This window comes from uncultured Caulobacter sp. (assembly GCF_937900395.1).
Lineage (GTDB): Bacteria > Pseudomonadota > Alphaproteobacteria > Caulobacterales > Caulobacteraceae > Caulobacter.
On the sequence record NZ_CALCDX010000192.1, the window covers coordinates 1 to 48,051 of the forward strand.

Annotated in this window: 42 protein-coding genes, 2 tRNA genes and 1 pseudogene; 12 read left to right on the plus strand and 33 right to left on the minus strand. The window is 68.5% G+C overall.

All coding sequences use genetic code 11. The features are described from left to right. Together Q0379_RS16510 and Q0379_RS16515 are read left to right on the plus strand one after the other, a co-directional pair. A partial coding sequence (locus Q0379_RS16510; protein WP_299013862.1) for a substrate-binding domain-containing protein occupies nucleotides 1–566 on the plus strand: 566 nt, incomplete at its 5' end. Between the two features lie 58 nt (nucleotides 567–624). Beyond that, nucleotides 625–2,901, plus strand: a complete 2,277-nt coding sequence (locus Q0379_RS16515; RefSeq protein ID WP_299013864.1) for a beta-glucosidase — start codon at nucleotides 625–627, stop codon at nucleotides 2,899–2,901. 68 nt (nucleotides 2,902–2,969) lie between these two features. Here Q0379_RS16515 and Q0379_RS16520 read toward each other — a convergent pair. The 8 genes from Q0379_RS16520 to Q0379_RS16555 form a co-directional block, all read right to left on the minus strand. Continuing rightward, nucleotides 2,970–3,046 (minus strand) — tRNA-Arg (locus tag Q0379_RS16520). A gap of 78 nt (nucleotides 3,047–3,124) precedes the next feature. Further along, nucleotides 3,125–4,210: an esterase-like activity of phytase family protein gene (locus tag Q0379_RS16525; protein WP_299013866.1), complete on the minus strand. Its 1,086-nt coding sequence runs from the start codon at nucleotides 4,208–4,210 to the stop codon at nucleotides 3,125–3,127. Then, entirely contained in the window at nucleotides 4,207–5,382 is a 1,176-nt protein-coding gene (locus Q0379_RS16530; RefSeq protein ID WP_299013868.1) for a glycosyltransferase 61 family protein, read from the minus strand. Before Q0379_RS16530 ends, Q0379_RS16525 begins: the two co-directional genes overlap by 4 nt. 7 nt (nucleotides 5,383–5,389) lie before the next feature. Next, on the minus strand, nucleotides 5,390–6,475 hold the full coding sequence (locus Q0379_RS16535) for a glycosyltransferase 61 family protein (RefSeq protein WP_299013871.1): 1,086 nt from the start codon (nucleotides 6,473–6,475) through the stop codon (nucleotides 5,390–5,392). Next, nucleotides 6,472–8,928, minus strand: a complete 2,457-nt coding sequence (locus Q0379_RS16540; protein WP_299013874.1) for a glycoside hydrolase family 99-like domain-containing protein — start codon at nucleotides 8,926–8,928, stop codon at nucleotides 6,472–6,474. The genes Q0379_RS16535 and Q0379_RS16540 overlap by 4 nt, the downstream gene beginning before the upstream one ends. Then, the gene (locus Q0379_RS16545; protein WP_299013877.1) at nucleotides 8,925–9,845 is read right to left on the minus strand and encodes a class I SAM-dependent methyltransferase; all 921 of its coding nucleotides are present in this window, start codon (nucleotides 9,843–9,845) and stop codon (nucleotides 8,925–8,927) included. Before Q0379_RS16545 ends, Q0379_RS16540 begins: the two co-directional genes overlap by 4 nt. Beyond that, nucleotides 9,842–10,594, minus strand: coding sequence for an ABC transporter ATP-binding protein (locus Q0379_RS16550; RefSeq protein WP_066684948.1), 753 nt, complete (start codon nucleotides 10,592–10,594; stop codon nucleotides 9,842–9,844). Before Q0379_RS16550 ends, Q0379_RS16545 begins: the two co-directional genes overlap by 4 nt. Nucleotides 10,595–10,603: 9 nt before the next feature. Then, the gene (locus Q0379_RS16555; protein ID WP_299013888.1) at nucleotides 10,604–11,395 is read right to left on the minus strand and encodes an ABC transporter permease; all 792 of its coding nucleotides are present in this window, start codon (nucleotides 11,393–11,395) and stop codon (nucleotides 10,604–10,606) included. Nucleotides 11,396–11,624: 229 nt separating this feature from the next. Between Q0379_RS16555 and Q0379_RS16560 the strand changes: the two genes are divergently transcribed. Then, nucleotides 11,625–13,373, plus strand: a complete 1,749-nt coding sequence (locus Q0379_RS16560; protein ID WP_299013890.1) for a hypothetical protein — start codon at nucleotides 11,625–11,627, stop codon at nucleotides 13,371–13,373. A gap of 43 nt (nucleotides 13,374–13,416) precedes the next feature. Here Q0379_RS16560 and Q0379_RS16565 read toward each other — a convergent pair whose 3' ends face one another. The 10 genes from Q0379_RS16565 to Q0379_RS16610 form a co-directional block, all read right to left on the minus strand. Continuing rightward, complete coding sequence (locus Q0379_RS16565) at nucleotides 13,417–14,529, minus strand: chemotaxis response regulator protein-glutamate methylesterase (RefSeq protein WP_299013893.1); 1,113 nt, start codon at nucleotides 14,527–14,529, stop codon at nucleotides 13,417–13,419. 2 nt (nucleotides 14,530–14,531) lie between these two features. Next, nucleotides 14,532–15,392 (minus strand): CheR family methyltransferase, encoded by an 861-nt coding sequence (locus tag Q0379_RS16570; protein WP_299013896.1) that lies wholly within the window; start codon nucleotides 15,390–15,392, stop codon nucleotides 14,532–14,534. Between the two features lie 55 nt (nucleotides 15,393–15,447). Next, entirely contained in the window at nucleotides 15,448–15,924 is a 477-nt protein-coding gene (locus tag Q0379_RS16575; protein WP_299013899.1) for a chemotaxis protein CheW, read from the minus strand. Next, nucleotides 15,921–17,723: a methyl-accepting chemotaxis protein gene (locus tag Q0379_RS16580; RefSeq protein WP_299013902.1), complete on the minus strand. Its 1,803-nt coding sequence runs from the start codon at nucleotides 17,721–17,723 to the stop codon at nucleotides 15,921–15,923. Before Q0379_RS16580 ends, Q0379_RS16575 begins: the two co-directional genes overlap by 4 nt. Before the next feature lie 58 nt (nucleotides 17,724–17,781). Further along, nucleotides 17,782–19,461: a methyl-accepting chemotaxis protein gene (locus Q0379_RS16585; RefSeq protein ID WP_299013905.1), complete on the minus strand. Its 1,680-nt coding sequence runs from the start codon at nucleotides 19,459–19,461 to the stop codon at nucleotides 17,782–17,784. 17 nt (nucleotides 19,462–19,478) lie between these two features. Continuing rightward, on the minus strand, nucleotides 19,479–19,967 hold the full coding sequence (locus Q0379_RS16590; protein WP_299013908.1) for a chemotaxis protein CheW: 489 nt from the start codon (nucleotides 19,965–19,967) through the stop codon (nucleotides 19,479–19,481). Nucleotides 19,968–19,978: 11 nt separating this feature from the next. Beyond that, nucleotides 19,979–21,943, minus strand: a complete 1,965-nt coding sequence (locus Q0379_RS16595) for a chemotaxis protein CheA (protein WP_299013911.1) — start codon at nucleotides 21,941–21,943, stop codon at nucleotides 19,979–19,981. Next, a complete protein-coding gene (locus Q0379_RS16600) occupies nucleotides 21,940–22,305 on the minus strand; it encodes a response regulator (protein ID WP_299013914.1) in 366 nt (121 codons plus the stop codon). The genes Q0379_RS16595 and Q0379_RS16600 overlap by 4 nt, the downstream gene beginning before the upstream one ends. After that, entirely contained in the window at nucleotides 22,302–22,625 is a 324-nt protein-coding gene (locus Q0379_RS16605) for an STAS domain-containing protein (RefSeq protein ID WP_299013917.1), read from the minus strand. Before Q0379_RS16605 ends, Q0379_RS16600 begins: the two co-directional genes overlap by 4 nt. A gap of 446 nt (nucleotides 22,626–23,071) precedes the next feature. Further along, the gene (locus tag Q0379_RS16610) at nucleotides 23,072–29,116 is read right to left on the minus strand and encodes an autotransporter domain-containing protein (RefSeq protein ID WP_299013920.1); all 6,045 of its coding nucleotides are present in this window, start codon (nucleotides 29,114–29,116) and stop codon (nucleotides 23,072–23,074) included. A gap of 608 nt (nucleotides 29,117–29,724) precedes the next feature. On the opposite strand from Q0379_RS16610, the gene Q0379_RS16615 reads away from it, so the two are divergent. Continuing rightward, nucleotides 29,725–30,348: a tail fiber protein gene (locus Q0379_RS16615; RefSeq protein WP_299013923.1), complete on the plus strand. Its 624-nt coding sequence runs from the start codon at nucleotides 29,725–29,727 to the stop codon at nucleotides 30,346–30,348. Nucleotides 30,349–30,374: 26 nt separating this feature from the next. Here Q0379_RS16615 and Q0379_RS16620 read toward each other — a convergent pair whose 3' ends face one another. Further along, nucleotides 30,375–30,665 (minus strand): hypothetical protein, encoded by a 291-nt coding sequence (locus Q0379_RS16620; protein WP_299013927.1) that lies wholly within the window; start codon nucleotides 30,663–30,665, stop codon nucleotides 30,375–30,377. A gap of 62 nt (nucleotides 30,666–30,727) precedes the next feature. On the opposite strand from Q0379_RS16620, the gene Q0379_RS16625 reads away from it, so the two are divergent. Further along, on the plus strand, nucleotides 30,728–31,333 hold the full coding sequence (locus Q0379_RS16625; RefSeq protein WP_299013930.1) for an N-acetyltransferase: 606 nt from the start codon (nucleotides 30,728–30,730) through the stop codon (nucleotides 31,331–31,333). A gap of 172 nt (nucleotides 31,334–31,505) precedes the next feature. Here the strand turns inward: Q0379_RS16625 and Q0379_RS16630 are convergent. Beyond that, a tRNA-Arg gene (locus Q0379_RS16630) sits at nucleotides 31,506–31,582 on the minus strand. A gap of 252 nt (nucleotides 31,583–31,834) precedes the next feature. Here Q0379_RS16630 and ggt point away from each other — a divergent pair. Beyond that, on the plus strand, nucleotides 31,835–33,577 hold the full coding sequence (gene ggt, locus Q0379_RS16635; protein ID WP_299013933.1) for a gamma-glutamyltransferase: 1,743 nt from the start codon (nucleotides 31,835–31,837) through the stop codon (nucleotides 33,575–33,577). A gap of 14 nt (nucleotides 33,578–33,591) precedes the next feature. On the opposite strand, the gene Q0379_RS16640 is transcribed toward ggt, so the two are convergent. The 6 genes from Q0379_RS16640 to Q0379_RS16665 form a co-directional block, all read right to left on the minus strand. Continuing rightward, on the minus strand, nucleotides 33,592–33,822 hold the full coding sequence (locus Q0379_RS16640; RefSeq protein WP_066685000.1) for a hypothetical protein: 231 nt from the start codon (nucleotides 33,820–33,822) through the stop codon (nucleotides 33,592–33,594). A gap of 70 nt (nucleotides 33,823–33,892) precedes the next feature. Then, nucleotides 33,893–35,386 carry a HAMP domain-containing sensor histidine kinase gene (locus Q0379_RS16645; RefSeq protein ID WP_299013944.1) on the minus strand — a complete coding sequence of 498 codons (1,494 nt, stop codon included), beginning with the start codon at nucleotides 35,384–35,386 and terminating at the stop codon, nucleotides 33,893–33,895. Nucleotides 35,387–35,395: 9 nt separating this feature from the next. Continuing rightward, nucleotides 35,396–36,133, minus strand: a complete 738-nt coding sequence (locus tag Q0379_RS16650; protein WP_299013947.1) for a TVP38/TMEM64 family protein — start codon at nucleotides 36,131–36,133, stop codon at nucleotides 35,396–35,398. Then, nucleotides 36,130–37,188, minus strand: coding sequence for a quinone-dependent dihydroorotate dehydrogenase (locus Q0379_RS16655; protein ID WP_299013950.1), 1,059 nt, complete (start codon nucleotides 37,186–37,188; stop codon nucleotides 36,130–36,132). Before Q0379_RS16655 ends, Q0379_RS16650 begins: the two co-directional genes overlap by 4 nt. Further along, nucleotides 37,185–37,529 carry a DUF952 domain-containing protein gene (locus Q0379_RS16660; protein ID WP_299013953.1) on the minus strand — a complete coding sequence of 115 codons (345 nt, stop codon included), beginning with the start codon at nucleotides 37,527–37,529 and terminating at the stop codon, nucleotides 37,185–37,187. The genes Q0379_RS16655 and Q0379_RS16660 overlap by 4 nt, the downstream gene beginning before the upstream one ends. Beyond that, nucleotides 37,526–38,041, minus strand: coding sequence for a histidine phosphatase family protein (locus tag Q0379_RS16665; protein ID WP_299013956.1), 516 nt, complete (start codon nucleotides 38,039–38,041; stop codon nucleotides 37,526–37,528). The genes Q0379_RS16660 and Q0379_RS16665 overlap by 4 nt, the downstream gene beginning before the upstream one ends. 79 nt (nucleotides 38,042–38,120) lie before the next feature. On the opposite strand from Q0379_RS16665, the gene Q0379_RS16670 reads away from it, so the two are divergent. Genes Q0379_RS16670 through Q0379_RS16680 form a run of 3 tightly spaced genes read left to right on the plus strand, consistent with a single transcriptional unit; the run spans nucleotide 38,121 to nucleotide 40,716 of the window. After that, nucleotides 38,121–39,281 carry a homoserine O-acetyltransferase gene (locus Q0379_RS16670; protein ID WP_299013987.1) on the plus strand — a complete coding sequence of 387 codons (1,161 nt, stop codon included), beginning with the start codon at nucleotides 38,121–38,123 and terminating at the stop codon, nucleotides 39,279–39,281. Next, nucleotides 39,278–39,940 carry a methionine biosynthesis protein MetW gene (gene metW / locus Q0379_RS16675; RefSeq protein WP_299013959.1) on the plus strand — a complete coding sequence of 221 codons (663 nt, stop codon included), beginning with the start codon at nucleotides 39,278–39,280 and terminating at the stop codon, nucleotides 39,938–39,940. The genes Q0379_RS16670 and metW overlap by 4 nt, the downstream gene beginning before the upstream one ends. Beyond that, entirely contained in the window at nucleotides 39,937–40,716 is a 780-nt protein-coding gene (locus tag Q0379_RS16680; RefSeq protein WP_299013962.1) for an endonuclease/exonuclease/phosphatase family protein, read from the plus strand. Before metW ends, Q0379_RS16680 begins: the two co-directional genes overlap by 4 nt. On the opposite strand, the gene Q0379_RS16685 is transcribed toward Q0379_RS16680, so the two are convergent. The 3 genes from Q0379_RS16685 to Q0379_RS16695 form a co-directional block, all read right to left on the minus strand. Then, a complete protein-coding gene (locus Q0379_RS16685) occupies nucleotides 40,673–42,184 on the minus strand; it encodes a phospholipase D-like domain-containing protein (RefSeq protein WP_299013965.1) in 1,512 nt (503 codons plus the stop codon). The two genes, Q0379_RS16680 and Q0379_RS16685, sit on opposite strands and share 44 nt — an antisense overlap. A 90-nt stretch (nucleotides 42,185–42,274) precedes the next feature. Further along, a complete protein-coding gene (locus Q0379_RS16690; protein WP_010918409.1) occupies nucleotides 42,275–42,619 on the minus strand; it encodes a P-II family nitrogen regulator in 345 nt (114 codons plus the stop codon). A gap of 78 nt (nucleotides 42,620–42,697) precedes the next feature. Continuing rightward, nucleotides 42,698–43,483, minus strand: a complete 786-nt coding sequence (locus tag Q0379_RS16695; protein WP_299013969.1) for a class I SAM-dependent methyltransferase — start codon at nucleotides 43,481–43,483, stop codon at nucleotides 42,698–42,700. A gap of 66 nt (nucleotides 43,484–43,549) precedes the next feature. Here Q0379_RS16695 and gloB point away from each other — a divergent pair, with 66 nt between their 5' ends. From gloB to Q0379_RS16710, 3 genes are all read left to right on the plus strand, one after another. Beyond that, a complete protein-coding gene (gene gloB, locus Q0379_RS16700) occupies nucleotides 43,550–44,299 on the plus strand; it encodes a hydroxyacylglutathione hydrolase (RefSeq protein WP_299013971.1) in 750 nt (249 codons plus the stop codon). After that, nucleotides 44,296–44,763, plus strand: coding sequence for a cupin domain-containing protein (locus tag Q0379_RS16705; RefSeq protein WP_299013973.1), 468 nt, complete (start codon nucleotides 44,296–44,298; stop codon nucleotides 44,761–44,763). Before gloB ends, Q0379_RS16705 begins: the two co-directional genes overlap by 4 nt. A gap of 145 nt (nucleotides 44,764–44,908) precedes the next feature. Continuing rightward, the gene (locus Q0379_RS16710) at nucleotides 44,909–45,349 is read left to right on the plus strand and encodes a hypothetical protein (RefSeq protein WP_299013978.1); all 441 of its coding nucleotides are present in this window, start codon (nucleotides 44,909–44,911) and stop codon (nucleotides 45,347–45,349) included. 10 nt (nucleotides 45,350–45,359) lie between these two features. Here the strand turns inward: Q0379_RS16710 and Q0379_RS16715 are convergent, their stop codons facing one another. The 4 genes and pseudogenes from Q0379_RS16715 to phbB form a co-directional block, all read right to left on the minus strand. After that, a complete protein-coding gene (locus Q0379_RS16715; protein WP_366519330.1) occupies nucleotides 45,360–46,217 on the minus strand; it encodes a substrate-binding domain-containing protein in 858 nt (285 codons plus the stop codon). Between the two features lie 6 nt (nucleotides 46,218–46,223). Continuing rightward, nucleotides 46,224–46,394, minus strand: a pseudogene (locus Q0379_RS16720) (LacI family DNA-binding transcriptional regulator); the annotation flags it as partial. 156 nt (nucleotides 46,395–46,550) lie between these two features. Then, entirely contained in the window at nucleotides 46,551–47,333 is a 783-nt protein-coding gene (locus Q0379_RS16725) for a DUF4908 domain-containing protein (RefSeq protein WP_299013981.1), read from the minus strand. A 139-nt stretch (nucleotides 47,334–47,472) separates the two neighbouring features. Beyond that, nucleotides 47,473–48,051, minus strand: a 579-nt coding sequence (gene phbB / locus Q0379_RS16730; protein WP_299013984.1) for an acetoacetyl-CoA reductase, incomplete at its 5' end; no start/stop codon positions are given.

Here is a 48,051-nt window from a genome sequence, read left to right on the forward strand (position 1 = left end):
TGGACGACCGCGCCGCCGCGCGGGAGGTGGTCGAGCACCTCTTCTCGCTGGGCCACACGCGGATCGGCCACATCGCCGGCCATCCCGACCACGCGGCCAGCACGCACCGACGCAACGGCTTTTACGAGGCCTACGCCGCGAGAGGCCTGCCCCGTCCGGGGCCCGAGCTGGTCGTCGAAGGTCAGTTCACCTTCAAGACCGGCCTCGACGCGGCCAAGACCCTGCTCGACATCGCCGATCCGCCGACCGCGATCTTCGCGGCCAACGACGAGATGGCCGCGGCCACCTGCATGGAGGCTCAACGCCGGGGCTTGCGGATTCCCGACGACCTTTCGGTGGTGGGCTTTGACGACCAGCCGATCGCCAGCGTGATCTGGCCCAGCCTGACCACCATTCGCCAACCCTTCGAACAGATGGCCCTGCGCGCGTTGCAGACCTTCGCGGCGTGGAACGCCAACGAAGGGGCCGGCAAAACCAACGCCCCCTTCCTGGCGCGCCATTCCCTGGTGGTGCGCGAATCCACCGGCCCCGTGGGCGGCGGCTCGCCGCCCGGCCGAAAGCCCTGACGCCCGACGCGGCCACGAAAGCCGCGTGGGCCAACAACGCGAACAAGACGGAGGAAACATGACCCGGACGACCCTGCGCGGCCTGACGCTGGCCTTGCTGATCGGCGCCTCGGCGTCGGCCCTGACCGCCACCGCCGCCCTGGCCCAAGCCCCGGCCGCCGCGCCCTCCGCCCGCCCCTGGCTCGACGCCAAGCTGGACGCCGACAAGCGCGCCGACCTCGCCGTGGCCGCGATGACCGACGACGAAAAGTTCACGGTGATCTTCGGCTACTTCGGCGCCGACATGAAGCCGAAGTACACGCGCCATCCCGACTCGCTGGACGCCTCGGCCGGCTACGTGGCGGGCGTGCCGCGCCTGGGCATCCCGGGCCAATGGCAGACCGACGCCGGCGTCGGCGTCGCCACCCAGGGCGCGCGCCAGGACCTGCGCGCGCGCACCGCCCTCCCCGCGGGCATCGCCACCGCGGCCACCTGGAACCCCGAACTGGCCGAGAAGGGCGGCGCCATGATCGGCAAGGAAGCCCGCGACTCCGGCTTCAACGTGCAGCTGGCCGGCGGCGTGAACCTGGTGCGCGAGCCGCGCAACGGCCGGAACTTTGAGTACGGCGGCGAGGACCCCTGGCTGGCCGGCGTGATGGTCGCCGCCCAGATCCGCGGGATCCAGTCGAACAAGATCATCTCGACGATCAAGCACTACGCCCTGAACGCCCAGGAGACCGGCCGCTTCGTGGTCAGCTCCAACATCAGCGAGACGGCCGCGCGGACGTCCGACCTGCTGGCCTTCCAGTTCGCCATCGAGCAGTCGGACCCGCATTCGGTCATGTGCGCCTACAACCGGGTCAACGGGACCTACGCCTGCGAGAACGACTGGCTGCTGAACACCGTCCTGAAGAAGGACTGGGGGTACAAGGGCTACGTCATGTCCGACTGGGGCGCCGATCACTCGTCGGCCAAGGCGGCGAACGCGGGCCTCGACCAGGAGTCTGCGGGCGACGCCTTCGACAAGCAGCCCTTCTTCGCCGCGCCGCTGAAAGCCGACCTGACCGCCGGCCGCGTCAGCCAAGCGCGCATCGACGACATGGCCCGTCGGGTGCTGCGCGCCCTGTTCGCCAGCGGCGCGGTCGATCACCCGGTCCCCACGCCGACCTCGCACGACCTGCCCGCCGCGACCCTGGCCGCGCACGCCAAGGTCACCCAGGCCGACGCCGAGGAAGCCATCGTCCTGCTGAAGAACGACGGCGACCTGTTGCCCCTGGCCAAGACCGCCAAGACCATCGCTGTGATCGGCGCTCACGCCGACGTCGGCGTGCTGTCTGGCGGCGGCTCGTCCCAGGTCTATCCGGCCGGCGGCCGCGCGGTGAAAGGCCTGGAGCCGGCTGCCTGGCCGGGCCCGGTGATCTACTACCCGTCGTCGCCGCTGAAGGCGCTGCAGGCCCGCTATCCGGACGCAAGGATCGTCTATGACGACGGGACCGATCCGGCCCGCGCCGCCAAGCTGGCGGCCGAGAGCGAGTTGGCCCTGGTCTTCGCCGACCAGTGGACCACCGAGTCGGTCGACGCCGAGACGCTGAACCTGCCCAAGAACCAGGACGCCACGATCGACGCGGTCGCCGCGGCCAACAGGAAGACGGTCGTCGTGCTTCTGACCGGCGGTCCGGTGGTCATGCCCTGGCTCGACAAGGTCGGCGCCGTGATCGAGGCCTGGTACCCGGGCACGGCCGGCGGCGAAGCGATCGCCCGCGTGCTGACCGGCGAGGTCGACGCCTCGGGCCGCCTGCCCGTCACCTTCCCCAAGAGCGTGGCCGACCTGCCTCGCCCGAAGCTGGATGGCGATCCCAACAAGCCCGACGAGATGTTCGACGTGAACTACGACATCGAGGGCGCCGCCGTCGGCTACAAGTGGTACGACCTCAAGAAGATCGAGCCGCTGTTCCCGTTCGGCCACGGCCTGTCCTACAGCAAGTTCGCCTATTCGAACCTGACGGCCGCCGCCGCCGGCGACAAGGTGACCGTCAGCTTCGACGTCAAGAACGTCGGCGCCCGCCCCGGCAAGGACGTGCCGCAAGTCTATGTGTCGCCGAAGGCTGGCGGCTGGGAAGCGCCCAAGCGGCTGGCGGGCTTCAAGAAGGTTTCGTTGGCGCCGGGCGCGACCCAGCGGGTGACGCTGACCGTCGATCCCCGACTCCTAGCGTCCTGGGACGAAAAGGCGCACGGCTGGTCGATCGCGGCCGGCGGGTACGATATCGCTCTGGGTTCTTCGTCGAGAACCCTGGTCGCCAACACCCCAGTCATCCTCACCAGCACCAAGCTGCCGGTGTCGCCAAGAACACGATAGCCCCAATTCGCCAGCGATGCGCATAGCGTCCTGCAAAGTGACCACGCTCCATCGCCTCAATCCCGCCCTGGCGGCCCGGGAGGGACTCGAACCCCCGACCTTCGCTTTAGGAAAGCGCTGCTCTATCCTGCTGAGCTACCGGGCCGCGGCGCGCGCGGGTCAGGGTGCATAGCGTAAGTTGACGGGCGTGCGAACCCCCGGCGGGGCGCGAAGCGTCTTCGACCTACGGCGCGACGCGAAGGACCAGGATCTGGTTGATCTGGTGGGCGTCGTAGTTGTCGTCCGAGGCCAGCACCAGGGTGCGCGCGCCGTCCTTCTGGCGAGGCCCCCACGCCATGGCCTCCAGATTGTCGATCCGAACTCCCAGGCGGTCGAAATTGACCAGCAGCCGCTTCTCGGCGACGCGGACCGGGCCGTCGGCCAGGCTGGGACGGCGGGAGACATCCTCGGCGCGCGACAGATCGGCCAAGTAGAGACGCACATGGTAGCTATACCGGCCGTCCGCGCCCTTGATCCCCGAGCGTTCCAGCACCAGCAGCCGCCCGGCGTCCAGCGCGAGGATCTCGCTGACGCCGTTGTCGCCGACGCCCACCGGCGAAGCGGCCTGAACGGGGTCTATGGGATAGGCGTACTGGGCCAGCACGCGTCCCGAACGATCAAGACGGCTGAGGCGGGTGAGGCCGCCGGCGGCGACCGAGGGGATCGGACCGTCCTGGACGAGCGGCCACTCCATCGACACCCACAGAGATCGTCCGTCAACGGACCATGACAAGCCCTCGAAGGTCGCGTTCTTGCGCGCGCCGGTCCGGCCGTCGGGCTGGAAGCGAAGATTTTCAGGCGCGATGTGGCGCGCGATGGAACGGCCATCCCGGCTCAGGCGGCGAACGGCCGGCGGATCGCCGTGCTCGAAGTCGCCTTCCGTCGCCCAGAGAAGATCCTGGCCGTTGGGGTCGAAGCGGATCGCCTCGCCGTCAGCGGCCTCGGTCCCGGCCTTCCGGTCGGGGAAGGTCGAGCCGTCCTCGCGACGTAGGGGGATCATGGCCTCCAGCGCCGGGCCGCAGGGCGCGCCAGGGCGCAGGTCGAGCCGTCCGAGGAAGGCGTGGGAGGGGCCGCGCTCGGACTTGTCGTCGCTGATGAAGGCCCACAGGCCTGAGCGCGGATCGTGGTCGATCCCGGAAATTCCGCCGTAGCCTCCGCCATCGAAGACGAGGCCCTTGGGCGTCTCGCAAGCCTTGATCAGGGTCGCGCGGGGCGCGGCGGCGGCCGGCGCGGCCGTCATCAGGAGCAGAGCGAGAAAGACGGCCCTCACAGGCGAAGCGCCGTCGCCAAAACCGGGCCGTCGTCCCAGCCGGCCATCTCCGCGCAAGCCTCAGCGCGCTCCACGGCGATGCTCAGCTTGCGGCGGAAGTCTTCCGGGTCGATCCGGAAGGGCTGTTTCCGGGGTTCGATCGAATAGAGCCGCGCCTCACCATCGTCGGGCAGGATGTAGCCGACGTCGTGGCGCCGGAAGTTGGCGATCCGTGACTGGACCTCCACCAGCCAGTTCAAGGACACCACCTGGCATCCGGGTGGCGACAACAGGGTGTTGTGCAAGCCCGAACCGAACTCGCCCGCCACGACGCGCGCGCGGGAAAAGACTCGCGCCTGCTCGTCCCAGCCCAGGGTCTCCGGTCGCAGCAGGGTCAGGCCGAGCTCTTCGGCGATCGCCTCGATCTCGGCCTCGTTCTCCATCTCGCGGAAGGACTGGGGCGTGCGCACCCCGCCCCGGCTGACGAACACCTTGTCGAAGCCGCCGCCCCGCGGGTGCTTCAGCGCCTCCCGCTCCAGCTCCCAGCGCAAGAAGTCGTGGAAATAGTAGTCCTTGTGCAGCATGTGCGGCAGCAGGACCGTTCCCACCTCCACGGCCTCGTGCGCGGAGTTGTAGGTGACGATCTCGAGATCCGGGATGAGTGACCGGGCGATCGCTGTCATGTAGCCCGGCGCGGAGGCCGGCAGCAGCAGCGGCGCGGCGACGCCCGCCTCGATCAGGGCCCGGATCAGGAAGAGCTTGGGATACATCTCGGTCAGCCAATGACCCCAGACGTAGTTGAAGTGCGTGATCACGAACGCCTTGGGCAGGCTCAGACGGACCGGCGCGTCGAAGCCCCAGGTCTCCGGGGTTATGTCGTGGTCGTACCAGTGCTTGATGTAGAAGGGGTACGGTCCCTCGGCGTAGACGAGCACGTCGTCCAGCTTGAGGTGCGCGCCCCAGCCTCCGACCACGGCGCGATGCACGACCATGAGATCGATATCCGGCGCGACGACGGGCGTGAGGTCGTGGAGGGCGTTCAGCATATCGCCCGCGCAAGGCCACAGCATCGGCCGCGGCGGAATTGGGCCGCTGGACGACATGAGTTTCACCCTCGCCGCCCGGTGCGCGCCGCCCATGGCCTCGGCGAGCGAGACCCGTTCGGCTTGGGAAAGATCGATCGAAACGGCCATCGAACGCCTACGAAGCCCTGTCGAGGAAGGCCAGGAAGGCTTCCAGGTCCAGGCGCCAACTGAACGCGGCGTCTGGACGAAGGTCGCCCGCCAGCAGCATCTCGATCTCGGTCGGCGGCGAGGCCTCCACGAAGGCGCGCCAGTCGGCGCCGATCACTCGGGCGACATCCCGCGCCCAGACCGGCTCTCGTCCGTTGGACTGGATCTCGACGATGCGCGCGCCGGTCCGGCAGAACAGGACATTGGCGAGGGCGGCGCCGCTTTGGGCGACGATGATCTCCGCCCCGTGAAACAGGGCGATCTGATCACGCACCGACAGGCCGTCCGGCCGCACGATGGCGTAGCCGCGGGCGGCCATCGCCGCCTCGAGGTCCGCCTCGTTGAGCAAGGTCCGCCGGGTCGCGCCAAGACGGCTGACATAGAGGCGGCGCGGCGTGTCCGGGCTCTCCTTCAGGGCGGCGTTCGCCAAGAGGCTGTCGCGCACCGTCCGCAGAGACGGCCCCGGCGCGTCGATGAAGCGCTCCGCCGGCGCCGCCAACAGCGCCTCGCCCAGCCGCGCGACCGGCGCGTCGATCTCGATCGGCATGGCCGCCTGGTCGCCCAGCATCAGGCGCAGCAGGACGCGTTGCCACGGGAGCAGCGGCGGCGCGACAGCCGGAAAGCGTTCGAGGCCGTCGGCGTCGAGAACCGCGCGCAGGGCCGGCAGCGCCTCGATCAGGAAGTGGCTGTAATTGTGGAGCGCGGCCCAGTCCACGAACACCGTCGCGCGCTCGAAGACCGGGGCGTCCGTGGGCGGCGTGAACAGGGTCGTCTCGCCTTGCCGGCGCGCGCCCGGCAGGGCGGCGAGCGTCGGCGTCAGGGCCAAGGCCTCGCGGACGGAGCTGCTGAACACCCGCCCCCGGTCGTCTAGCACCGCGCCGAACGCGGGCGCGTGCCAGACATTGGCCACGCGAAAGACGTCTGGGGCCAGGGCCTCGGTCTCGGCGACCATCGTCAGGGCGACCGGCTTGGGGCCGCGCTTGGCCGGCCGACGGGTCGCCGCGGTCAGAAGCCGCCGCCCCGCTCGCCGCGCCAGGCCGGCGAGCCGCCTCACAGCTCAAAGCTCGCGCGATAGCCCGCCCGGGCGACGATGGCGGCGGTCAGGCGCTCAATCGCGTGGGCGGTCGTGCCGTCGACACGGCCCAGCTCCGGCTCGAAGGCGATTTCGGCGTCGGTGAGGCTGGCGAGCGGCGCGAAGGCCTCCGTCCGCCCCCAGAACATCGAGCCGGCCGCGAACGGCGTCTCGGGCGCCAGCTTCAGGCCCATGCGCCGCGACAGCCGGTCGACGGCCTCGCGATTGTTGTCCATGACGTCGGGATCGCCGATCCGCATGCGCGATCCGGATGACGCCAGCAGGCCCAGCTTCGGGTCCTGGGCGAAGGCGCGCAGGGCCAGCGTCGCGGCCTCGCCGCCCAGCAGGCCGTCGACCAGCTCGGCGCGCCATTCGTCGCCCTTGGCGCGGTGCGGCGAGCGCTTGGAGTGCAGCTTGCAGAACACCGAATAGCCCAGGGCCCGCGCGCGGCGCAGGGTCTCGACGAACGGACGGATGTCGCGGCCGCGGTTCTCGGCGATCGCCAGATACGCGGTCGGGAAGGCCGCGCGGGCGCGGGCGAGGTCGGCCTCATCCCACGTCTCCGGCACGGTGATCATCAGGTCGAGGACATCGGCCGTCGCGGACAGGCGCTCGGCGAACCAGTCGATCAGCTCCGGATAGAAGAGGTGCAGCAAGGTCACCGCCTCGGCGCGCTTGGCGAAGGCCGCCTGGGCCTGCGCCACCAGCGGATGGGCGTCGGTCAGGCGCGGCTGATAGGCGCTGAGCGCGGCGCGGGTGGCGTGCAGATAGCCGTGGCCGAACCAGCGGTCGGGCTCGAGATAGGCGCCCTCCCCCCACTCGTTCCAGGCGTTGACGAACACCATCGCCTCGCCCTTCGGATGCCGCGCGACGGCGTGGGTCAGCGCGCCCGAGAGCCAAGTCAGGTAGCTTTCGGGATCGGCGTTGTGGAAGGCGTGGCCGGCCCAGGGCTTGCGCGCCTGGTTGTCCCAGCCCGGCATGACGCCCGGCACGTAGGCCGCGTCGACGCGGGAGAGCTCCGACAGCTTGTGCCGGACAACCGCCGGATAGTCGTAGACCTTGCCGGTGAAGTTCTCGTGCAGCGGCGTCACCGCCTTGGTGATCTCGCCCTCGACGATGGCGTGCGGCGGGAAGTCGATGATCCCGTCGAAGCCATGGCCGGCATAGTCCTGGAAGCCGAACGCCGTGGTGCACAGCAGGCGCAGCTCGCCGAGGCCCATGGCGCGCGCCTTGGCCCGCCAGCGGTCGGTCGTGGCCTTGGCGTCGGGCAGGATCTCGGGGCGGTAGAGCACCAGAACCGGCTTGCCGTCCACCCGCAGATAGCGCGGGTCGCGGATGTAGCGGACCATGTCCTCGAACACGGCCTCGTCGTCCTCGGGCGAGTGCTTCTGGCCCATCAGGACGTCGGTCTCGTCGCCGTCCCAGCGGCGCGTCCAGTTCTCGTTGGCCCAGCACAGCGCGAACGGCAGGTCCAGCGTCGGATCGGCCAGATAGAGCTCGATCGGCTTTTCCAGCAGGCGTTTGCCGGCGAACCAGTAGTAGTGGAAACAGAAGGCGTGGACCCCGGCCCCCTTGGCCAGGTCGACCTGCTGGGCCAGCACCTCGCGCTGGCGCAGGTCGTAGAAGCCGAGATCGCCCGGCAGGCGCGGCTGGTAGTGGCCTAGGAACTGCGGCTGAGCCTTGGAGACGTTGGTCCACTCGGTGAAGCCCTTGCCCCACCAGGCGTCATTCTCCGGGAACGGATGAAACTGCGGCAGGTAGAACGCCACGACCTTCGGCGCGTCGCCCGGCAGGGTTATCGGCGCGGCGATCGGCGCCGCGAAATGAGGGCTGCGCAGGTTCTTCGAGACCTGGATGGCGTGCGTATAGGTCGCGCGCACGGGTCCGGCGTCATGGGTCTTGGCGCGGCTGGCGCGGGCCTGTTCGACGACCGCGCGGCCCTTGCGCCAGACAGCGCCGACGGGCTGACGCAGCGGACCGAGGGCCGGCTTGATCGCCTGGATCGCCACGCCCTTCCATCCGCGCGGGTCCTTGCCCAGATGCCCCGCCGGCTTGACCGCGATGTCGAGCACGGTGAAGCGGCACGGTCCCTCCGAAGGGTCGAGGCGCAGGCGCAGCAACTGCCGGCTGCGCGCCGGCAGCGAGGCGAACCAGCCGTCCGGACCCGCCTTCAGCCGCGCATAGGAATCCTCGGAAAAGCCATCGCCCCAGTCGGCGAACAGGGCCGGACCGACCAGCTCGCCGTCCAGCGCTTCCAGCTTCACATCGACGCGAACCGTCCGCGCCGCCCGCAGGGCCGCGCGCTCAGCCTTGGACGGTGTCCAGATCAGCTGCGGATCATCGCCCGTTCCGACCAGCACGACGCGCCCTTGCACGTCGACGCCTTCGATCGCGACATCTCGGCCAGGCTTGAGTCCGGAGGGAAGCGCCGTCATGCCTTGCCCGTCAGACTGGCGAACAGACGCCCCAGGAAGCCAGGCCGCCCTTCGGCGGCGCGCTTGCGGATGACCACCGCCGCTTGCCAGAACTGCGCGGGATCATCGACATAGCGAACGACCTCGCCGCCGTGCGGCGCGGCTTCCTTGGCGACGAACTTGGCCGTCACCACGGTCTCGCCGAACACGTCGGGCCCGCGATAGTCGCCGCCGCCCGACGCCAGATAGGCGATCCCCTCGCGCGCCAGGTCTTCGCGCAGGCCGGGCAGCAGATCCTTGTAGACGGCCAGGGCCGCCAGCCAGGCATTGGGCGAGCTGGCGTCGGTGGCTTCGAGGAAATCCAGGAAGCGCGGCGGCTCGACGGTGAAGACCAGCAGGCCGCCCGGCGCGAGCACGCGCAGCAGCTCGGCCAGCCAGGCGCGGAACAGATGCGGCGGCAGGTGGGTGAACACCGAATAGGCGGTGATCAGGCGGAACGAGCCGTCCTCGAAAGCCAACGGTTGGCCATTGGCGATCGTCTCGAAGCGTCCCGGCAGGTCCGCGCCGTTGCAGAACGCGACCATGTCGGGGTCGATATCGACGCCCACCATGTTCTCCGCCTGGAAGTCCCGCAGGAAGAACCGCCCGATCCGCCCCCAGCCCGCGCCGAAGTCGAGATAGCCCTTGCCGGTCGAGCGCCTGTAGGCCTTGTCGTCCATACTCTCCTGGGCGAAGGCGTAGAACTTGCCGGCCTCGTCCAGCGCGTCCTCATAGGCCGAGCCGACGAACTGCCGCTGGACCTCGGCCGACGGGAAGTCGGGGAAGACGCAGCCGTCCTGCACGCGCTCGGACACCGAGCTTTTCAGACGGTCGATCCAGGCGTCCAGCGCGAGGCCCTTGATGTCCTCGTGCGCGAGGGGACGGACGGCGTCGGTCATGCGGCTTGGGTTTCCCGGTAGGCCAGCCAGTCCTCGGTGGACCCGAGGAAGGCGATACGGCCGGCCTGAAGTTCGCAAACGCGGTTGCAGACGCGTTTGACCAGGTCGTGGTCGTGCGTGGCGAGGACGACGATCTTGGCCTCCTCCACCATCTTCTGCATGCGTTGACCGGCCTTCTTGACGAAGTCGGCGTCGCCGGCGCTGAGCCATTCGTCCAGCACCAGGATGTCGGCCTCGAACTCGGTGGCGACCGAGAACATCAGGCGCGCCAGCATGCCGGCCGAATAGGTCCGCACCGGCAGGTGCAGGAAGTCGCCCAGGCCCGAGAACTCGGCGATCGCGTCGACGCGGCTGTCGATCACCTTGCGCGGCAGACGCCGCATCAGGCCCAGCTTGTGGATGTTGCGAAGGCCCGTCGCCTCCATGTCGATGCCGGCGTTGATGGCGATCATCGAGGTGATGTCGCCGTCGATATGCAGCTCGCCCCGCGTCGGATGATAGATGCCGGCGATCACCTTCAGCAGGGTGGTCTTGCCCGAGCCGTTGTGACCCACGAGCGCGATGCGGTCGCCCTCGTTGATCTCGAGATTGATGTCCGACAGCGCCTTGACCGCGGCCACGTCGCCGGCCGCCTTGTACATCTTGCCGCCGACCGCGAGGTTGAACACCGCGCTGCGCAGCGACTGCGAGCGCAGGCTGTAGACGAAATAGTCGAGATCGACGTGGGTCAGCTTGATCTGGTGGGTCATCGCCGTCTCCTAGAGCCAGAAGACCACGCGCTTGCGGAACATGGCCAGCAGCGTCAGCGCGACGACGGCCAGGACGCCGGTCGTCCCCAGCACCCAGATCCAGTCGCCGGCGGCCGGGGCCTGTCCCAAAAGCGGCGCGCGCAGCAGGTCGACCTGGTGCGCGAACGGGTTCAGCTCGACCACCCAACGGCGCTGCGCGCTGACATGATCGGCCATCCAGAACACCGGCGTGACGTAGAACAGCAGCTGCACGACATAGCTCATCATATAGGCCACATCCCGGAAACGGGTCGACGGGACGGCGATGATGAAGCCCTGCAAGCAGACGATCACCAGCACGAGGGCCACCGCTGGGATCAGCGTCCAGTGCGGAACGACGAACTTGTTCAGCACCAGCATCACGCCCCAGAAGGCGATCAGCTGGAAAAGGAAGTTGGTCGCGGACTTCTGGGCGTGCAGGAAGACGTAGAAGCTCAGCGGCAGGCGCTGGCTCTGCATCAGGCCGGCGTTGTAGAGGAAGATCGCCTGGGCCTCGGCGATCGTCGTCCCGACCAGGGACCAGGCCAGAAGCCCCGCCACCACCTGCGGGTAGCTCTTGGACATGTCCACGCCCATCAGCATGCTGACCACAAAGGCTAGGGCGAAGGCGATCACCAGCAGGTTGCAGGCCATCCAGAACGGCCCGAGCACCGAGCGCTGGAAGCGCGACGCCGTCTGGTCCAGGCCAAGCCGCCACCACAGGGGCGCCAGACGAACGCCGTCGGCAACGTCCTTGAGGGCCGCCATCACTGGGCTCGGCATGCGGTTCCTTCCTCGGCGACCATAGACGGGCCCGAATTCAACATCATCGCGACCAAATCAGGGCCGAGGCCGCCGGTCGCCAGCTTTCGGCGCCTGCTTACAGAGCGCCGCGTCGCGCGACAATGGTTCGGCGCGTCGCCGATCGCCGGTCTTTGAGAAATGTGTCCCGCCTTTACGGCAAATTCGCACATTCGAGCCACGATGGCGCGTAATTCTCAGCGGCGATTTCATGGCCTCTTCTTCTCTGGCGCTCAAGGCGTCTTCCACCACCTCCGCCGACCGCACGGGCGCCTGCCTCGAAGCGGCGCGCAGCGCGATCGAGGGTCGTTTCCTCGAGGTCGGCGATGTTCTGTCGCGCGCCGTCGACGGCATGGGCGCCCTGATCACCGCGCTCGACCGCATGAAGGAAAGCCTGGACGGCGACAGCGTCGCGACGGCCGCGCGCGAACTGGGCCAAGCCTCCGACACGCTGCGGCAGCTGCCGCAAAGCCTGGAAGGGCGTCTCGAGAATCTGAGCGGTCTCGTCAAGGTCGGCGCCGACCTGACCAAGTGCATCGAGGAGATGCACAAGCACCTAGCCTACCTTCGGGTGTTTGGCGTCAACATCAAGATCACCTCGGGCGGCATCGCCGCCGCGGGTCCGGAGTTCGCGATCTTCGCCCAGGAGATCTGCGACTGCATCGAGCTGGGCCGCACCCAGCTCGACACCTTCCGCGCCGATCTCGCTGCGCTCGACGGCGATCTGCGCCAGGCCCTCGGCCAGGAAGCCGATCTCGCCCGACGATGCGACGAGCTCCTGCCCGCCGTGCCGGACTCCCTGGTCGCCCAGGTCGCGGCGATCACCGCCCACCAGGCGCGGATCGGCGAGATCAGCCAGCAAGTCTCCGGTCTGGCGCGCGAGGTGCGCAAGAAGGTCGCCTCGGCGCTCGCGGCGCTGCAGATCGGCGACATCACCCGTCAACGGATCGAGCACGTTCAGTTCGGGCTTTCCCTGCTGGACGCGTCGGAAGTCCGCGCCCTGCCCGCCGAGGCGCGCGCGCGGCTCGAGACCTTCCTGCGGCGGCTGCTGATCGCGCAACTGGACGCCACCACGGGCGACTTCCGCCGCGACGTCTCACGCATCGGCCTAAATGTCGGAGCCATGGCCGCCGACGCCAGCGAAATCCTGCGCCTGCGCGACCATGCCGAGGGCCAGGGCGGGGAAGGCAACTTCCTGCGCGACCTGGAAGCCAATGTCGGCAAGGCTTTCGCCCTGGTCGACGACATCGAGGCGGGCGAACGTTCCGCCGAAGCCGTCAGCCGCTCGGCCAGCCGTTCGGCGCGGGACCTCGCGGCCCAGGTCGCCGCCATCCAGAACATGCGCGCCGACGTGCAGATGATGGCGATGAACACGACGCTGAAGTGCTCGCGCATCGGCGAAACCGGAAAGCCCCTGGGCGTCATCGCCATCGAGCTTCGCCAGCACGCCACCCATCTCGAGGCCTCGGCCGGCCACACGCTGGCGGCGCTGGAGTCGCTGTTCGGGTCAACGACGGAAGAAGAGATCTCCGAAGCCGAAGACTTGGCGCCGCAGGTCAGCGCGGCGTCGGCCGCGGCCGAGGCTCTGCGCCAGGCGGTCGAGCGCATCCGCAAGACCGGCGACGAAGTGGAGGGCGATCTCGCCCAGGCGGCCGATCAGGGCGGCCAGGTCGTGGCCATGCTGAAGCAGGCCGCCGCGCGCTTCGATTTCGACCGCCAGGTCGGCGGCTATCTTGATGAGGCGTTCGAGCTTCTGGCCCGGGACCTCGGCGACGACGACCGCGTCGACGACCTGGCCGCGATCCTCGCGCCGCTGATGGCCAGTCTGTCGCGCACCTACACCATGGCCCAGGAGCGCGAGGTTCACGCGCCATTCGCCGATCAGGTCGGCGAGGTTCCCGAGCTGAATCCGCACGCCCAGCCCCCCGCGGCGCAAAGCGACGACGACGTCTTCTTCTAGGTCTCGGAGGCTCAGCGCACGAGGCGCCCGCCAATGGGCGGGCTTAGCGCTTGGAGGCTTTCAGAACTTCGGCGGCGATCTGCTGCAACGGGACCACCCGGTCGACGCAGCCGCGCGCGATCGCCTCCTTGGGCATGCCAAAGACCACCGAGGTCGCCTCGTCCTGGGCGATCGTGAAGGCGCCGGCCTGCTTCATCTCCTCGAGGCCGCGCGCGCCGTCATCGCCCATGCCGGTCATGATCACCCCGACCGCGTTTGAGCCGGCCGAACGGGCGGCCGAGCGGAACAGGACATCGACCGAGGGGCGATGCCGCGTGACCAGCGGACCGTCCTTGACCGAGACGAAGTAACGCGCGCCGCTGCGCTCGAGCAGGGTGTGCTTGTTGCCGGGCGCGATCAGCACCCGGCCGCGCAGCACGGTGTCGCCGTCCTCGGCCTCCTTGACCGAGACGGCGCAGATCCCGTCCAGACGCTGGGCGAACGAGGCGGTGAAGCGCTCGGGCATGTGCTGGACGATGACGATGCCGGGCGAGTCCGGCGGCAGGGCCTCCAGCACCGCCCGCAGCGCCTCGGTGCCGCCGGTGGAGGCGCCCATGCAGATGATGGTCTCCGTGGTCCGGGCCATCGCCTTGCTTCCGGGCGAGGCCTTGGGCGGCGGCGGCAGCATGGCGTCGGCGGTCAGCTTGCGCTCGGGTTCATAGAGCGGACGATCGACCGAGATCGGCGGCCGTCGCGCGCCCGACACCTTGGCGCTGGCCGCGGCCTTGACCGCGTCGCAGATCCGGATGCGCGACTCCATCAGGTGCTCGGCGACCCCGACCTTGGGCTTCAGCACGATATCCACCGCGCCGGCCTCCAACGCCTGCATCAGCGTCTCGCCGCCCTCCTCGACCAGGGACGAGCACATGACCACCGGCACGGGATGCTGGGCCATCAGCTTGCGCAGGAAGGTGATGCCGTCCATGCGCGGCATCTCGACGTCGAGGGTGATGACGTCCGGAATCTCATCGCGGATCCGGCGGGCGGCCACGAAGGGATCCGAAGCGACGCCGATCACCTCGATGTCTGGATCGGCCTCCAGAACGGCCGTCAGCGTCTGCCGCACGGTGGCGGAGTCATCGACGATCAGGACTCGGACTTTTCGACCTGCGGGCACGGCTAGGGCTTCTGGAACACGGTGTTGGCGACCTGTCGGACCGGAAGATCCAGCCCGACGATCGACTCAGAATGCCCCAGAAACAGATAGCCGCCAGGGACCAGATGGTCGCAGAGACGTCCCAGCACCTTGGCCTGGGTCAGCTTGTCGAAATAGATCAGGATGTTGCGGCAGAAGATGATGTCCAGGTCGCGATCGACCGGATAGGTCTCGTCCATCAGGTTCAGGCGCGCGAAGGACACCTTGGAGCGCAGGTCCGGCCGTATGCGGACCTCGCGGAGCGAACGGTCCTTGGACTGCATCAGGTACTGCCGCCGGCGGGCCATGGCGACCGGCTCGATCATGACCTCGGGATAGCGACCGGCCACGCCCTTGGCCAGGACGTCGGTGCAGATGTCGGTCGCCAGGATGCTGTAGTCGAGGCCAGGCCGGTCGGCGACGAAGTCCTCCAGGACCATGGCCAGGGTGTAGGCCTCGGCGCCGATCGAGGCCGCCGCGCTCCAGGCGCGGATCGGCTTGCGGCGTCCTTCGGTCAACGCCGGCAGGCCCTTCTTCTCAAGAAAGTCGAAGTGCGACGGTTCGCGGAAGAACTCGGTCTTGTTGGTGGTGACGACGTCGATCAGATGGACGGTCTCGGCCTCCAGCCCCCCGTCGTCGAACAGGAACCGGCAATAGTCGTTGAGGTTGGTGTGACCATAGGTCCGCATCCGTCGACGCAGACGCCCCTCGAGCATGGTCTTCTTGCTGCCGGGCATCTTGATGCCGCTGTAGTCATGGATGAAGGCCGCCAGACGCGCGAAGTTCTTGGCGGACAGCTGGTCCGCTTGCGGATCGATCGACTGCGCGAGAGGAGCTGGCGACACGGGTTCTTCTTTCGTGAGGCGCCGATGCGCCCTTCTTGTTTCTGACGCTTGCGGTTCAGGCGGCCTGGGCGAGCAGCGCGGCGTCCTGGCTGGTCAGCAGTCGGGGCAGGTCGAAGATCACGACGAAGCCGTGGTCCCGCCGGACGACCCCCTTGATGTAGTCCGATCGCCACGGCACGCCGATGTCCGGCGCGGCTTCGATCTGCTCGGGTTCGAACGTCGCCACCTCGATGACCCGGTCAGCGACCAGGCCGAGGGACAGGATCCGATCCTCGATCGGCACGTCCAGCACCAGGATCCGCGTCGCCAGGTCCGGCGTCACGCGCGGCAGTCCCAGCTTGGCGCGCAAGTCCAGGGTCGGCGTGCCCCGCCCCCGCACGTCAGTCAGCCCCAGCAGATAGGCGGGGCCTTCCGGCAGGGCGGAGGGCGGGCTGTAGTCCAGGATCTCGCGCACGAAGGCCACGGGCACGGCGAACACCTCGGCGCCCAGGCCCAAGGTCACGCACTGCCGCTCCAGGAAGACTTCACTCACGCGACATACTCCCTGAACTCGCCGTCCTGATCGTCAGGACCGCCGTTGGTAAGGTCCAGCGCGAAGCCCGCGGCGCGAGCCTGCTGGGCGGCGACCGGGACGCGGACGGGCGACTTGGCCGGCGTCCTGGCCGCTGCGGGGGCCGCGCGCTTGACCTGCGGTCGGCCCATCGATCGGCGGGCCTGGGCGGCGCTTTCGGTGCGAAAGTAGGCGATCGAGGTCTGCAGCTCCTCGGCCTGGGCGGCCAGCTCCTCGGACGTGGCGGACATCTCTTCGGAGGCCGAGGCGTTCTGCTGGGTGACCTTGTCCAGTTGCTGGATGGCGTCGTTGATCTGGCCGGCGCCGATGTCCTGCTCGCGGCAGGCGGCGCTGATCTCCGAGACCAACTCCGCCGTCTTGCGTATGTCGGGCACCAGGCTCGTCAGCATCTCGCCGGCGGTCTGGGCGGCCTTGACCGTATCGCTGGAAACCGCGCTGATCTCGGCGGCGGCGCTCTGAGAGCGTTCGGCCAGCTTGCGCACTTCCGAGGCGACCACGGCGAAGCCGCGGCCGTGCTCGCCGGCCCGAGCCGCCTCGACGGCCGCGTTCAGGGCCAGCAGGTCCGTCTGGCGGGCGATTTCCTGAACGATCGTGATCTTTTCGGCGATCGTCCGCATGGCGTCGACGGCCTTGCTGACCGCCTGGCCCGAAGTCTCCGCGCCGATCGCCGACTGACGAGCGATCTTCTCGGTCTGGTTAGCGTTGTCGGCGTTTTGCTTGATGTTGGCCGCCATCTCTTCCATCGAGGCCGAGACCTGCTCGAAGGCCGAGGCCTGTTCGGTCACGCCCTGGCTCATCTGCTCGGCGGTCGCCGACAGCTCCTGGCTGCCCGCCGAGACGTTCTCCGAGGCCGAGATGGCGTCGGCCACGATACCGCGCAGGCGATCGACCATCCGCTCCAGCGACAGCCCAAGGACATCCTTGTCGGACAGAGGCTTGACCTGGATGGTGAGATCGCCGTCGGCGATACGATCGGCGAGGCCGGCGGTAGCTTGAAGGTTCGACGACATGTGATTGATCGTGTCGACAAGATCCTTGATCTCGTCGTTGCTTGTCACCTTGACCTGTTGGCCAAGATCGCCCTGAGCGACGGCATCGGCTAGCACCGAGATGGCTTTCAGACCCTTGGTGATGTTCAGCGCGATCCAGGCCGCGGCGGCCGTGGCCACGGCGGTCGCGGCCACGACCAGGCCGATCAGCACGTTCCTCAAGTGGGCGAAGTCCGTGTCGGCCTTGGCGACGGATGCTTCCAACTGCTTGTCGGAGACCACCACCAGCGCTTCGACCTGCTCGCCGATTTCGGCGGCCAGTTGGTGGGACTCGCCATTTGAAATGGCGATGGCTTCATCGTGGCGTCCTTGCCGGACAAGTTCCCGCAGGCGATCATCGACGGCCTCGAAGCGCTTCCAGGAATGGTCGAGATCCTCCCATCTCGCGCGGGAGTCGGCGGGAACCTGCTCGAGGGTCTTGGCCATCAGCTGATCGAACGTCTCCCGATCCTCGTCGATCCGTCGTGAGAGGGCGGTGATCTCTTGAACACTGTCGGTGGTGAGCATGCTCTTCTCGGCGCGTGTCACGTCCAACGCGCGGATATTGAGCTGCTGAGCCGCCTTCAGACGCCCCGCCGGCCCCGAGACGAGCGCATCCATCTCCTTGTTCGCGTTCGCCAAGCCCGTCAGGCCGAACAACGAGGTACCGATCAGGAGCAGAATCAGGAACCCGAAAGCCAGCGCCAGCTTGAGCTTGATCGTTAACCGCATAGGACGTCCCTCATGATTGGGACGAGGTCCCCCTCGGACCTCGTCGAGGCGTTGAGCTTCAGGCGTACTCACGGAAATCAGCGTCGTCGGCGTCGGGGCCGCCGTTGGTCAGGTCCAGGGCGAAGCCCGCGGCGCGGGCCTGCTGGGCCGCGACCGGGCTGCGAACCGGCGCCTTAGCGACGGGCTTGGCCGCGGGCGAGGGACGCTTGGCGGCCGGACGGGGCGCCGGACGGCGACCATGGCCGCCGCTGTCGGTGCGGAAGTAGGAGATCGAGGTCTGCAGTTCCTCGGCCTGGGCGGCCAGCTCCTCGGACGTGGCGGACATCTCTTCCGAGGCCGAGGCGTTCTGCTGGGTGACCTTGTCCAATTGCTGCAGGGCGTCGTTGATCTGGCTGGCGCCGATGTCCTGCTCGCGGCAGGCGGCGCTGATTTCCGAGACCAGCTCGGCGGTCTTGCGGATGTTCGGCACCAGGGTGGTCAGCATCTCGCCGGCGGTCTGGGCCGCCTTGACCGTGTCGCTGGACACCGCGCTGATCTCGGCGGCGGCGCTCTGAGAGCGTTCAGCCAGCTTGCGCACTTCCGAAGCGACCACCGCGAAGCCGCGGCCATGTTCGCCGGCCCGAGCGGCCTCGACGGCCGCGTTCAGGGCCAGCAGGTCGGTCTGGCGGGCGATCTCCTGCACAATGGTGATCTTCTCGGCGATCGTCTGCATGGCGTCGACGGCCTTGTTGACCGCCTGGCCCGAGGTCTCGGCGTCATGGGCCGATTGGCGGGCGATCTTCTCGGTCTGAGAGGCGTTGTCGGCGTTCTGCTTGATGTTGGCCGTCATCTCTTCCATCGAGGCCGAGACCTGTTCGGCGGCGGCGGCCTGTTCGGTCGCGCCCTGGCTCATCTGCTCGGACGTCGCCGACAGCTCCTGGCTGCCCGACGAGACGTTGTCCGAGGCGGCGATGGCGTCGCCCACGATGCCGCGCAGGCGCTCGATCATGACGTTCACATGGCCCAGCAGGTCGCCGATCTCGTCGCGCGAGGTGATCTCGGCGGTCTTGGTCAGGTCGCCTTCGGCCACGGTGCGGACCGCTTCCGAAGCGCGGGCCAGGCCCTTGCTGACCACGGTCGAGATGTAGACGGCGGCGGCGACGGCGATCAGCAGCGAGATCACCGAAACGCTGATCAGCAAGTTGCGCGCGCTCTTCGACGCCTTGTCGGCTTCATCGGTGGCCTGGTTCAACTGGTCGTTGGACAGCGTCACCAGCTCATCGACCTTGGCGACGGCGTCGGTGATGGCCTTGCGGCTCTCGCCCATGGTCAGGGCCGTGGCTTCCGCGTCCTTGTGCTCGAGGGAGAGGGCGAAGACCCGCGTATGGACCTCGGCCATCGTGTTGTAAGCGGCCTCCAGCGCCAGCCAGCGCGGCTTGCCCTCGGCCGAGGCGAGACTCTTGGCCTTGTCGAGAAGACCTTCGACGGTCGCCTTCTCCTTCTGGATCGAGGCCTCGAACTTACGAATCTCGACGACATCGTGCGACAGGACCATGTTCTTTTCGGCCCGGACGATGTTCAGCAGGCGAATGTTGATTTCCTGGGCGAGCTCCATGCGCTTGACCGGCGCGGCCAGCACGCCTTCCAGGCTGTCCTGGGCGTTGTTCAGTTCGCGCATGGCGAACAGGTTTCCACCCACCAGGAGGAGGATAAGAAGGCCGAAGGCCGCGGCGAGTTGCAATTTGATCGTGAGACGCATGGGAATACTCCGGCCGCTCAGCGGGCTTGGCTCGTATGGAGAGGGGTGACCGAGGCCGTCTGGCCCCGAGCGGCGAAAATCTGATCAAGGTCGGGGATGACAATCAGGTCCCCCTCGCGCCGGGCCAGCCGGCGGATGAAATCGGTCCGCCAGCGCAGGCCGATACGCGGGACCTCTTCGGTGGTCTCTTCGGTGATCGTGGTGACCTCGTGCACCTTGTCGGCGCGCAGGCCGATCAGGGCCGGTTCGCCATCCAGCGGGTGCTCGATCACGACGATCCGCGTGTCGATTGTGGGGTCGTTGCGCTCCATCTCGAACGCGACGCGCAGATCGACCAGTGGAATGATCCGCCCACGGAAGTTGATCACGGCCCCGACGAACAGCGGCGCGCCGGGCACCTCGGTCTCGGGCTGAAGATCCAGCACCTCGCGGACCAAGCTGGCCTCCAGGGCGAAGGTCTCGCCCTGCAGGTCGAAGGTCAGGGCTTCGATAGCGTGTTGGCTCATGTACGCTCCCCCTAGCCCGCCGCGCGCATCTGGGCGTCGTGACGCTGGCCCAGATGAACCAGGACCGGAATGTCGAGGATCAGGGCCACCCCGCCATCACCCAGGATCGTCGCGCCCGAGAAGGCGCCGATGTCGGCGTGGAAGCTGGACAGCGGCTTGATGACCGTCTGGTGGTCGCCGAGGATCTGATCGACGACAAGGCCAACGCGGTCCTGGCCGGTCGAGACGACGACGATCTTCTGGTGCGGATCGGGCGCGCTGCCCGTCTTGAACTGCTCGCGCAGGCGGATGAACGGCACCAGTTCGTCGCGCAGGGTGATCAGGCTGCGGCCGGTGGAGCGCAGGTCCTGGGCCGGCGACAGCTCGACGCATTCCTCGACATTGGCTAGCGGGATCACGAAGCGGCTGCCGCCGACGCGGACCAGCAGGCCGTCGATGATCGCCAGGGTCAGTGGGATGCGCAGCGAGACCACCGAGCCCTCGCCCGGGTTGCTGGTGATGTCCAGCGAGCCGCGCAGGCCTTCGATGGTCTTCTTGACCACGTCCATGCCGACGCCGCGGCCAGACAGGTTGGTGATCGTCGCCGCCGTCGAGAAGCCGGGCGCGAAGATCAGGTTCAGCAGCTCGTTGTCGGTCAGGGCCTGGCCGGGCGCGATCAGGCCGTTCTCCTCGGCCTTGGCCCGCACCCGGTCGCGGTCGACCCCGCGACCGTCGTCGGTGATGGTGATCAGGACCTCGGCGCCGGACTGGACGGCCGAAAGGCGGATCAGGCCCGCCTCGGGCTTGCCGGCGGCCAAGCGCTGCTCGGGCGTCTCCAGGCCATGGTCGGCGGCGTTGCGGACCAGGTGGACCAGCGGATCGGCCAGACGCTCGATCACCGTCTTATCAAGCTCGGTCGTCTCGCCCTCGATCTGGAGGTCGATCTTCTTGCCGGTGTCATGCTGCAGATCGTGGATCAGGCGACGGAAGCGGCCGAACAGCTGGATCACCGGCACCATGCGCACGACCATCATCGTGTCGCGCATCTCGGCGGCCAGGCGCTCGATCTCCTCGGCGACGGCGCGCAGGGCGGTGTCGAGGCTGGAGGACGCCAGCTGCTTCAGACGGGACTGGGCGATGACCAGCTCGCCCACCCGGTCCATCATCTCGTCCAGCCGCTCGGCGGGGACGCGGACGGTCTCGCCGCCGGTCTTCGCGGCGCGCGTGTCCTGGGCGCCGGTCTCGGCGGGCTTCTCGGCCTGGACCGTAACGGCCGACTTCTCCTCGCTCGAAGCCGTCTCTATGTCGGCCGACGCGGTCACTTCCTCGACCTCGAGGGTCATCTCGTCGATCACGAAGATGAAGACGTCGTCGATGGCGTCACGGCCATGCGGGGTGGTCAGCAGGACCTCCCAGGCCAGGCGGCACTCGGTGGGGACCAGGTCCTCCAGCATCGGCACGTCGTCGGTGATCACCCGGACCCGGCAATCGCCCAGTTCGCGCAGCTCGTCGAGCAGCGGCAGGGGACGGGCGCCATTGACGAGGGCGTCGGCGGGCAGGCTGAAGCGGATCTTCCAGACGCGCGCGGCCGGATCGGATGGTGCGGCCGAGACTTCGGGCGCCTCGCCCCCCTCGACGGCGGCGTGCAGGTCGGCCAGCAGCGCCTCGTCGGCGCCCGGCTCGACCGGTCGCCCCTCGGCCAGGGCGCGCATGTGGTCCTGAGCGGCCAGCACGCAGGCGACCAGACGCGGCGAGGCGGGAACCTCGCCCTTGCGCACGCGGTCGAAGGCGGTTTCGCAGTGGTGGGTGAAGGCGGCCAGGGCGTCGAAGCCGAACATGGCGCCCGAGCCCTTCAGCGTGTGCAGTCCGCGGAAGACCGCATCGATCAGGTCTCGATCCCCGGGACGATGCGCCAGGTCGAGCAGGCCTTGCTCGACCTGCTCCAGAAGCTCCTGGGCCTCCTGCCGGAACGTCTCGATGGGATCGAGGCCGCTCATTTGGCGAGGACCTTCTTGACGACCCGGACCAGCTGGTCGGGTTCGAACGGCTTGGTCAGCCAGCCGGTGGCGCCGGCCGCCTTGGCCTGGGCCTTCACGTCGGCGTCGGACTCGGTTGTCAGGAAGACGATCGGCACCCCAGCGCCGGCCGGCCGACCGCGCAGTTCGCGGATCATGGTCAGGCCGTCCATCACCGGCATGTTGAGATCGGTGATGATCAGATCGAAGCCGCCGGCCGAGGCCTTCTCAAGCCCCTCGGCGCCGTTGCCGGCTTCGCTGACGGCGTAGCCTTCGCTGCTCAGGGCGATCTTGATCGCCGCGCGGATGCTGACCGAGTCGTCGACGGTGAGAATGGCGCTCATGATTGTGTCTTTCCCCCAGACCAAAAGTTCAGGCGGTCGGAGTCGTCCGGCTCCAGGAAACCGCCGCGTTGCAGGACCTGGAGCAGGGCGCCCTCGGCGGGCTTCTCCAGACGGATCTCCTGGCCCTTGGCCGCCGCCGTGAGGCGCGCCGCTTCCAGAAGTTGAGCCAGGGTCAAGTCCGCGTCCTCGACCTCGTCGAGGTTCACGACAACCGGGCCGCCATGCTCCATCCCCGCGACCAGGATCGCGTGGGCCTCAGAGATACTGGAAACTGTCACACTTCCCGAGAAGCTGACTAAATATTCATCAGTTCTGGACACAACACCCCCGCGCCCATTAAAATATACCCGCGTTCTCTACGGGCCTTATTCTGGATCTGAACCTGCGGGTTCCAGCCTTAAATTGAGGCAAATTTATCAACCTAGGCGTCGGTGACATTCCGCCACGCGCGACGCGATGTCACAGGCCCTGCGGGAATGGTTCCAGTCACCGGACGCCAAGCCGGCTTCGCTCTTGGCCCAGAAACCCTGCAATTTCCAAGAGATGCAGGCTTTTACAACCTGGGCGGGCGTCACCCTGAACGGGCGGAGCGGTTGGCGACGTCACGCGCCGCTCGATACTCAAAATCGGTAATGTGACGTCTTCCGCGTGCGCGATCGCATGGCCGGCGCGACCTTGAACCGTCGGCCTGACGCGCCGGCAATCACCCGAGAAATCGCAGCGGCCCGCGAAAGCCATCCGATCTCGGACTAAATCCCAGGCCGCCTTACAGCGGCTTGACGACGCGCAGGCGCAGCTGCCCCACGCCCTCGCCCGCGGAGCCGCGATACCCGACCTCCATGTCCACCATCCAACGCGATGGCGTCACCAGGCGTCCGCCGAGCGACAGGTGGTACTGCTCGCGACGCCAGTCGACCGTCGAGATCCGATAGCTCGAAGCGCCTTCGATGTCGGCGTAGTCCAGGCCCTGGGCTCCGACGCCGCGGAACTCGTGCAGCCATTCAACCCCGAGGCGCGGCGTGACGACGCCGAAACGCAGATCGCGCTTGAATTCGAGCTTGGCCCCCAGCGCCCCTGTCAAGGACTGGACGTCGCGCGCGTCGAAGCGGAGCGCGTAACGGTCGGCGCCGGTTTCGGCGTAGGCGTTCAGGTCGCCCTTCAGCCACTCGAGACGGCCATAGCTGGACCAATGGACTCCCGCGTCGTTTCGATCGACGCCGAACGACAAGGCCCCGAAGGTCATATCGCCCTTGCGCCGACCAAGCGCGGTCATGCCGTTGGCCTCGACCGCGCGGCGGGTGCGGTAGTCGAGCTTGCCGTGGCCGATGACAGTGTCGATGAAGGCGTTCTGCAGCGGCTGGAAGCTGCCATAGGCGGCCGCCACCTGGGTTTCGCTCCGCACCCGCGCGCCCCCCGAGTCGATGCGGCTGACATCTTCGCCGTACCCGCCGCCGACGCCGACCGTCGCCCATTCGGCGAGCTTGACGTCCGCGCCGACCGACAGGCCCGAGCTGGACAGGGTGATCTTGGCGCGTCCCTTGCGGCGATCCATGGTCCCGACCTCGATCGCGCCGCCGGTCCAGAGCGCGACCTTTCCGACCGCGCGCGGACCGCCCTGCCCGTCGTCGTCCTCGGAGTCGTCGGACGCCGGGGCGGCTTGGTCGCGTCGTCCGAGCGGGGCGCCCGCACGGGAAGAAGCCAGACGCCCCGTCGCCGCGCCGCGCTCCTCGTCCTGGCCCGCCGCCCGATCGCTCGCGCTCGGTCCGCGCCGCCAATCCGTAAGCCCGAACTGATCGTCGCGGGCCGCCAGCAGGGGGTCGTGATGCGGGTCGGAAAGGTCGCGAGGGTTCAGCCGGATCGCCATGGCGTCGCCGCCTCCGCCGCCATGCAGCTGTTGGGCGCGGTCCATGAAGTTGGCCGTCTGGGAGCGCGCGAAGCGGCGAGCGGCCTCGACCTGGGTGTCGGAAAGCGCGCGCACCGCCGGATCGAGCGACGGATCGGGTCGCGCGATGACAGTGACAGTCACCGTCGCCGGCCCCGACTCGCCGAAGGCGTTCAGCAAGCGATAGCCGACGACAACGTCGCCTGAGAAGCGCGTCCGTGGCGTCACGTCCAGCCTGTAGATTGGCGCGTCGGCCGTTCCGCCCTTGACGATCTTGGCGGTGGCCGCGTCGGCCGGCGTGATCGTCAGGATTTCGGCGCCCGTGAACGGACCGCCGGTCGCGCCGGCCAGAAGGTCGACGGAGACGGTCTGGCCGTCGCCGGCCTTGGCGGTCTTGGACTGGGCGACTGGCAGGCTCACCCCGACCAGGATCGTCACGGTCGCCGGTTCGGATCGGCCTCCGGGCCCAACCGCCACGAACTGGAAGGAGTCCTTGCCGATGAAGCCGGGCTTGGGAGAATAGACGGCGGTCCACCCGCCGCTGGTCTCGGCCGGCGCGGCGCGGCCCGCGCGCGGCGACGCGATCGACGCCCCCCCGGGACCGATCAGCGTCACCGTGCCGTTGCTGGGCGGCGTCGCGATTTCGACAATGTCGAAGACGCCCACGACCAGCGTTGAGAGATTGACATCGACCGAGGAGCCGCCTTCGACCGAGGCGCCCGCCGCGTTGACGTTGGTCGGTAGCGGCGTCGGCGGCGGAGGCGGCGCCAGGACCGTGATGCTGAAGCCGGCGGCCGCCGACGTTCCGCCTGGACCGACCGCCGCGAAGCTGAAGCTGTCGCTGCCGACATAGCCGCTGGCGGGCGTATAGATCGCGGTCGCGCCGCTGATCGTCACCGAGCCGTGGCTAGGCGGCGAGACCAGGACGACGCTGGTGTAGACCCCCGAGACCGACAGACCGATCGATTGGCCGGTATCGTTGGAGAACACCTCCGCGCTGCCGCCGCTGACGGTGGGCGCGCTGGGCGACGCGATGGTCAACGACACGGTAGCCGGAGCGGAAACCCCGCCCGGACCGGTCGCCGTATAGGTAAAGCTGTCCGCGCCAAAATAGCCGGCCTCGGGGACATAGGTCGCGGTGTTCCCGCTAAGGGTGACAGCGCCATGGGACGGCGCAGACGCAATGTCCACGCCCGTAAAGACGCCCGTCGCCTGCAGGCCGATCGCTTGGCCGGTCGAGTTGAAGGCAATGTCCACCGCGATGTTGGCGACACTGGGCGCGGCGGGGTTTTCGACCGTCAGGCTCACGGTGGCCGGGGCCGACGCGCCGCCCGGACCGGTCGCGGCGTAGGCGAAGCTGTCGGCGCCATAATATCCGTTTGTCGGAACATAGGTGACGACGTCGCCCGCGATCGTCGTCGTCCCATGAGCGGGCGCGGTCGTGACGGCGATCGAGGTATGCGCGCCGCCGGTGATGCTGGCGCTCAGATCGATGGCCAGACCCGTGCTGTTGAAGGGAACAACAATGCCGGACTTGGCGGCGGCGATCGGCGCGGCGGCCACGGTGATGGTCTGGGTCACGGTCGTGGCCGGATCATAGTTGGCGTTCCCGGCCTGATCGGCGGCCACCACGCAGCTGCCCGCCGCGACAAAGCTGACCGTCGCGCCGCTGATCGTGCAGATGCCGCCGCCGCCCCCGGTGATCGAATAGGTGGGCGTCAGGCTGGCGCTGGATGTCGCGGCGACCGTATAGGTCGCGCCGCCAACGCTGGCGTTCGTCGGCGCCGTCGAGGTGAAGCTCAGGGTCTGCGTCCCCTTGGCGATCGTTCCGGACACCGTCGTCCCGGCGACCGCGCCCGCCGGGCTGTTGGAGTCCGCCACCGAAACGGCATAGCTGAAGGCCCCCGCGGTCGTCGGCGTACCGCTGACCGTTCCGGTGCTCGCGTCCAGACTGACCCCCGCCGGCAGCGCGCCAGCGCTGATCGTAAAGTGGTAGGGCGCGACGCCGCCGGTCGCCGTGTTCGCCTGGCTGAACGCGGCGCCGACCTTGGTCGTCCCGGCCGCCCCGGTCGACAGCGCCAGGGTGGCCGGCATCACCGTGAAGCCGCGACTGACGGTCGGCGCGGCGTTCCAGTTCGCGTCGCCGGCCTGGTTGGCGTCGATCGAGCAGGCTCCCTGCGCCACCAAGGTCACGGTGACCCCGGAAACGGTGCAGACGCTGGTCGTGGTGCTGGTGAAGGTCACGGCCAGGCTGGAGCCGGCGGTGGCGCTCAGGGTCACGGGCGAGGCCGAGATGGCGACGTTGGACAGCGCGCCGAAGCTGATCGTCTGATCGCCCTTGGCGACGCTGAAGGATTGCTGAACCTGGGTCGCGGCGCCGTAGCTGCCATTGCCGCCCTGGTTGGCGTTCACCAGGCAGGTCCCGGCGCCCGTGAAGCTGACCACGCCGCCGGAGATCGCGCAGACCGCGCTGCTGCTGCTATCGATGCTGAAGCTCACCGACAGTCCCGACGTCGCCGTCGCCGCGGGCGTGTAGGTCGCCCCCGCCACCTTGGCGGCCGCCGGAGCGGTCGAGGTGAAGCTGATGGTCTGGGTTCCCGCGCCGACCGAGAACGATTGCTGCGCCTGCGGCGCGGCGCTGTAGGCGCCATTGCCCGCCTGGTCGGCGTTGATCCGGCAGGTCCCCACGCCGGTGAAGCTGACGACGCCGCCGGAGATCGTGCAGACCGCGCTGCTGCTGCTGTCGATCGCGAACGTGACGCTAAGGCCGGACGTCGCGGTCGCCGAGGGCGTATAGGTCGCTCCGCCCACGACCGCCGAGGCGGGCGCCGAGGACTGGAAGCTGATGGTCTGGGCCGCGCTGGCGACCGTCAGGCTGAAGGTCTGGGAGGCCGTCTGCGACAGGGCGTCCGTGGCGGTGACCGTGAAGGTCGTCGCCGACAGCGTCGCGGTGGGCGTGCCGGACAGTTGCCCGGTGGCGGCGCTGAACGACAGGCCGGTCGGCAGGGATCCGCCGCTCAACGCATAGGTGATCGGGGCCTGGCCGCCGCTAGTGGTCACCGGCTGGACCGTCGTCAGGGCGGCGTTGACCGTCGTCGATATCGAGGAGACCGCCTGGGTCGCGGTCAGCGCCGCCACCGCCGTGAAGGTGTTCGTAGCCGAGTCGGACGACGTATTGCCGGCCGCGTCGGTCGCCCGCGCCTTGACCGTGTGAGACGCCGCCGTCAGAGCCGTGAGCGTGTAGCTCCACGCGCCCGCGCCATCGGCCGTGGTCGTGCCGTCGGCGGAACCGTCGAGATAGACCGTCACCGTGCTGTTAGCCTCGGCGGTCCCGGAAACGCCCTTCTGCGAGACCCCGCGCGTGGAGCCGTTGGCGGGCGACGAGACCGCGGGCGCGGCCGGCGCGGTCGTGTCCACGGTCCAGCTGTAGCTGGCCGCGCTGCTATAGACCCCCGAATTGACCGCCTTGACCTGGAAGGTGTGGCTGCCTTCCGCCAGGCCTGCGTACGATTTCGGGCTCGTGCAGGCCGAGAAGCCGCCGCCGTCGATCGCGCATTCCGCCGTTCCCGAGGCGAGGCTGAACTGGAAGGTCGCGTTGCTGCTGTTGCTTAGCGACGGCGGCGAACTGGTGATCGTGGGCGTCGCCGGAGCGGCGACGTAGGTGAACTGGTCGGCGGCGCTGGTCGTGCTGGTTCCGGAAGGCGTTTGCACCGTGACGTCCACCGTCCCCGCTGCGCCCGCTGGAGAGGTGGCGGTGATCTGGGCCGCGCTGTCGACCGTGAAGCCCGATGCGGCGGTAGACCCGAAACGCACCGCCGTCACGCCGGTGAAATTGGTCCCGGTGATCACCACCGAGGTCCCGCCCGCGGTCGAGCCGGACGTCGGCGAGATCCCCGTCACCGTCGGCGGCGTCGCCGCGGCGCTGTTGGTCAGGCTGAAGCTGGTCGACGCCGAACCGGCCGTCGCCGTCACCGAATAGCCGCCCGTCGTCGCGTTGGCGGTGAACGTCCCCGCGGAGGCGACGCCGGAAGCGTCGGTGGTCACGGTGATGCTGTTGCTGGAATTCGAGAAGGTCCCGCTGGCGCCGGAGCCGGGCGCCGCGAAGGTGACGGAGGTGTTGGCGATCACCGCGTTCGAGCCGTCCCGCACCGTGACGCTCAGCGGCGTTGCGAAGGCCGTGCTCGCCGAGGCGGTCTGGTTGTTGCCGCCGGCGATCGTGACCGAGGCGGGGGTCTGAACCACGGATATTGTTGTCGGGTCGCTCGCATTGGCTGAACTGCTCGCGTTGCCGCCCGAAAGCGTCACGCTCGGCGTCAGGCTCGTCGCCGCGTTGGCGGCGACGTTCGCTCGTAAGGTCAACGGATTGCCGCTGGCGCCGTTGGCGATCGTGTTCGAATAGATGCAGCGGGTGGACGTGCAGCTCCAGCCCGAACCGGAGCCGGAATTGTAGCTCAGGCCCGAGGGCAAGCTGAACGTCAGGGTCAGGTTCGAGCCGGTGGAGGCGCCGCTAGCGCTAGGCGTGATAGTGTAGTCGACCGTACCGCCCTGTTGCGGCGTGCCGATGTGCGACATCGAGACGCCGAGGGTGAGACCGGAATCCACATAGGGGGTGCAAGTCGCGGTGATGCTGGTGGTCGAGCTCTGGGTCGGGTGGTCAATCGACAGACCGACGCCCGTCAGCCCCGAGGCGACGGTATAATAGCCAGTGTACGTGCCCACGCCCGGCGCGTCCGGGGTCACCCGCGCCCCTGTGGGAAGGCCGATAACGCTGTTATTGATGCGAAAACGGATACGCACGCCGCCGGAGGAGCTGGCATACTGCGTGACGTCCGCCGTGAAATCGATACGATCGCCGGTCGTGAACGGTAGCACCCCGGGAACGAACGTGGTCGCCACGTTGTCGTTGTAACCCGCCGTCGCCTTGATCATCGAAAGCGCGTACGAGGAGGACGTGGCGACAGAGGTCGTTTCCGGCTGTCGCGGGTCTCCACTGACGATTTTCGCCGTGAAATCGAGCACGCCATCGTTGACGGCCACACAACCTGCGCTTTGTGCAAGCGCTGCGGCCGGTGTCAGGCCGGCCGCCATCAGCATGACGGCGGCGGTCGCGCCATGAACACGACGGATCGACTTCGCGCACGCTGCGCCAAGTCCGCGACCGATCTTCGCGAACATCACTTCCCCCCGGGGTGCGCGACCCCGAGTAAAACATCGTCGGTCGTCGCACGAATTTTTGACTGGGTACTGTCGACGCGCACGCGTCGTACGCTGGAACTGACGCGAAAGCTCTCGCAGGAACGCTCGTGTTCGTCCCGACGCGATTGGCCTACTTATTGGGGCCGCGCCCTCGCCGCGATGTGCTTTTTATCACATACCGAAGCTGAAATTCGCCCCACGGTTGCAGCAAGGCAACCACACGGGAGATCCCTGGACAAGCGCCGCGTGGTGTATTGGCCCCTTCCAGACCTCCAGAGACGCCGTCAGGCGCGTCCCCATTTTGGGGATGAAGCCTTTAGACAACCCAGAGGGAGGTTTTCATGTCGGATCCATTCATCGGCCAGATCATGCAGGTCGGCTTCGCCTATGCCCCGGTCAACTGGCTGACTTGCAGGGGACAGGTGTTGCAAGTCGGCCAGAACCAGGCGCTGTTCGCCCTGCTCAGCAATCGCTTTGGCGGAAACGGCACGTCAAACTTCGCCTTGCCTGACGCGCAGGGCCGGGCCTTCATCGGCACGGGAAACGGCGTGGGACTGACCCCTCGGCAACCGGGCGACAAGGGCGGCGTCGAGCAGCAATCCCTGAGCCTGGCGAACTTGCCCACGCATACGCATACGCCGACGGTTACAAACGGCGCTGTAACCGTGAGCGGATCCATGACGGCGATGACCGGTGTGAGCGCTGCGGACGAAACGCCCCAGCCCACGCCTGGGGGATACCTGGGGACCGTCCTAGAACAAGACACCTCGCCGGTGCTCTATGTTCCGGCCAATACTCCAGGCACGCCGGTTCCCCTTGGCGGCATGCAAATCAGCGCTCAATCCACCGGGACGACCGTCACCATACAGCCTGCCGGAAATAGCGCGCCTGTCTCCATGATGCCGCCGTTCCTGGCGGTGACGACGATCATCGCGTCGGTCGGCATTTGGCCCGAGCAACCGTGACCTGATCCCCAGCCGAACGCGCCGGGTCAGGTGAAGATCGCCTGATACCGGCGCGCATTGGGGGTTGGCGTGATCTGGCTGATGTGGATCGGGTGAGGACCGCCACGACCACAGTCGAACTCGTAGGTGGTGTCCATCAGCAGGACGCTCGGATGGGCCTCGAAGGTCAGCCGGAAACGCTCGCGGACATCGAAGCCGATCAATCGCGGCATCCGTTCCACGCGGGCCAGCAGCACCTCGACCGGCTTTGGCAAGGTGTTGATCCGCACCTGGCGGCCGAGCCACGGCTCGAAATCTTCAGGCGTCAGCAGTCGCAAGACCTTCTCCCCAGGCGCGAAAATTGATGAAGAAAAACCTAGGCGGGCAAAATCATCATGTCATGCGAGCGCGCGCAAGCCACCCGGCGCTCGCGGCGGCGCATCCCTCCAACCTCCCCGACTTTCCGAGGCGCGTTGGGCGCGGGCTGTCCGTCGCCCCCGGTCTCGCCCTGCGTCCGGCGCGGTCCGCCGACTTTCCATTCCTGGTGAGGCTCTACGGCGAAACCCGCGCGGTCGAACTAAGCGTCGCGCCGTGGCCGGAAATCCAAAAGCAGGCGTTCATCCAGGACCAGTTCAGCCTGCAGCACCTGCACTATCTGCAGCGCAATCCGACGGCGGACTTTTGGCTCATCGAGCGGATCGGTTCCGGCGGTCGTCGCGAGGCGATCGGCCGCCTGTACCTCGATCGCAGCCAGCCCGAATGGAGAGCGATAGACCTCAGCCTCCTGGTCAAGGCGCGGGGCGCGGGCGTCGGCGGCGCTCTGATTCAGTCGATCCAAGATGCGGCCATCCGGGCCGGCGCCGACGCCGTGACTCTCTATGTCGAGAAGACCAATCACGGCGCCCAACGTCTCTATGGGCGATTTGGTTTTGAGGAGGCGCCGTCCCCCTTCCCCAGCCACATGCACATGCGGTGGCGCGCCCCGAGCGCAGGCCGTTCGACGTGACGCGGGCCGGACGGCTGAGGCGGCTGGCTTTGCTCATCGATGGATCGTCGCTCGCAACGTCCGTTCGATGAGATGTTCAGCTTGGCAGGCGATTGCGACGCCGCGCCAGCGCCATCGCGCCGACCTTCAACACCGAAAAAGCTGAAACCCCAATGATTACAAGGGGAGAAAATGGCGCGCCCGGAACGATTCGAACGTCCGACCCTCAGATTCGTAGTCTGATGCTCTATCCAGCTGAGCTACGGGCGCGCACTGCCTTGCGGCGAGGCGGGGGAGATAGCCCAGCCGTTCGGGGGACGCAAGCCCGGTTTTCAGGATAATCTCGAAAAGTTGGCGCAACGGCGTTCGGTCTCGCGCGCGGGCTGCCCCCGAGACGCTCAAAGCATGATCGATGAAGCCCTTCGCAGCTTATCTGGGCGTGACAGCGCCTCTTCCTTGGTGTCCATGGAGTCCTCCGGGACGGCGGGCAGGTCGTCCCTCGTCGTCTGCCTGAGGATCCGTATGCGTCGCTTCGCTTCCCTGCTCGCCCTTTCCGCCGCCCTACAGCTGACCTTCGCGCCGCTGGCCGCCAACGCGGAGTCCATCGCGCTGGGCATGCCTACGCCAAGGCCCGTGGTCACATCGCCTGTCTCGAAGGGCATGGTCGCCGCGGCCAATCCTCTGGCGGTCGAGGCGGGCCTGCGGGTCCTGCGCGACGGCGGGAGCGCGGTGGACGCGGCCGTGGCGATCCAGGCGGTCCTGGGCCTGGTCGAGCCGCAGAGCTCGGGCCTGGGCGGCGGCGCGTTCCTGGTCTTCTACGACGCCAAGACCGGCAAGGTGACGGCCTATGACGGCCGCGAAAAGGCCCCCGGCGGCGCCGGCCCCGACATGTTCCTGGATACGGACGGCAAGCCGCTGCCTTTCGTGAAGGCCCTTCTGTCCGGCCGCTCGACCGGCGTACCCGGGGCGGTGGCCATGCTGGCCGACGCCCAGAAGGCGCACGGCAAGGTCGCCTGGAACACCCTGTTCAAGGACGCCGAGAAACTGGCCGACGAGGGCTTCGTGGTCAGCCCGCGCCTGGCCGGCATGATCAATAGCACCCGCGCGCCGCAACCCTCGCAACCCGATGCGGTAAAGTACTTCACCAAGCCGGATGGGACCCGGTACCAGGCCGGCGACGTGCTGAAGAACCCGGCCTATGCCGAGACGGTGCGTCAGATCGCGGCCAAGGGCCCGGCGGCCCTGTTGGACGGTCCGATCGCCCAGGCGATCGTCGACCGCCTGCACGAGGGCGATCTGCCCAGCAGCATCACCCTGCAGGACCTCAAGACTTACAAGCCGCGCTCGGGGCCGGCCCTTTGCCGCCCCTGGAAGGTCTACACCGTGTGCGTCCCCAACCCGCAGTCCAGCGGCCTGGCCGTGATCCAGGCGCTGCGGATGCTGGAGCACACCGACATTGGCAAGCGCGGCCCGACCGATCCCGTCGCCTGGACCCTGCTGGCCCAGGCCGAGCGCGTGATGTACGCCGATCGCGACCGCTATGTCGGCGACCCGGACTTCGTGACGGTGCCGGTCGAGGGCTTGCTGGATCCGCAGTACGTGGCCGAGCGCGCCAAGCTGATCACCGACAAGGCCGGCGCCGCGCCGCCGTTCGGCAAGCCCAAGGGCGCGCCCAAGGTCGGGATCGACATGACCCACGAGCCGGGCGGCACCACTCACTTCGTCGTCGTGGATCCGCAGGGCGACGTCGTGTCGATGACCACCACGGTCGAGAGCCTGTTCGGCAATGGTCGGATGGTGGGCGGCTTCTTCCTCAACAACCAACTGACCGACTTCTCGTTCTCGCCGAAGGAGAAGGACGGCGCCCCGGCGGCCAACGCGATCGCGGGCGGCAAGCGGCCGCGCTCGTCGATGGCTCCGATCATCGTGCTGGACAAGAAGGGCAAGTTCCTGGCCGCCGTCGGCTCGCCGGGCGGCAACGCCATCCTGTCCTACAATCTGAAGGCCATGGTCGGCGTGTTCTACTGGGGCCTGAATATGCAGCAGGCCGTGTCGCTGCCCAACGTCGTCGCGCGCGGCGACACCTATTCCGGCGACGCCGACCTGTTCGGGCCCGAGATGCTGGCGGCGCTGAACGCGCGGGGCGTCAACGTCAAGGTCGGCCAGATCGAGGGCTCGGGCCTGCAGGGCGTGATCGTCCGCCCCGGCGGCATGCTGGAAGGCGGCGCGGATCCGCGCCGTGAGGGGATCGCGAAAGGCCTCTAGGCCTCTCGCCCATCTCAAGTGCGGGCCTGGTGCTCCTCCAGGCCCGCCTCGACCTCGGCGCGGGAGAAGACCTCCTCCTGGCCGTCGATCAGCAGCTCGGCGTCGGCGGCTTCCTGCACCGCGACCATGGCCGCCACGCGGCGCAGGGCGGTCGGGGCGTCCGGCGCCTCGACGGTGATCTCGTGAATGGGCGCGAGCTCGGGCGAGGCGCCCAGCTTCACCGCGATGGTCCAGGTGGTCGTCATCGCATCCTCCCAGAGCGTCTTCCGACGACGTGGACGCCGGCTCGTCGTCAGAAACGCGTTAAGACAAAAGTCACTCCGCCGAGACGTCGGCGCGGTCGTCGCGTTCCGGCAGCGGCTCGGGAACGCCGGCCAGAGTAAGATCGAACACCGAACCGCCGGGTCCGGTTTCCACCAGCACCAAATCACCGCCATGCCCCTGGGCCAGCTCGCGCGCGATGGCCAGGCCCAGGCCCGTCCCGCCGCGCCGGGCCGAGCCCACGAACGGCTGGAAAAGGTTGGCGCGGGCGCGCTCCGGCACGCCCGGACCATCATCCGACAGACGCAGCACGCTGGCGCCGTCGACGCGGCGCAGCTCGACGAACACCTTGCCCTTGCCGCCCCGGTCCGGCGCGCCCTCGATCGCCTCGCGGGCGTTGCGCAGCAAGTTGGTCAGGATGCGGTGGAGTTGGTCGGGGTCGGCCAGCACCTGCTCGCGCGGATCGATGACCGTTTCCAGCGTCACGCCCTTGGCGGTCAGGCCCGCGTCCTCGGCCGCCATGTCCAGCGCGGGGCGCAGCGGCGTCGGGCGGACCACCGGCGCCGGCTCCTTGGACTTGCCGTAGGCCATGACGTCGGAGGCCAGGGTGATGGCGCGATCCAGGGCCCGCTCCAGGCGCGGCAGGGCCTGGGCCACCTTCGGGTCGCCGAGGGCGGCCAGGCGATCCGAGGCCATCTGGGCGCTGGTCAGCATGTTGCGCAGGTCGTGATTGATCTTGGCCACCGCCTCGCCCAGCGCCGCGAGGCGCGCCTTGGAGGCCAGGGCAGCCAGCAGATCGGACTGCATCCGGTCGAGCTCCAGCTCGGCGCGGCCGATCTCGTCGCGGCGATTGGAGGGGGCGAGCCGCGCGGCCGGATCGTCCGGATCGCTCCGGAAGGACTCCATCGCCCGGGTGATGCGTTGCATGGGCCGCACGAGGAAGATGTTCAGGAAGGCGTAGACGAGCAGGCCCGCCAGGCCCGCCACGAACACCGTCACGCCCGCGAGCTGCCAGAGATAGCCCACCAGCTTGGCCTTAAGCGGCGCATCGGGCAGCACGACCTCGACGAACTCGGCCTTGCGGTAACGCGGCTCGGCCATCACCCGCACCATGCTGCCCTTGGGGCTCGTCAGGGTGAAGAACGGCGCGGCCAGCCAGGAGCCAGGGTTCTGGCGGCGCAGGTCGACGAGATAGGGCGTCGTCTCGAACGGCTGCTTGGGCGGCAGCACCAGGCGGCGGGCGCCGTCGACCTGCACGGCGACGGTCACCGCGCCGGCCTGATCGAACATCTGGTTGGCGACGGCGTCGCTGACCCGCAGTTCGGGATCGGACTCGGCGATGGTCGAGGCCAGTTCGCCGGCGCGCACGCGATCCAGCAGCCATTGCTCTTCGTAGGCCGCCAGGGCCGGCGGCAGGATCAGCAGGCCGCCGAACGCGACGACCACCGCCGTGAACAGCAGCAGGCGCGCCGACAGGCCGCCGGGCCACGGAAAACGCTTCCGGGGCGGGGCGGTCTCAGTCTCCGACGGCGAAACCGTTTCGACCATCCGGGGCGGCTACTTCTCGTCCAGCGGCGCGCTCAGGCGCCCGTTGCGCCAATGGCGCCACAACGGCGGCAGAAACGCCAGCACGCCCATGCCGATGATCGGCAGATAGATGCGCGGCGAGAACAGGGTCTCCAGCGTCACGGGCCCGCCCTTGGCGAAGATGTGGCCCAGGCCCGCGCCGATGCCGGCATAGACGAACGAGCTGGGGATCATGCCCAGGATCGAGGCCAGGATGAAGATACGCGCCCGGATGTTCATGACGCCCGCCGCCACATTGACCACCAGCAGGGGGAACGCGGGGATCAGGCGAAGGGTCAGCAGATAGTTGAAGGCGTCGCCCTTGAAGCCCGCCTCGACCTTGGCCAGGAACGCCGTCGGCTTCTTGCGCAGCATGTCGCCGAAGGCGGTGCGGAACACGAGATAGGTGATGGTCGAGCCGCCCGTGGCGCCGGTCACGGCCGCGAAGCCGCCGCCGATCGGGCCGAACAGGAAGCCGCCGGTCAGCGACAGGATCAGCGCCCCCGGCAGCGAGATCGCCACCGAGCTGATGTAGATCGCCAGATAGATCGCCGCGCAAAGCAACGGCTTTTCGTGGGCGAAGGCCTGCAGCGCCGAGCCGCGGGCGCGCAGCTCCTCCAGCGAAATGTGGTCGGCCAGGCCGCTGGCGAAGGCGACGACGAACAGGATGACGATCAGCGCCAAGGGCCCGAAACGGCGCAGCAGCGTCAGGGCCCGGTCGCGCGTCATGCGGCGCCGACCGCGTCTTGCACGGCCGCGAAGCCGTCGGCCCGCAGGCGCGCGGCCAGCTCGCGCTTGATCCGCACGACCAGGCCCGGCCCGCCGTAGACCAGCGCCGAATAGAGCTGCACGGCCTGGGCGCCGGCGCGGATCTTGGCGTAGGCGTCCGCGCCGCTGGCGACGCCGCCGGCGCCGATCAGGGCCACACGGCCCCCGGCGGCGGCGTGGAAGCGCTTCAGCACCGCCGTCGAGGGCTCAAGCAGGGGCGCGCCCGACAGGCCGCCGCTCTCGCCGGCCAGCGGCGATTTCAGGCTGTCGGGACGGGCGATCGTGGTGTTGCTGACGATGATCGCGTCGAGGCCTGCGCCGACGACGGTCTCGACGATCGCCTCGACCTCGCCGTCCTCGAGATCCGGCGCGACCTTCAGGAAGATCGGATAGTCTTGGCCGGACTGTGCCTTCAGGCCCGCCCGCGTCTCGGCCAGACGCCCCAACAGCTCCTCCAGCGCCGCCTTGGTCTGCAGGGCGCGCAGGCCAGGGGTGTTGGGCGAGGAGATGTTGGCGGTGAAGTAGTCCGACAGGCCCCACAGGCGCGTCAGGCCGGTGACATAGTCCTGGATGCGGTCGGTCGCATCCTTGTTGGCCCCGATATTGGCGCCGACCACGCCGCCACGGCTCTTGCGGGCGGACAGGCGCGCGGCGAACGGCTCGAGACCGCCATTGTTGAAGCCCATCCGGTTGATCACCGCCTGGTCCTCGGTCAGGCGAAACAGGCGGGGACGCGGATTTCCGGCCTGGGCCAGCGGCGTGACCGTGCCCGCCTCGACGAAGCCGAAGCCGGCGGCCAGCATGGCGTCGGGAACCTCGGCGTTCTTGTCGAAGCCGGCCGCCAGGCCGATGCAGTTGGGCAGCGACAGGCCCGCCAGCTGCACCGCCAGGATCGGATCGTCCGGCCCGGCGTCGCGCGGTCCCAGCCCCAGCTTCAGTCCCTTGATGGCCAGGCCGTGCGCGTCCTCGGGATCGAAGGCGTGCAGGGCGCGCGCGGCGACGTCGTGTAGGCTCATGCGGAAAGAACGCCCAGTTGCGGCACGCCGTCGGCGTCCAGATCAAGCTCGCGCTGGCTGATCACCTCGCTGATCAACAGCGGCCGGTAGAGGTGCGGGAACAGCGCCCCGCCGCGCGAGGCTTCCCACTTCAGGGCATCGCCCAGCCCCTCGGTCTCGACGCCCAGCAGGACGAGATCGGCCTGGCCCTTGAACCACTTGGCGGCGGTCTCTTGCGCCTGGTCGGCGGCGGAGAAGTGGATGAAGCCGTCGGCGAGATCGACGGCCGAGCCGTCGAAACGTCCGGCGGCCTGGGCGCTCGCCCACTCGGCGCGGGACAGGATCTTGTAGATCAGGGTCATTCGCCGCCGGCTCCGCCGTGTTCATGGGCGTAGAAGAGATGCTCCAGCGTCGGCGCGCCCTGGCCGTTCCAGGCGAAGACGACCACCGTGGCGGTCGGGAACCGGCCGCGCAGCTTGTTGGTCTGGATCGGCGAGGCGCCGCCCTGCACGGCCATCCGCAGCGCCAGTTCGTGCAGGCCGGGATTGTGGCCGACGACCATCACCGTCCCGGCGCCGTCGCCGTGATCCTCCAGCGCCTGCAGGATGTCTTCCGGTTCGGCGTGATAGAGGTCGCGCAGATGCTCGACCCGCGCCTTCTGGCCATGGGCCGCCAGCACCTGCTCGGCGGTTTCGCGCGTGCGCCGCGCCGAGGAGACCAGCAGCAGGGCGGGCGCGACTCCCGCATCGGCCAGGATACGGCCCATGACGGCGGCGTCGGCGCGGCCGCTGTCGACCAGCGCGCGCTCGAAGTCGCCCCCGCTTTGGGCGTGCCGCTCGGCCTTGCCGTGGCGCATCAGGATCAGTCGGTCCATGGTGTCCTCCATAGCCGCACCTTGGCTTGGCAGGAAGCGGGCGGTTGACACCTTCTTCGCCAAGCGCTCCAAGGCGGACATGGCTGCGCTCGATCCGATCACGCCCGCCGCCCCGCTCGCTGGTGGGGGAACCTGGCGGTTTCCCGCCAACGAGCCCCTGCGGCTCGACTCCGGCGCCGTGCTGGAAGGCCTGGAGATCGGCTATCAGACCTACGGCCAGCTGAACGCCGACAAGTCCAACGCCATCCTGATCTGCCACGCCCTGACCGGCGACCAGTTCGTGGCCTCGCCGCACCCGACGACGGGCAAACCCGGCTGGTGGCTGCGCATGATCGGGCCCGGCAAGCCTCTGGACCCGGACAAGCACTTCATCATCTGCTCGAACGTGATCGGCGGCTGCATGGGCTCGACCGGCCCCGCCTCGATCAATCCGGCGACCGGCAAGGCCTACGGCCTGACCTTCCCTGTCATCACCATCGCCGACATGGTGCGGGCCCAAGCCATGCTGGTGAAGGCGCTGGGCGTCGAGACCCTGTTCGCCGTGATCGGCGGCTCGATGGGCGGCATGCAGGCCCAGCAGTGGGCGGTCGACTATCCCGAGCGGCTGTTCAGCGCCGTGGTCCTGGCCTCGGCCTCGCGCCACTCGGCCCAGAACATCGCCTTCCACGAAGTGGGCCGCCAGGCGATCATGGCCGATCCGGACTGGCGCGGCGGCGCCTATGCCGAGCACGGCGTCCAGCCCAGCAAGGGCCTGGCCGTGGCGCGGATGGCCGCGCACATCACCTATCTGTCCGAGCCGGCCCTGCAGCGGAAGTTCGGCCGCGAGCTGAAGCGCGACGGCCTGTCGTGGGGCTTCGACGCCGACTTCCAGGTCGAGAGCTACCTGCGCCACCAGGGCGCCAGCTTCGTCGATCGCTTCGACGCCAACAGCTATCTCTACATCACGCGGGCCACCGACTATTTCGACATCGCCGCCGCCCATGGCGGGGTGCTGGCCAAGGCTTTCACGGCTGCGCGGCATGTGCGGTTCTGCGTGCTGAGCTTCACCAGCGACTGGCTGTATCCCACCGCCGAGAGCCGCCACCTGGTCCGCGCCCTGACGGCCGCCGGCGCCAAGGCCGCCTTCGTCGAGATCGAGAGCGACAAGGGCCACGACGCCTTCCTGCTGGACGAGCCGGTGATGGACGCGGCCCTGGCCGGCTTCATCAGTTCGGCCGAACGCGATCGGGGGCTGGCGTGACGATCATCCGCGAGGACTTCCGCGAGATCCTGCGCCTGGTGCGCCCTGGCTCCCGCGTGCTGGACGTCGGCTGCGGCGAAGGCGCGCTGCTGGACCTCCTGGCCCACGAGAAACAGATCGACGGCCGCGGCCTGGAGCTCAGCGCCAGCGGCGTCGCCGCCTGCATGGCGCGCGGCCTGTCGGTGGTGCAGGGCGACGCCGATCAGGACCTCGACCACTTCCCCGACCGCAGCTTCGACTACGCGGTGCTGTCCCAGACCCTGCAGGCGACGCGCAATCCGCGCCATGTGCTGGACGAGCTGCTGCGGATCGCCGAGCGGGCCATCGTCTCGTTCCCGAACTTCGGCCACTGGCGGGTGCGTTGGTCGCTGCTGAGTCGAGGGCGGATGCCCGAGACCAAGGCCCTGCCCCTGCCCTGGTGGTCTACGCCGAACATCCACCTCTGCACCCTCGCCGACTTCATGGCCCTGACCGAGGACCTGAACCTGCGGGTCGACGCCTGCGCCGCCTTCGCCGGCCAGGGCGCGGCGCGGCCGATCGATCCGACCAAGGCGATCGAGAACTGGCGCGCGGAGAGCTGCCTCTTCATGCTCAGCCGCAATGGCGGACCCGCGATAAGGGAACCTTCGCCGGGCTCGGGCGATCTCTTCGGCGGATGAAGACCCTTCGTCTCATGACGTACAACGTCCACCGCTGCGTGGGCGCCGACCGCAAGCTCGATGTGGAGCGTGTGGCCGAGGTGATCGCCGCCGAAAAGCCAGACGTCGTCGCGCTGCAGGAGCTGGACGTGCGTCGCGCCCGCACGCGCGGCGTCGATCAGGCCCATCGCCTGGCCGAACTGCTGAAGATGAGCTTCCACTTCCACCCGGCCATGGCCGTGGAGGAGGAGCTTTATGGCGACGCCATCCTGACGGCCCTGCCCGAGCGTCGCATCAAGGCCAAGGGCCTGCCGCTCTACCGCCGCGTACCGGGTCTCGAGCCGCGCGGCGCGCTGTGGGTCGAGGTCGAGGTCGGCGGAACCAAGGTTCAGATCATCAACACGCACCTGGGCCTGGTGCCCCAGGAGCAGAAGCGCCAGGCCGCCGCCCTGCTGGGCCCGGACTGGATGGGCGATGATGCCTGGGTCGCGCCAGGGGTGGTGCTGGGCGACTTCAACGCCACGCCCTATTCGGCGACCTATCGGATGCTGCGCACGGCCCTGCGCGACGCCCAGGCGCCGTCGCCCGCCTGGCCGCGCCCAGCGACCGCGACCTTTCCCTCCAGCTTCCCGTTCATGCGCATCGACCACGTCTTCCTGACCAAGGGTCTGGAGACGCGCGGCGTGCGCTCACCCTATGACGCCCGCGCGCGGATCGCCTCGGACCACCTGCCGCTGGTGGTCGAGCTGGAGATCACGGCTGCAGACGCTCCGGCGGCGCCGGCGGCGGCGCGGTAAGCCGCGCCAGATCCCGCTTCAGGCGCGCGCGCCGTCCCCACGGTCGCCAGGCGTCATCGGGCGCGATGGCGTCGCCCAGGCTCCAGTCGGCGATGAACTTCTGGATGCGCCCCAGCTTGCGGACCGGGGCGGGTCTCAGGCGTCGCGGCGGGCCGCCGTGGACGTCCAGCGCGTTGATCGCCGCCGCCAGACCGCCTTCCCGCTCCATGGCGTCCAGCACGTCGGTCGCCGAGCGGTCGATGAAGTGGCCGACCAGCCGCCCCAGGAACGCCCTGACCGTCTCGCGCTCGAGATCAGTGCGCGCCTCGAAGGCCAGGTCGCACTCGCTGTCGAGGCCGATCGAGCGATTGTTGAGGTTGGCCGAGCCGATCCGCAGCAGCCGGTCGTCGATTATCGTGACCTTGGAATGGACGATGATCGGCCCGCCATTGGGCGTGTGGGCCGAGAAGGCCGAGAAGCGCTTGTGGATGTCGACCTCGCGCAAGCGGTTGATCGCCGCCGTCCGGGCGCTGTCCATGGTCATCTGGTCGAAATAGCTGGGGCTGCGCGCCGGACCGACCGTGACCACCTCCGGCCCGTCGGGCTCGAACAGGCGCTCGGCCAGCGCTTCGACGATGATCGGCGAGGTCAGGTACTGGTTTTCCAGATAGATCAGCCGCCGCGCGCTTTTGATCGTCGCCAGGTGCAGCAGCAGACACTCGGTGATCTCCGGACGGCCCCGCCATTCGGCAGAGGTGCGGGCCACAGCGACGGGCAAGCGTCGCAGATCGGGCCTCAAGTGATCGGGCCAGGGGGTGACCTCGGGCCGCGCCGGGCGCTCGATCGCGTCCCCGCCCGAGGCGCGCCAGCGATCGATGAACAGGTCGGCCACCGCCTCGGCGGCGCGGCCATCGACCAGCATCGAGACCTCGTGGCGCGGCGGGTAGTGGCGGCCGGTCGGCAGCCGACGCAGCGGATTGTTGTCCAGGTGGCGACAGTCGTCCCAGCGATCCACGCCGATGTCGCCGCCGCTGACCAGGGCGGTGACGCCGTCGATGATCACCGCCTTCTGGTGGTGGCAGGCGCTGGCCGGCAGGGTGGCGTCGAGGCGGTACTTCACCCGCGAGCCCGCGAAGAAAGCCGCGCCGCGATGCGGTCCGAACAGCTGCGAGGCGGCGATGGGAAACGGCATGTCCCAGGTCAGCACCCGCACATCCAGCGCCGGATTCAGCGCCGCCTGCCGTCGCAGGATCAAGCCGATGCGGTCGGCCTGGGTCGGGTCGCGGCTCTTGCGCACGCGGTCGGGGTCAAGGCGCGTCAGCGGATCGAACACCCAGGCCAGGATCCAGATCGACTTCTTGGCCGACAATAGAAGCGGCTTGAGCGCGTCGAACGTCTCGTCGTTGTCGATCATCAGGGCCACCCGGTCGGCGGCCTCGACGCGCCAGCAGGTCTGGCCCGGCTCAAAAACGGAAGAAACAGAATCCATGTCGCCCTGAACGCCGTGAACCTGGACAACGCGCGGAGCCTAGCTATGGCTCCGCTTCAAGGCGAGGTCGTGTCGAAACACGCTCGGACGTTATCCCGCGATGGCGGCCGCGTCACGCTCGCCGGTGCGGATGCGCAAGGCCTGCTCAAGGTCCATGACGAAGACCTTGCCGTCGCCGATCTTGCCGGTGTTGGCGGTGCGCTGCAGGGCCTCGATCACCGGCTCGAGCACGTCGGTCGGCACGGCGATCTCCAGCTTCACCTTGGGCAGCAGCTTCACTTCGTATTCGGCGCCGCGATAGACCTCGGTCTTGCCCTTCTGACGGCCATAGCCGCGCACCTCGGTCACCGTCAGGCCGGACGCCCCCGCCTCGGTGACCGCTTCGAGCACCGCGTCCAGGCGGCTCGGCTTAATCACGGCGACGATCATCTTCATGGCGGGCTCCAACGAGCGAACAGGGGATTGCGACTCCAAGCTAGGCGTCCGGAGGCCCGGCTCCAAGCCCGTTCGCGCTCAAGGCTTGCTCGGCGCCTTATGAACGGGCGCCGGGCGCCCCTTGCCGTGGCGCACCGGAGCCGGACCGGCGGGACTGGGCAGCAGCACGCCCGGGGCGAAGACGCGCGCCGGCGCTTTTCGCCCCTGGGGCTTCACGGCGAAGGTCTGCTTGATCGCCTCCATCAGGATCACGCCGGCGAAGCGCGGCCACAGGCGCGCCCCCACCTGCTCGAAGCCCTCGGCCCAGCCCGACATGGCGGCGAAGGGCGGCACATAGAGCGCCCGCGTCCAGCCGGCGGGCTCGAGCCCCGCCTCGCGGATCAAGCTCTCCAGCTGGCTGCGGCTGTAGGGACGCCCATGGCCGAAGGGCGTACCCTCGGCCCCGGTCCAGACGCCGTCGCGCGACGAGACGGCGACGATCAGGCGGCCGGTCGGCGCCATGACCCGACCGATCTCGGCCAGCAGGGCGGCGGGATCATCGGCTTCTTCAAGGGCGTGGACGGCCAGCACGCGATCGAACAGGGCGTTGGGCAGAGGCAGCGCCGTCTCCTCGACGAGGCAGGCCTGGTTGCGGCCGCCGTGCGGCCAGACCTCGACCCCCTGCTGGGCGGGCATGGCGGCCACGACGCGGCGAGCATTGGCGCGGGCCGCGTCCAGAAAGGGCGTGGCGTAGCCGAGACCCAGCACGTCCAGGCCCCGGGTGTCGCCCCAGGCTTCCTCGACCTTTCGCGTCAGCATGGTCCGGGCCGCGCGCCCCAGGGGGGCGGCGTAGAAGGCCCTGAGATCGAGCACGTCGCGGCGCATTGAGTCTCCCGAGCTTGGAGGTCATCCTTGTATTCGCGCCCGCGTCGTGGCGATAGAGCTTGCGCCATGCCGATCACCATCCACCAGTTCCCCTGCCTGTCCGACAACTACGGCTTTCTCGTTCGCGACGAGGCCAGCGGTCAGGTGGCGACGATCGATACGCCCGACGCCGAGGCGATCCTGGCGAAGCTGGGCGAGCTGGACTGGACGCTGGACCTGATCCTCAACACCCACTGGCACCCGGACCACGCCGGCGGCAACGCGACGCTGAAGGCGGCGACCGGCGCGACGATCGCGGGTCCCGAGGAGGTGACCCGGATCGCGCCGCTGGATCGCGCGCTCAAGGACGGCGACACGATCATGCTGGGCGAGACCCGTTTCGACGTGCTGGACACCGGCGGCCACACCCTGGGCCACATCAGCTATCACGACGCGGCCGACGGGATCGCCTTCGTCGGCGACACCCTTTTCGCCCTGGGCTGCGGCCGCCTGTTCGAGGGCACGGCCGAACAGATGTGGACGTCGCTGTCGCGGCTGGCCGCCCTGCCCGACCAGACCACCGTCTACTGCGCGCACGAATACACCGCCTCGAACGCACGCTTCGCGCTGTCGGTCGACGACGCCCCGGCCTTGAAGGCGCGCGCCGACGCCGTGTTCGCCGCCCGCGAGCGCGGCGAAGCCACCGTGCCCACCACCATCGCCGTCGAAAAGGCGACCAATCCGTTCCTGCGCGCGCCTCTGCTGCGTCCCGACGCGGCCACGGCCGCCGAGGCCTTCGCCGAGATCCGCGCCGCCAAGGACAGCTTCAAGGGATGAGTGAGAGCGTGATCGAGAAGGCTATTTCCGGCGACCTGGGCGCCAAGGAGATCATCCGGATGCTGGATCTCCAGCCGCATCCGGAGGGCGGCTGGTATCGGCAGACCTTCCAGGACGAGCCGGGCCCGGACGGCCGGGCGAAGTCGACCTGCATCTACTTCCTGCTCGAGGCCGACCAGGTCTCGGTCTGGCACCGGGTCGACGCGGTCGAGACCTGGCACTGGTACGCGGGCGCGCCGATCTCGATCAGCCTGTCGCCGCCCGACGGCAAGGGCGCCACCGCCTATGTGCTGGGACCGGACCTGCGCGCGGGCTGCCGCCCCCAGGTGGTCGTGCCGACGTCGTGGTGGCAGACCGCCGTCAGCCTGGGCGCCTGGACCCTGGTCGGCTGCACCGTCGCGCCGGGCTTCCGGTTTGAAGGCTTCGAAATGGCCGCGCCGGACTGGACGCCCTCCCGCGCCTAGTCCTGGGCGACCACCGCGACCTTTCGCCGCAGCACTTCTGCCCAATACTCAAACTGGGCAACTTGGTCGCATGGCTTTGACATTGTAGGCGTGCAATCCTTTTCAAGACAGCCCAAAGGCTGACGCAGGGGGAGTTGCTTTCCAGATGTCCGAAGAGTTCGCGAACGTTCGCGCCGTCCATCGCTATGCGACCGATTACATGTTGCGGTGGGTTGAAATCGCGAATGAAGTCCATCACGCGGACATTCTGTATAGCCTTGTCTTCACGACACTTTGGGCTGGGAACACCTCGCACTTGCGCGGCTCGGTCTACTCCGAACTCGAGGACGTGCCGCCAGATCATGAGCGTCGCCCGCTGACGGTGCGCCAAGTCGCGGATTCTCTCGGCCTCCCCTACGAAACCGTCCGCCGCTGGTTCGTCGAGATGCTGGACCGCGGCGTCGCCAAGCGCGTCGGGCGAGAAGGCTTCATCGTTCCGCAGGAAGTGTTCGCCAAGCCCGAGTTCATGCACAGCCTGCGCCGCTCGCACCAGAGCCTGATGCGGTTCCTGAAAGAGTTGAAGTCGGTCGGCGTGGACGCCGGTTGACCTAGCCGCCTTAAGCGCTTTCGCGGACCACCAGCTCCACCGGCGAAATCGTCGAGGGAGAGGCGACCCCCTCCATGCGGCGGAACAGCAGATCGACCATGATCCGCGCGCCCGCCTCCAGGTCCTGACGGATCGTGGTGAGCGGCGGCGCGCTGTGCTGAGCCAGCAGAATATCGTCGAACCCGACCACCGCCACGTCCCCCGGCACGCTCTTGCCCGCCCGCTGCAGAGTCGTCAGCGCGGCCAGGGCCAAGACGTCGGAGAATGCGAAAACCGCGTCGAATTCGACGCCCGAGGCCAGTAGGCCCTCCATCGCTCTCTGTGCGTCCCCGCGGGTGTAGTGCGACGGGATCACCAGCGCGGGATCGAAGGCGACGCCCGCCTCCTCGAGACCCTTCCGGTAACCCTCGAACCTTTGAGCCGCCTCGGGCGCGTCGATCTCGCCCAGGAAGGCGATCCGGCGCCGCCCTCGCGCGATCAGATGCGACACGGCCAGGCGCCCGCCCTCGCGATTGTCGCTGCCCACCAGGCAATAGCGATGCCCGGGCATCGCAGCGCCCCAGACGACCATCGGGCGATAGGTGTCGGCGACGCTGTTGAGCGCCTCGTGCTGGGTGCTCTGTCCGATGACCAAGAGGCCGTCGGCGCGGTGGGACTGGATGATCCTGTCCAGCCAGCCCGGCTCGGTGGTGATCACCTTGTTCAGGAGCACCAGGTAGTCGCGGCGCGTGATCTCGTCGGCGAGGCGACCGACCATCTCCAGGAAGAACGGATCGGAAATCATCTGCCCAGCCTCGTGGGCCAGGGGAATGATGACGCCGATGGTGTCGGTCTTGCGCAGGCGCAGGCTGCGGGCCGACTGGTTCACGACATAGCCGTGGGTCTGGGCGATCTCGACGATCTGATCCCGCAGCGCCTTGGGGATCAGCGGATTGCCGGCCAAGGCCCGCGACACCGTCGAGATCGATACGCCCGCCATGCGGGCGATATCGGCCATCTTCAGGCGGCCGCGCTCGGGAGCCAGAACGAGATCGGGGCTATCCATGACGACCAGGCAGACCTTGCAGACGAGAAACGCCCGCGCGAACGCCGCCGCCGGCGAGGCGGGACGCGCACACGGACATGCTTTCAAGAACGCTGGTATCGGCCGAGAGTAAACACGACCTAAGGCTTTATGGTTACGCCGCCACGATCTTAGGTCCTAACGGTCCATCACCTTGATGATGCGCTTGGACGAGGGGCGGCCCGCCAGGCCATGGCCAGGGGCGTACGTGACGATCAGCGAACCGTCCTTCAGCTGCGCGCCAGGCTTTCGGCCTTCGGTCAGCAGCACGCGCCCGATCTTCGAGAGCAGCGATCTGTCGCCCCTGCGCGCCGCCTGTTCGAACGCTTCTGCGGTCACGATGGCGGAGTCGGCGATCAGGACGGAGGTTTCGGGTCGGGCGTCTTCCAGCGTGGCGAACTCGATCTGGCGCTGGGCGGCCCGACTGGCGCGATTGGCCGCGATCACCAGGCGCTGGAACAGGGCGGCGATCGACAGGACCGCCGGCGGCTGGATCGAGGTCGCGCGCCCCGACAGCGCCACCGCCGCGCCCATGGGCGCGTCGTCGGTGAACAGGATCAGGCCGCCCAACTTGGTGACCCGAAGGACCGGCTCGCCCAGATCGTTGCGATAGATGACGTCGCCGCGCGGGGCGGGCTGGGGCGACAGCACCCAGACCTCGGTGCTGTTGTCGAACTTGATCAGGGGCTGCGGGGCGGCCTTGTCGAAGACGAAGGTCCCGCCCGTTTCGGAGACATAGCGCGCGACCGGCGGGGCCGCCACGCGCCGGGCCTCGGCCGCGCCCTTGTGGCCCAGCAGGGCGTCCCGCAGCGAATGCGGCAACTGCTGAGCGTCGGCCGCCCCCGCCATGAGCATCAGAGCGAGGGTCGCCAGAGCCGCTTTCGCCCCGCTCACGCCCAACTCCGCCTTACAGAATTTCATGCGATCCGTACTGCCCGCCGACTGGGGCGAATCTTGGACGGCAAAGCGTCGTTCCCCCGAAGACGGGCGCATGAGGCCAAAACGCCACAGCAGCCGTCAAGCCCGAGTTCGGGGGATGCGGTCCCTACGGAGCGGCCGATCAGGCCATGTACTGACCGCCGTTGAGGGTGAGCGTGGCGCCGGTCACGAAGCCTGCCCGCTCGCCGGCCAGGAACGAGACCATATCGGCGATCTCCTCCCCCCTGCCCAGTCGGCCGACGGGGATGCCGGCGATGATGCCGGCCAGGACGTTCTCGGGCACCGCGGCCACCATCTCGGTGTCGATATAGCCAGGGCAGATCACGTTGACCGTGACGCCCTTCTTGGCGTTCTCGAGCGCCAGGGCCTTGGTGAAGCCGATCAGGCCGGCCTTGGCCGCCGAATAGTTGGTCTGGCCCATCTGGCCCTTCTGGCCATTGATCGAGCTGATGTTGATGATCCGGCCCCAGTTGCGGTCGCGCATGCCCTCGATCACCGGGCGGGTCATGTTGAAGGCCGAGTCCATGTTGACCCGGATCACTTCCGACCACTGGTCGTAGGTCATCTTGTGCAGCATGCCGTCGCGGGTGATGCCGGCGTTGTTGACCAGGATGTCGATCGGGCCGAGCTCGGCCTCGACCTTCTTCACCGCGGCCTGGCAATCCTCGAACGAGCCGACATTGCCCTTCACCACCATCAC

Bases quoted from the DNA above. Each gene is read 5' to 3' on its own strand.
- Q0379_RS16695 (WP_299013969.1), bottom strand. From the start codon at position 43,483: ATGCGCCGCGACGTGCTCGATCTCAGGGCCTTCTACGCCGCCCCCCTG.
- Q0379_RS16550 (WP_066684948.1), bottom strand. From the start codon at position 10,594: ATGACCCACCAGATCAAGCTGACCCACGTCGATCTCGACTATTTCGTC.
- Q0379_RS16600 (WP_299013914.1), bottom strand. From the start codon at position 22,305: ATGAGCGCCATTCTCACCGTCGACGACTCGGTCAGCATCCGCGCGGCG.
- Q0379_RS16660 (WP_299013953.1), bottom strand. From the start codon at position 37,529: ATGACCCTGATCTACAAGATCCTGTCCCGCGCCGAGTGGGCGAGCGCC.
- Q0379_RS16545 (WP_299013877.1), bottom strand. From the start codon at position 9,845: ATGACCGACGCCGTCCGTCCCCTCGCGCACGAGGACATCAAGGGCCTC.
- Q0379_RS16690 (WP_010918409.1), bottom strand. From the start codon at position 42,619: ATGAAGATGATCGTCGCCGTGATTAAGCCGAGCCGCCTGGACGCGGTG.
- Q0379_RS16725 (WP_299013981.1), bottom strand. From the start codon at position 47,333: ATGAAATTCTGTAAGGCGGAGTTGGGCGTGAGCGGGGCGAAAGCGGCT.
- Q0379_RS16710 (WP_299013978.1), top strand. From the start codon at position 44,909: ATGTCCGAAGAGTTCGCGAACGTTCGCGCCGTCCATCGCTATGCGACC.
- Q0379_RS16585 (WP_299013905.1), bottom strand. From the start codon at position 19,461: ATGCGTCTCACGATCAAATTGCAACTCGCCGCGGCCTTCGGCCTTCTT.
- Q0379_RS16640 (WP_066685000.1), bottom strand. From the start codon at position 33,822: ATGACGACCACCTGGACCATCGCGGTGAAGCTGGGCGCCTCGCCCGAG.
- Q0379_RS16670 (WP_299013987.1), top strand. From the start codon at position 38,121: ATGGCTGCGCTCGATCCGATCACGCCCGCCGCCCCGCTCGCTGGTGGG.
- Q0379_RS16680 (WP_299013962.1), top strand. From the start codon at position 39,937: ATGAAGACCCTTCGTCTCATGACGTACAACGTCCACCGCTGCGTGGGC.
- Q0379_RS16615 (WP_299013923.1), top strand. From the start codon at position 29,725: ATGTCGGATCCATTCATCGGCCAGATCATGCAGGTCGGCTTCGCCTAT.
- Q0379_RS16540 (WP_299013874.1), bottom strand. From the start codon at position 8,928: ATGACGGCGCTTCCCTCCGGACTCAAGCCTGGCCGAGATGTCGCGATC.
- gloB (WP_299013971.1), top strand. From the start codon at position 43,550: ATGCCGATCACCATCCACCAGTTCCCCTGCCTGTCCGACAACTACGGC.
- Q0379_RS16645 (WP_299013944.1), bottom strand. From the start codon at position 35,386: ATGGTCGAAACGGTTTCGCCGTCGGAGACTGAGACCGCCCCGCCCCGG.
- Q0379_RS16655 (WP_299013950.1), bottom strand. From the start codon at position 37,188: ATGAGCCTACACGACGTCGCCGCGCGCGCCCTGCACGCCTTCGATCCC.
- Q0379_RS16580 (WP_299013902.1), bottom strand. From the start codon at position 17,723: ATGCGGTTAACGATCAAGCTCAAGCTGGCGCTGGCTTTCGGGTTCCTG.
- ggt (WP_299013933.1), top strand. From the start codon at position 31,835: ATGCGTCGCTTCGCTTCCCTGCTCGCCCTTTCCGCCGCCCTACAGCTG.
- Q0379_RS16560 (WP_299013890.1), top strand. From the start codon at position 11,625: ATGGCCTCTTCTTCTCTGGCGCTCAAGGCGTCTTCCACCACCTCCGCC.
- Q0379_RS16555 (WP_299013888.1), bottom strand. From the start codon at position 11,395: ATGCCGAGCCCAGTGATGGCGGCCCTCAAGGACGTTGCCGACGGCGTT.
- Q0379_RS16705 (WP_299013973.1), top strand. From the start codon at position 44,296: ATGAGTGAGAGCGTGATCGAGAAGGCTATTTCCGGCGACCTGGGCGCC.
- Q0379_RS16665 (WP_299013956.1), bottom strand. From the start codon at position 38,041: ATGGACCGACTGATCCTGATGCGCCACGGCAAGGCCGAGCGGCACGCC.
- Q0379_RS16685 (WP_299013965.1), bottom strand. From the start codon at position 42,184: ATGGATTCTGTTTCTTCCGTTTTTGAGCCGGGCCAGACCTGCTGGCGC.
- Q0379_RS16625 (WP_299013930.1), top strand. From the start codon at position 30,728: ATGCGAGCGCGCGCAAGCCACCCGGCGCTCGCGGCGGCGCATCCCTCC.
- Q0379_RS16610 (WP_299013920.1), bottom strand. From the start codon at position 29,116: ATGATCAAGGCGACGGCGGGTTACAACGACAACGTGGCGACCACGTTC.
- Q0379_RS16515 (WP_299013864.1), top strand. From the start codon at position 625: ATGACCCGGACGACCCTGCGCGGCCTGACGCTGGCCTTGCTGATCGGC.
- Q0379_RS16650 (WP_299013947.1), bottom strand. From the start codon at position 36,133: ATGACGCGCGACCGGGCCCTGACGCTGCTGCGCCGTTTCGGGCCCTTG.
- Q0379_RS16595 (WP_299013911.1), bottom strand. From the start codon at position 21,943: ATGAGCGGCCTCGATCCCATCGAGACGTTCCGGCAGGAGGCCCAGGAG.
- Q0379_RS16530 (WP_299013868.1), bottom strand. From the start codon at position 5,382: ATGGCCGTTTCGATCGATCTTTCCCAAGCCGAACGGGTCTCGCTCGCC.
- Q0379_RS16590 (WP_299013908.1), bottom strand. From the start codon at position 19,967: ATGAGCCAACACGCTATCGAAGCCCTGACCTTCGACCTGCAGGGCGAG.